Consider the following 57671-nt stretch of genomic DNA (forward strand, 5'->3'; position numbering starts at 1 on the left):
AGGCCTGTTTGATATTCCTTACGGTCGCATGCTCGGCCTTGAGCAGGCCAATCATATCGATCACACCCGCAAGGCTGCGCACACCGTAGGCCCCACGTGAGTAGCCGATGAAATAGATACGGTCGCCGGGCTTATACCGCGAGGCCAGATAGCCATAGGCCCGGCGTATCTGGCGATTGATCCCCCGCCCCATCATCACATCCAACGAGGACTTCCAGCTTTCCCATTGCACGCCGGCCTCATAGAAGACGGATACCTTGCTTCCCATCTCGCAGCACAGCCGCAGCGCCTGCCCCGCATGAGTTTCATATCCGGGCTCAAGCGTCGACATGGTGCCGTCTAGAATGATGACATGGCTGACAGGTTCACGATGGCGCGTTTCGGCCGAATGCTCGGATCGCAGCGGCCGTCCAAGCCACCCCAGTACCTTTCTACTCAGCCGCGACAGTTGCATCGTTCAGCAGTTCCCATACTTTGTGCGGCGTAAAAGGCATATCGGCCTGCCGCACCCCGTGATCCCAGAGCGCATCTTGAACCGCATTTGCCACTGCAGCCAGCGCGCCCACGGTGCCGGCCTCTCCGCATCCTTTCATTCCCAACGGGTTAGAGGTTGACTGTACCGGCGCCGAGGTAAACTTAATCATGGGTATCTCGGCTGCGCGGGGCAAGGCGTAATCCATCAACGATGCCGTGAGCAGTTGCCCCTGCGCATCATGGACAACATGTTCGGACAGCGCCTGACCGATGCCTTGTGCGACACCACCATGAACTTGCCCCTCGGCCAGCATCGGATTGATAAGATTACCGAAATCATCGACCACAGTATAGCGGTCTACCCATGTTTCGCCGGTACAAGGGTCAATCACGATTTCGACAACATGTGCCCCGTTGGGATAGCTACGGTCGTCCAGCGTGATGCTTGCCTGATGCTGCAACAAATCAACGCGCCCGTCGGCACGGGCCATATCCGCGGCCTCGGTCAAAGTGGGCGTCAGGTTTGATCCCGGCGCGCGGAAGGTTTCAAAATCAAAGCGCACGTCGCTTTCCTCCACCCCCATCTTATCTGCGAGATAGGGCGTGAATGCGGCAACCATGACGTCGATCGTGGCAAGCGTCGCTGTACTTTGCACCGTAACTGATCGCGATCCCCCGGTTCCCCCACCATTCGGAAGCTGGTCGCTGTCACCTTGAACTACGGTGATGCAATCCAGGGGAACCCCGGTTTGGTCAGACAGGAACTGAGCATAGACCGTTTCGTGCCCCTGCCCGTTGGATTGGGTTCCGACAAAAAGTTTCAAGGTGCCATCCTCAACGAACTCGATCTTTGCGTTCTCGGAAGGGTCGCCCAAAATACTTTCGATATAGTAACAAATCCCCTGCCCCCGGAACAAACCGCGTTCAGCATCGGCGATCTTGCGGGCGGCAAATCCGCTGGACTGTATTTGGCTTTGGGACAGAACCATGTCGAAATCGCCGACATCATACGTTTCGCCGGTCGCGGTCTTGTAAGGAAAGGCCTCGGGCCGGATGAAGTTCTTGCGCCTCAGATCCCAGGGATCGACGCCCAGCTCTCGGGCCGCGCGGTCGATGGCGCGTTCAAGGACATATATCGCCTCGGGTCGACCTGCGCCGCGATAAGCGTCAACCTGCGTTGTATTGGTAAAGAACCCCTCGACCCGCAGATAGGTGGTTTGTACATCATAGGCGCCCATCAACACTTTGCTGAAAAGATTGGTTTGTATCGCCTGGCCGAAATGGCTGTTATAGGCCCCGAGATTTACCTTGCTGTGCACTCGATAGGCGGTGATCCGGTGATCGCTGTCAAATGCCAGCTCGGCCAGCGAAGACAGGTCGCGGCCATGGTGATCGGACAACATTGCCTCGGAACGGTCAGACATCCAGTGAACAGGCTGGCCCAACTTCATCGCAGCTACGGCCACACAGAAATATTCGGGATAGGGCATGACCTTCATGCCGAACCCGCCACCGACATCCGGGGTCGTGACGCGGATATCTTCGGGGTTGAGTCGCAACTTTTGCGCCAGCTGACCACGCATGGCCCAAACCCCCTGCCCGCCATAGGAAAAGTGCAACCGCCCATCAACCCAATGCGCCTGACAGCCCCGCGGTTCAATCGACGTGATGATCACTCGATTGTCTTCCACATTCAGTGCAACGGTATGAGCCGCCTGCTGAAACGCAGCAATAGTTGCCGCCTCATCGCCCAGCGCCCAGTCAAATGCCCGATTATCCGGAGTTTCCGCGTGCAGCGTTTCTCCGCCCGCACAAACGTCCAGTTTTACGGGCAAGTCTGAGGTTTCGACCCAGATCAGCTCGGCCGCATCGCGGGCCTGTAAGGCGGTGTCGGCAATGACTACAGCGACGGGTTCTCCGACAAACCGTATGCGATCCGCGGCCAGCATATGCCGGTCCGGCGCAGCGGCTTTCGAACCGTCTCGGTTATTCAGGATGGCCGCATTCATACACGTGTCGATCCCGGCGGCCTTCAGGTCGTCCAGCGTCATGATGAGCCGCACCCCTTCGGCCGCGCGCGCGTCATCCAGATCCAGCGCCCCAATCACCCCATGCGCCACCTGGGATCGCACGAATACCGCATGCAAAGCCCCGTGCGGCAGGACATCGTCCATATATTGCCCCTGCCCGGTCAGAAACCGCTGGTCCTCGGTCCGTTTGACGGGCTGGCTTTTGCCAAACTTTTCCACCGCGCGCTCCTGTCTCTGCCTCTAGGCGACATTAGGCTGCGATGCATCATTGTCCATAGCCCCGGCGCTTGGCCCTTTCCCTTTTGCTATCCTTTCGATATTGCAAGCGCTAACCCGAATTTGTTGACGCAGGACGCATCCAATGGCGATGGAAAAGACATTCAACGCGGCCGAGGCCGAGGCCCGCATTTACGAGGCCTGGGAACAGGCCGGAGCCTTCAAGGCGGGCGCGAACAGATCGCGCGATGAAAGCTTTACCATCATGATCCCGCCACCCAACGTGACGGGGGCGCTGCATGTGGGACACGCGTTCAATAACACGCTGCAGGATATCCTGACCCGCTGGCACCGCATGCGCGGGTTCGACACGCTGTGGCAACCCGGTCAGGACCACGCGGGCATCGCCACGCAGATGCAGGTTGAAAAGATGCTGGCGGCGCAGGGCAACGAAGGGCGGCGTGAACTCGGGCGCGAGAAGTTCCTTGAGAAAGTCTGGGAATGGAAGGGTGAATACGGCGGCACGATCATTGAACAGCTCAAGCGTCTTGGCGCCAGCTGCGATTGGTCGCGCAACGCGTTTACCATGGCAGGTGCACCGGGTGACCCGCGCACAGGGCATGAGAATTCTGCAAATTTCCACGATGCCGTCATCAAGGTCTTCGTAGAAATGTACGAAAAGGGCCTGATCTATCGCGGCAAGCGTCTGGTCAACTGGGACCCGCATTTTGAGACCGCAATCTCGGATCTTGAGGTCGAGAATATCGAAGTCGCGGGCCATATGTGGCACTTCAAGTACCCATTGGCGGGCGGTGAGACCTATACGTATGTCGAAAAGGATGAGGACGGGAATATCGTGCTTGAGGAACAGCGCGACTATATCTCAATCGCCACGACACGGCCCGAAACAATGCTGGGCGACGGCGCGGTTGCGGTTCATCCGTCAGATGAGCGGTATGCGCCAATCATCGGCAAACTCTGTGAAATTCCCGTTGGACCGAAAGAGCATCGTCGCCAGATTCCGATCATTACTGATGACTATCCCGATCCCGATTTCGGCTCGGGCGCGGTGAAGATCACCGGCGCGCATGATTTCAACGACAACATGGTCGCCAAGCGTGGCGGTATTCCGATGTACCGTCTGATGGATACGCGTGGCGCAATGCGGGCCGATGGCGCGCCCTATGCCGAAGAGGCCGGCAAGGCGCAGGAATACGCGCGCGGCAAGGAGTTCACCGAGAATGAGATCGACGCAATCAACCTGATCCCCGATCACCTGCGCGGGCTTGACCGGTTCGAGGCGCGCGCCAAGGTGGTCGAAGAGATCACCAACGACGGTCTGGCCGTCATGACCCGTGCCGACAACCCGGTTCTGGGCACAAAGCTGGGTGAGGACGACGACCCGGCTGCACTCGTCCCGCTGGTCGAGAGCAAACCGATCATGCAGCCCTTTGGCGACCGCTCGAAGGTCGTGATCGAACCGATGTTCACCGACCAGTGGTTCGTGGATGCCGAAAAAGTCGTCGGCCCCGCGCTGGACGCGGTCAAGGACGGCACGGTCAAGATCATCCCCGAATCGGGCGAGAAGACCTATTACCACTGGCTGGAAAACATCGAGCCCTGGTGTATCTCGCGCCAGTTGTGGTGGGGGCATCAGATTCCGGTTTGGTATGGCCTCGACCTGTCGGCCGAAAACTTCAAAGATGACGAGAACGACGGCAACCTTGATCTGGTCGAATTGGGTCGTTTGCTGAACGAAGGTGGTATGTTGCACCGTGGCAATGTCATGGAATGCGCGTCGAGTCTGGAGGCAGTGACTGAAAAATTCCTGGACGATAATGCAAACATTCCCAGCCCGCTAAGCCACGCAACTGTAATCGAAGTTGCCGATAAGCAAGAAGCGATCCATCAATTCGCCGAAAGCCTTGCTCAGTATGCAGTTGAACAAGACCCGACGAAGCTCGTTTATCCGGTTTGGCGTGACCCCGACGTTCTCGACACCTGGTTCTCCTCCGGCCTCTGGCCCATCGGCACGCTGGGCTGGCCCGAGCAGACCGAGGAGCTGGAACGCTACTTCCCCACGGACGTTCTGATCACCGGCTTTGACATCCTGTTCTTCTGGGTCGCCCGGATGATGATGATGCAACTGGCGGTGGTCGATCAGATCCCGTTCCACACCGTCTACCTGCACCAGCTCGTCCGCGACGAGAAGGGCAAGAAGATGTCCAAGACCACCGGCAATGTCATCGACCCGCTGGAGATCGTGGACGAATTCGGCGCCGACGCGCTGCGCTTTACCAATGCCTCGATGGCGGCGATTGGCGGCGTGTTGAAACTGTCTCGCGAACGCATCACCGGCTATCGCAACTTTGGTACAAAACTTTGGAACGCTGTTCGCTTTGCCGAGATGAACGAGGTCTTCACCGACGCCGTACCGCAACTAGACGTCGCCGATCTGAAACCCAAGGCCGCCGTAAACCGTTGGATCATAGGCGAAACTGCCCGCGTACGGGCCGAGGTCGACGCCGCACTGGAAAGCTATCGTTTCAACGATGCGGCCAACGGGCTTTACGCCTTTGTCTGGGGTAAGGTCTGCGACTGGTACGTTGAACTCTCCAAACCGCTGCTGCAGGGTGACGATGCCGAAGCACAGGCCGAGACCCGCGCTACCATGCGCTGGGTTCTGGACCAGTGCATGGTCTTGCTGCACCCAATCATGCCCTTCGTTACCGAGGAACTGTGGGGCCTGACAGGCACGCGCGCCAAGATGGTCGTGCACGCCGACTGGCCGACTTACGGCACCGAACTGGTCGACCCAGAGGTGGACCGCGAAATGAACTGGGTGATCTCGGTGATCGAGAACACGCGCTCAGCTCGTGCGCAGATGCGGGTTCCGGCGGGCCTTTATGTACCGATGCTGGTGACAGAGATTGACGCGCATGGCCAAGCTGCATGGGACCGTAACGAGGCGCTGATCAAGCGGCTGGCGCGGATCGACAGCCTGACCAAAGTGGATGCATTTCCCAAGGGAACGATCTCGATTGCCGCGCCGGGTGCGACGTTCGGCTTGCCGCTGGCAGATATCATCGATATCGGCGCCGAAAAGGAACGACTGGAAAAGGCCAAGGGCAAACTTGCCAAGGAATTGGGTGGTTTGCGCGGTCGTCTGAACAATCCGAAATTTGTGGCCTCGGCCCCGGAAGAGGTTGTCGCCGAAGCCAAAGCCAACCTCGCCGCCCGTGAAGAGGAAGAGGTGAAACTGAACGAGGCGCTGGCACGTCTGGCCGAAATCGCCTGATCTTCGTCTGCTCCAAGCCGTTCAAGATACCAGACCCCGCCACGCCCGCGCTGGCGGGGTTTTCGTTCCCCGGCCCGGATTTCGCCCTGTTCACCTCCGCTTACGATTGCTAGCAAGTGCGGGTTGATAACGCTGAGGGCAGGATGACACACGCATTTCCACCAATGCAGACCATCTCAACCGGATTGGTTGTGGCCATCGTCGGCTTTTTCAGCTCATTCCCCATTGTACTGCAGGGGCTGGATACGATGGGTGCGTCACCGGAGGAGGCCGCATCGGGCCTGATGACCGCCGCCATCGCCATGGGGCTGGCCGCCATCGTGCTGAGCTTGCGCTACAAGTTGCCGATCAGTGTCGCCTGGTCCACGCCGGGTGTCGCGCTGTTGGCTGTATCCGCCACACCTGTCGAGGGATTCTCAGGAGCTATCGGTGCGTTCCTGTGCGCTGGCGCTTTGACGGTTGTGGCTGGGTTGTGGAAACCGCTGGGAAGGTTGGCAGCTGCAATCCCGACCACGTTAGCGCAGGCAATGCTTGCCGGGGTTCTGATGCCGCTATGTATCCTCCCGTTCAAAGCGGCCGTCGAGATTCCGTGGCAGGCGCTACCCGTAATCCTGACATGGTTCATCGCGGGGCGGTTCAACCGGCTGTTTGCTGTTCCCGCGGCAGTGATCGCAGCAGCCATTATAGTCATCCTGAACGCCGGGAATACAACGATCATGCCCGAGCGTCTGATTGCAGCACCGATCTGGGCAATACCTACATTCTCGCTGGCCTCGGCCATAGGGATCGGAGTGCCGCTGTTCATCGTCACCATGGCGACACAGAACATCCCCGGCATCGCGGTGATGCGCAGCTTTGGCTTTTCGCCCGTGCCGGGCAAATTGTTCTCGGCCGTCGGAGGGGCCAGCCTGCTGTCCGCCCCGTTCGGAGCCCCCGCCACCTGCCTTGCCGCCATCACCGCCGCGATGTGCTCAAATCAGGACAGTCATCCCGATCCTGCGCTGCGCTATTGGTCGGCCATCATGGGTGGCGTATTCTATTGCCTGTTTGGTGTTTTTGCCGTGGCCATCACCGGATTTGCCACCCATGCCGATCCGTTGCTGATGGGGACGCTGGCCGGGGTCGCACTGATCGGTGTGCTGGCAAATGCTATCCACGCTGCGCTGGAGGTTGTGGCCGAGCGTGAGGCGGCGATCCTGACTTTTGCTATCACTGCGTCCGGTATCACAGTCTTCGGGCTGGGGGCCGCGGTCTGGGGTTTGCTGGCTGGTGGCATTGCCTATCTGGTGACTAACTGGCTGCGATAGCCGCTTTGCCTTGAGGCCACAGCCAAAGTAAAACCGGCCAAAATTTGGATCATTGGGAACTCTGGTGGTACGCCGGATCAAGAAAGCACAGACCTAGGTCCAACCCAGAGAATTCATTTCAAGTAACGCTGGATCAGATGCGCAAAGCCTACACCCCACTGCCTGACGTGCAGGTCCGCGATGCGCATCGGGATTCATGTGGTGACTACATGAACTTGGGCTTACGGCCCTGCATCTGCGCCATGACAACCTCCATCTGATCGGGTTTGCCGATCAACTCCACCTGTTCGGCAGATTCGGCCAGCAGAACGTCGGCTCGCGAACGGGTTTCGGCTACGTCGATCAGGCGCTTGGCTGCACGGATGGCTGAAGGGCTTTGGCCTGCGATGTCTTCAGCCAGAGCCAGCGCCTCGGTCAGAGGATCGTCCGAGAGTTTCGTGACCAGCCCCCAATCAGCCGCCTGCGGCGCGCCTATTGGACGTGCAGTATACGTCAGCAAGCGCAGCACGTCCGAGCGGACAAGCTCGGGCAGCAGAACCATGCCGCCCATGTCGGGAATGATACCCCATTTCATCTCCATCACCGCCAATTTCGCCTCGGGGTGGGCAATGCGGATATCCGCGCCCAGTGCGATTTGCAGACCGCCACCATAGGCCACACCCTGAATGGCACAGATGACTGGAACGGGGACACGGCGCCAGATCAAGGCAAGCTCCTGCATTTCGTTGGCGTCGTCATGGCTGCGCTTCATCAGCCATTCGGTCGGGTCCTTGTGGGCCATGCTGGCGAAACTGGCCATGTCGAGACCGGCGCAGAAGCTTTTACCCTCACCCGACAGCACCACGGCGCGGGCGTCGGAGACCGCCACCTCTTGCCCGGCGGACAGGATCGCCTTGATCATGGCTTCGTCCAGCGCGTTCATCTTGTCGCCACGGGTTAGCGTGACATGGGCGATATGGTCTTTGTATTCGATGGAAACGCGAGACATTGGTCCCTCCGGAAATCAGTGTTGCGTCAACCATGCCAGCAAGACGAGGACAGTGCCACCACGACGTCAGGGCAAATCAGCGACGGGCATCCGGCCATACCACGGCGAATCCAGCGTCATGACATAGAACAGGTCACCAACGACCTGACCCGCCGTGGTGATGCCCAGCCGCCCGCCGGGGTCCTGCAAGGTTTGCAGGATTGTGCCATCCCCGTCGAATTGGACGATCATGCCGCGATGAATCGGCGCCGGTCGCACCAAAGGACCCAGCCGCCAGATCACCTTGCGCAAAAAGGGATAGGGCATCAAAGCTTCACTCGGCACCCGCGGGCTGGCGAAGGCCATCCAATAAGTGCCGTCGCCCTGCGCCGTGAGGTTATCGGGGTATCCCGGCAGGTTTTCCATCAACACCTCGCGCTGCCCAGCACTCGGCCCAGTTAGCCAGAGCTTGTGCACCCGCGCACGGCCAGTTTCGGCGATCAGCAGAAAATCCGTCTGCGGGGAAAGCGCTACACCATTGGTATAGACAAAGCCCTCGGCCACCTTTTTTGTTGTGCCATCAGGGGAATAGCGGGCCACGTATCCCGTATCCGACTGCTCCCAGATGGTCAGGACCGAGGTGGCTTTGGTACCGCCCATGGTTTCGGGATCGAACCGATCAGACGAGTTCGAGAAATAGACCGTACCGTCCCGAGCCACGTCCAACTGATTGGCATAGACCACCGGAGACCCGCCAATCTCGGACACAAGGGATACCAGCGTGCCGGGCCCGGTCCAGCGCATCAGCCCCCGGTAGCTATCTGCGATATATAGCGCGCCGTCCGGCCCAGCTTGCAGACCCAAAGGGCGCCCACCCAGGTCGTCGATCTTGACCGGGCTGTCGCCGTCGATCCGATAAAGCGTGCCGGATATGGATGTCGTGTAGATCGTGCCATCCGGCATGATCGCGATGTCTTCCGGGCCTTCCTCGCCATCCGGCAAAGAGACTAGTTCGAGGCTGTCCAAAGCGTTGTTCTCGGCAAACGCGCCGGTAAAGCCCGGAGCTTCGGGCGGCTCCCAGGCCACTGGGTCCACGTCAACAGGCCAAAATATCAAATAGGCAAGCCCCACTAAAGCCAAACCAATCACGATGCGCATGGACATTCCTTTGTTTTTGTTGGTGCCAGACTGTGGGCACTGTGCAGGCAAAGCAAGGTTGCCTGTCGGATGAACTTGCGTTTATCTGGTTGCATGACCAATCCACGCTATACCCCGCTTGCCCAATCTCTTCCTGCTTCTGTGCCTTTTGTCGGCCCTGAAACACAGGAACGACAGCGCGGTGCACCATTTGTGGCCCGGCTGGGTGCGAATGAGAATGTCTTTGGCCCTTCGCCACGCGCTGTCGAGGCCATGCGGGGGGCAACTGGCGATATCTGGATGTATGGCGATCCGGAAAACCACAACCTGCGCCACGCCCTGGCTGAGTACCACTCCGTCTCACCCGAAAATATCGTGGTTGGCGAAGGCATTGATGGGTTGCTGGGCTATCTGGTGCGCTTGCTGGTTGGGCAAGGAGATACGGTTGTGACCTCGGACGGGGCCTACCCGACCTTCAACTATCACGTCGCCGGGTTTGGCGGGGTGATACACACGGTTCCCTATCGCGACGATCACGAAGACCCTCAGGCACTCTTTACCAAGGCCGCTGAGGTCGAGGCTAAGCTGGTCTATCTGGCCAATCCTGACAACCCTATGGGCAGCTGGCATTCGGGCACTGATATCGTGGCTGTATTGGATGCGCTGCCCGATGGCTGTTTGCTGGTTCTGGACGAGGCATATGTGGAATGCGCCCCCGACGGGACTGCAGCGCCAGTTGCCGCAGATGACCCGCGTGTGATCCGGATGCGCACGTTTTCCAAAGTATACGGAATGGCCGGCGCGCGTGTCGGCTATGCCATTGGGGCGTCAGACCTGATCTCGGCGTTCAACAAGGTGCGCAACCATTTCGGTATGAACAAGGCTGCACAAGCAGGCGCGTTGGCTGCGCTGCAGGATGAGGTTTGGCTGTTACAAATCCGTGCCCGCATCTCAGATGCGCGCGAGAGGATCAACGCGATAGCGTTGGAGAACGGGCTGCACCCTTTACCCTCAGCCACCAATTTCGTGGCCATTGATTGCGGTCAGGATGGGGTGTTTGCCAAGGCTGTTCTGGAGTCGCTGGTGGCGCAGGGGGTTTTCGTTCGGATGCCCTTTGCCGCGCCTCAGAACAGGTGCATTCGAGTGAGCTGCGGCGATGCCTCCAATCTAGGGGCTTTTGCCGCCTCTTTGCCAAAAGCGCTTGCTGACGCCCGGGCGCTGAACGTCTGAAGCTCTCGCTTATGGCCATCGGGACGGGGGGGCTGTCTGCCCCCATCGCGCCGTTTGCGCGATTCCCCCCGAAAGTATTTTGAGTCAGATGAAGATACAGATTAGCACTGAGATCGGGAGCTGGTCTCAGGTCACAAGCGCGGTGGCGGCGGCTTCTAACGCACCCGTGCCGCGCGGAATATCAAGGGCGGCCATGGCAGTTTCCACGCCGCCAAGCATCGCCATGACCATCTGTGCATTGATGTGACCCATATGGCCCAGGCGAAAACAGCCGTCCCAATCTTCCATCCCGAGGCCTATTCCCAAAGTCAGGCCCAGCGATTGTTCGGTATAGGACCGCAATGGGGTTCCGAGCCCTCCACTCAGGCGCAGCGCGGTGACCGCATGACTTCGGTCTGCGCAGTCAGCTACGTTCAACGACAGCGCACCGCCCTGTGCCCAAATTTCGCAGGCGGTCCAGATTGCCTGAGCGAGGCGTTGATGGCGCGCCCAGACATTTTCGATCCCTTCCGCGTGGATCAGGTCGAGCGCGGCCCGCAGCCCATAGAGATGATGGGTCGGTGCGGTACCATCGAAGTATTGGTAGAATAGCTCGGGATTGGCTCGTGGCTGCCAGTCCCAATACCGGGAAACACGCGGCATTGCTGCCCGTTTTGCCTGCGCCTTGTCGTTGAAGAATACAAACCCCATGCCCGGTGGGGTCATCAGCCCTTTTTGACAGGCGGTAACAGTCACGTCGACACCCCAGGCATCCATCTCGAATTGCTCACACCCCAGCGAGGCGATGCAGTCCGCCATCACCAGCGCCGGGTGACCCAGATCATCCAGCAACGCGCGCAGCGCCGGGAGGTTGTTGCGAATTGAGCTCGAGGTATCCACGTGAACTGCAAGTATAGCCTTGATATCATGCGATGAATCAGCGCGTAGCACCTCGGCAATGCGATCGAAACCCCAGACCGAGCTGGTTCCGAAATCAATCACATCCACCTTGGCGCCGATCCCTTCGGCCATTTCGGCCCATCCATGGGTAAACCGCCCCGATGCGGGGGCAAGCACTGTCTCACCGGGCGCGATGGTGTTCGACAGTGCCGCCTCCCACGTGCCATGGCCGTTGGCAATGTAGATGGCCACGTTATGGACCGTGCGGGCAACGCGACGCAGATCGCGGATCAGATCGGGCATCATCTCGATCAATTCGCCATCGTAGATATTAGGTGACGGTCGGTGCATCGCCTGCAGCACAGCGTCAGGCATGACCGAGGGGCCTGGAATGGCCAGATACTCGCGCCCACGCGCGAGGGAGATTGGATGTGTCATGGGATCAACCTGTTTGAATTGGCCCTACCCTAACGTGGCCAATTCCGGCGTCAATCCATCAGCTTGGCGGCATCCCGGGCAAGCGTTTCGATCCCGGACCAGTTGCCTTCTGCGACCATCTGTTTGGGTGCTACCCAGCTGCCGCCCGCACAGATCACGTTGGACAAAGACAGGTAATCTCGGGCATTTGAAGGCGATACACCGCCCGTTGGGCAGAAGGTGATTTGCGGCAAGGGCGCGCCGATAGCCTTGAGCGCAGGCGCCCCGCCCGAGGCCTCGGCCGGGAAGAATTTCAGCATGTCATAGCCTTTTTCCAGCAGGGCCATCGCCTCGGTGGCGGTTGCGGCGCCGGGCAGCAGGGGCAGGTCTTGGGCTTCACATGCGGCGATCAGGGCGTCGGTGGCACCGGGCGAGACGCCAAACTGCGCGCCAGCCTCTTTCGCGGCGCGCACGTCATCCGGCGTGATCAATGTACCCGCCCCGACGACGCCACCGGGAACCTGCGCCATCGCCCGGATCGCATCGAGCGCAGCCGGGGTGCGCAAGGTCACTTCGAGCGCAGGAAGACCGCCCGCGACCAGAGCTTCGGCCAGAGGTCGTGCGCTGGCGGCGTCGTCAATTACAAGAACCGGGACAATCGGGGCAAGGGCACAGATTTCACGGGTGCGTTGTGTCTTGGACATAGGTCTTACACTCCGAAGATGCTGGCGCCGGTATCCGCGGTGCCTACAGCGTTGCGAAACGCGCCGAACAGATCGCGCCCGACACCATGTTGGTTGGCAGAAAGGTCAGCCGTGGCCGGAGTGCGGTCAAGCACACCTGGGGTGAGGATTTCGAGCGCGCCGTTTACGGCATCCACGCGCAGAATGTCGCCATCCTGCAAATAGGCGATCGCGCCGCCATCCAGAGCCTCGGGGCAGATATGAATGGCAGCGGGAACCTTGCCGGAGGCGCCGGACATACGGCCATCGGTCACCAGCGCCACCTTTTGCCCCCGGCCCTGAAGGATCGACAGCATCGGCGTCAATGAATGCAATTCGGGCATGCCATTCGCTTTGGGTCCCTGAAAGCGCACAACGACGATGACGTCATCCGTAAACTCTCCGGCTTTGAACGCCGCCTTGACCGCATCCTGAGTTTGGAACACCCGTACCGGGGCCTCGACCACCTGATGCTCGGGGGCAACCGCCGAAACCTTCATCACTCCGGTACCCAGATTGCCGCTGAGCCGCGAGAGACCTCCTGTAGGTTGGAACGGGTCTTTGGCGGGGCGCAATATCTTGTCATTCAGGCTGTGGCCTGCGCCGTCCTCCCAGGTCAGATCGCCGTCTTTCAGCTTGGGTTCTTTGGTATAATTGTGCAGCCCCTGCCCCGCGACGGTCAGCGTGTCGGGGTGCAGCAACCCGTCTTCGAGCAGCGTGCCAATGCAATAGCCCAGCCCGCCCGCGGCGTGGAAATGGTTCACATCAGCCAGTCCGTTGGGGTAGACCCGCGCAACCAAAGGCACCACGGCGGAGATTTCGGAAAAATCCTGCCAATCCAGCACGATGCCGCCCGCGCGCGCCATCGCGATCAGGTGGATCAGCAGGTTTGTCGACCCGCCCGTGGCCATCAGACCGACGATGCCGTTCACAAAGGCACGTTCGTCAAGTATCTGGCAGACCGGCGCATAGTTGTTGCCCAGCGCACTGAGCGACAGAGCACGGCGCGCACCTTCTTCAGTCAGCGCATCGCGCAGCGGTGTGTTTGGATTAACAAAGCTGGATCCCGGAAGGTGCAGGCCCATGAACTCCATCAGCATCTGGTTGGTATTGGCGGTGCCATAAAAGGTGCAGGTGCCGGGGCCATGATAGGCGGCCATCTCGGCGGCCATGAGTTCGGCGCGGTTGATCTCTCCGGCGGCGAATTTCTGGCGGATCTTGGCCTTTTCGTCATTTGGCAAACCGCTGATCATCGGGCCTGCGGGCAGGAATACAGCAGGCAGATGGCCGAACGCCTGCGCGCCGATCACAAGGCCGGGCACGATCTTGTCGCAGACCCCCAGAAACACGGCAGCGTCATAAGTGTTGTGGCTCAGCGCCACCCCTGTGGCCAGCGCGATCACATCACGCGAGAACAGCGACAATTCCATTCCCGCCTCGCCCTGCGTGACGCCGTCACACATTGCCGGTACGCCACCTGCCACCTGTGCGGTTCCACCTGCGGCGCGGATCGCATCGCGGATCAGGCCGGGATAGCGCTCGAACGGCTGATGGGCCGACAGCATGTCGTTATAGGCAGTAACAATGCCCAAATTGCCCGCCGTACCAGTGGCCATCGATTGTTGGTCATCGCCTGCGCCGGCATAGGCGTGGGCCTGACCGCTGCAGGACAGATGCGCCCGCGCCGGGCCTTTGGCCCGGGCCTGTTCCATCCGCTCAAGATGCGGGCCACGCAAATCGGCGCTGCGCGCTATAATCCGTTGCGTGACGTCGGTGATAACTGAATTACCCATGTCTAACCTCCGATCTGACGCCAGCGGCGCCCGTCGCGATGCATCAGCATCAGAGCTTCTTCAGGCCCGGAACTGCCTTGATCATATTTCGATGGCCGGTCACCCCGGTTTTCCCAACCCTGAATAATAGGGTCAACCCAAGCCCAGGCGGCTTCGGCCTCGTCGCCACGCATGAACAGTGTCTGGTCACCGCGGATCACATCCATCACCAGCCGTTCATAAGCGTCCTGAGCCCGCGCATCTGCGCCCAGCGCCTCGGCAAAGCTCATATCCAGCGACACATCCGACAGGCGGAACCCGCCCGGACCAGGATCTTTGATGGTGGTGCGCAGGGTGATCCCTTCGTCCGGTTGCAGACGGATCACCAGCACATTTCCATGCAATGGCCCTACATTGGGGAAGATAGTGTGTGGAGGATCCTTGAAGTAGACGGCGATTTCCGACTCGCGAGCACGCAAACGTTTTCCGGTGCGCAGATAAAAAGGCACCCCAGCCCAACGCCAGTTACCCAAATGAACCTTTAGCGCAATATAGCTTTCTGTCCGGCTTGCAGGGTTGCCGACATGGTCCAGATACCCGTCACCGCCCTCACCCGTGCGGTATTGACCGCGGGCGATATCCGCAGGCATCACCGGCTCAAGCGCCTCGATCACTTTGACCTTTTCATCGCGAACCGCGTTGGGAGAGAACTTGGACGGCGGCTCCATCGCAGTCAGGCACAGCAGCTGTACCAAGTGGTTCTGGATCATATCCCGCATTGCACCCGACTGATCGTAATAGGCCCCGCGCCCCTCGACGCCGACGGTTTCAGCCACGGTGATCTGGACGTGGTCGACATGTGTTGCGTTCCACAACGGCTCGAACAGGGAATTGGCAAAGCGCAGGGCCATCAGGTTCTGCACGGTCTCTTTGCCCAAATAGTGGTCGATCCTATAGATCTGATGTTCTTCGAAACAGGCGCGCAGCCCTTCGTTCAGCGCTTTGGCCGAGGCCAAATCATGACCAAACGGCTTTTCCACAACGATACGACTGTCAGGCGTTGCAAGATCGTGATCGTTCAGCCGTTTCGCAATGCCCGAGAACAAGCTTGGGCCGACAGAAAGGTAAAACGCTCGCACAACGTCTGGGCGCAATGACTTGGCCAGATTGTTCCAGCCCGCATCACCCAAGGCATCAACCTGTACATATTCCACGCGTGACAGAAAGCGGTCCAGAACGTCTTTTTTGAATTCCGGCGCGAACTCTTTCATCGAGGCGCGAATCTGATCCCGAAACGCGTCACTATCAATGGCGGATCGGGCGGACCCGATAATCCGGGCTTCGTCTGGCATCTGGCCGACTTCGAAACGATGACACAAACCCGGCAGAATTTTTCGCTGCGCCAGATCACCGGTCGCGCCAAACAGCACCAGATCGAACGGGTTAACGGGAATTACGCGTGAAACCATCGTCGGGCTCCTTCAATCCTCTGCTGAACCACAATAGCACTTAAAGCTAACAGCGCCGGTGAATAGAAAATGTTATCGCTAACATTCACTATTTCCTTAGGCAAAGCGAGAAAAGAAAGCAAGGGTGGATTTGACGCACTACCCCTGGCTGCGCAACCATTCCATCACAGCCGGTCGCACGGATTGCTCTCCGCGATGACGAGCGTCCGATATGATCTTGCGCACTGCTTGCAGATCTGCCCGCAACAATACGCTTTTGACCGGCCCAATCGACGCCGGGCGCATCGACAACGTCCGGATTCCCATCGCGGCCAGACACAGCGCCTCGACCGGGCGTCCTGCGTCTTCACCGCAGAAGCTGAGTGGCGTATCCGAGATGTTGCAGCGTTCTACGATCCGTTCGATAAAAGTCAGGAAACTGACATTCAGCGAGTCATAGCGGCGGCGGACCAACTCGTTTTCACGGTCGGCAGCAAAGAAGAACTGTTTCAGATCATTGCCACCAATCGAAATGAAATCGACTTCGTCAAAAAACTTCTGCGGTGCAAAAGCGAGTGAGGGTGTTTCCAACATCGCTCCGACTTCAATACTTTCAGGCAGGGCATGGCCCAGACGTTTCTCGCGGTCGATGGTCTTATTCACTTCCCATCGCGCTTCATAATACTCTTCCGCTTGTGCCACGAATGGGAACATGACCGTCAACGGACGACCATTGGCGGCCCGGATCAGAGCCTGCAGCTGCATCCGCATCACGCCGCGTTTATCCAGGCCAACCCGAATTGCGCGCCAGCCTAAGGCCGGGTTCGGCTCCTCGATATGTTTCATGTAGGGCAGAACTTTGTCGGACCCGATATCCAGCGTGCGAAATACCACGCGCTTTTTATCGGCCGCATCCAGAACCCGCTGATATTGCGTCACAAGCTCGGAACGCTTGGGCATCTTATTGCGGATCAGGAACTGCAGCTCGGTACGAAACAGGCCCACGCCTTCGGCACCGGAATTGTTCAGCGAAGGCAGGTCCGCCATCAGACCCGCGTTCATCACCAGATTGATCCGCTCTCCATCCCGCGTCACCGTGGGCGTTTCGCGGATTGAGGCATAGCGTTCCTGCGCCTTGGCCTGCATCGCGACCTTATCACGGAACGCGCTGACCACGGTATCTTCTGGTCTCAGCTGCACAGTGCCCTGATCGCCATCAACCAGGATATGGTCTCCGTTCAGGGCCTCGGTCGTAATGCGGCCGACATGGACCACCAGTGGTATGGCCAAAGCACGGGCAACAATGGTGGCATGGCTTCCGACCGAGCCCTCTTCGAGCACGATGCCTTTCAAGGACCGGCCATATTCCAGCAGGTCACCTGGACCGATATTCCGGGCAACCAGGATTGGGTCCGGTGGCAGGTCGGCACTGTTTGTCTGCCCTTGCCCGGTCAAAATGCGCAGCAGACGGTTGCTGAGATCGTCCAAATCCGCCAATCGCTCGCGCAGATAGGGGTCGGAGACTTGGCTCATGCGCGCGCGCGCCTGGGATTGTTCCTTTTCCACCGCAGCTTCGGCGCTAAGCCCAAGTGCAATGTCCTCCTCCATTCGGCGCATCCAGCCCTTGGAGTTGGCGAACATGCGATAGGCTTCCAGAACCTGCAGCTGTTCCTTGTCGCCGTTCTTGGATATCTCGAGCATCTTGTCGACACCGACGCGCAATTCTTCGACCGCCTCGGTCAGACGTTCTTGTTCGCGATGCGGGTCATCGGCAATCGGGTTGGTAACAACAACGCGCGGTTCGTGCAGCCAGACATGGCCTTCGGCCGAGCCCTCTTGTGCAGGGCCGCCTGTAAACTGAACCGGTTGCTGGTGGCGTGGCGACAGGGCCGCGCCCTCGCCAACGAATGCTCCCAGTTCAGCCATTTCGGCCAGAACCATTGCAACCACTTCCAGCGCATAAACTTCATCCGCAGAATATTCGCGCGCGTTTCGGGACTGAACAACCAGAACGCCAAGCTTTTCACCCAGCCGCTGAATCGGCACACCCAGAAAAGACGAGAAACGCTCCTCGCCCGTTTCCGGCATATAGCGAAAGCCCTTGGCTGACGGCGCATCGGGCGTGTTCACGATTTTGCCGGATTTCGCGACGCGCCCCACCAGTCCTTCGCCCATGCGCATACGGGTCTTATGAACGGCCTCGGGCGACAGGCCTTCGGTCGCACAAAGTTCCAGGGTTTCTTCGTCGCGGAACAGATAGATCGAGCAGACCTCGGCCCGGATACTGTCTGCGATCAGGTGAGTGATCCGGTCAAGACGTTCCTGACCGGCAGCTTCGCTCGCCATCTCTTCACGCAGCCGCCCCAGCAGCTTACGGGATTCTGTTTCAGTGCCGTCTGCCATAGCCCAACCAGTCTAAGGTTTCAGGCGTGACCCTTGGCTGAATTGCTCAGGCCGCCTTGTCCAATTCAAAGGCATCATGCAGTGCCTGAACCGCAAGTTCCATGTATTTCCTGTCTACCAAGACGGAAATTTTTATCTCAGAGGTTGTAATGACCTTGATGTTGATACCCTCATCCGAGAGTATCTTGAACATTTTGGCCGCAACACCCGATTGCGAACGCATTCCAATCCCGACCACAGAAACCTTGCAGACATCATTATCTGCGACCAGGTCGGCATAGTTCAGCTCTCCTCGGTCTTTCACAGCCAACAGCGCCTTTTCGGCGCGCGTCACCTGATCCGTGGGGCAAGAAAAGGTCATATCCGTGCGCCCTTCGTCCGAGATGTTCTGAACGATCATATCCACATTCACGCCCGCGTCGCTAAGCGCCGTGAAGATGATCGAGGCGATACCGGGGCGGTCCGCCACGGAAACGACGGTCATCTTGGCCTCGTCACGAGAATAGGCCACACCGGCCACAACATTGGATTCCATGATATCCTCCTCGTCGCAGACCAGCGTACCGGCCTCGTCGGATTGTTCTTCAAAACTTGAGAGAACGCGCAATTTCACTTTATATCGCATCGCCAGCTCAACCGAGCGGGTTTGCAGCACCTTAGCCCCAAGCGAGGCCAGTTCCAGCATTTCTTCGAATGAGATCCGATCCAGCTTACGCGCTTTTTGGCAGATGCGCGGGTCGGTCGTGTAAACGCCGTCTACATCGGTATAGATGTCGCAGCGCTCGGCCCCGAATGCGGCAGCAAAGGCCACCGCAGTGGTATCCGACCCGCCACGGCCCAGTGTCGTGATACGGCCTTCAGGGCTGAGACCCTGGAAACCCGCGACAACGGCCACTTTCATGCCCTCGCCGAATTTCTGGTTCAGGTTGTCGGTCGGAATATCCTCGATCCGGGCCTGGCTGTGGGCGCTGGTGGTCAGCAACGGCACCTGCCAGCCCTGCCAACTGCGGGCTGGTACGTCCATCTCTTGCAATGTCAGCGCCATAAGGCCGGCGGTGACGTTTTCCCCCGAAGACACCACGGCGTCATATTCGCGCGCATCAAACAGTGGCGAGGTTTCGTTGACCCAGCCCACCAGCTCGTTGGTCTTGCCCGACATGGCCGAGACGATGACGATCACGTCATAACCCTTGGCCACCTCAACGCCGATGCGCTTTGCAGCACGGCGGATACGGTCCAGATTTGCGACGGATGTGCCGCCGAATTTCATCACGAGTACGGGCATGGGGGCTGATGTCTCCGCGCCTTGGAATTCAGATCCCGTGCGTCTTATGCGAGGGGGGCCGCAAGAGCAAGAGTGCAATACCGCATCAGTCGGGGCCTAGCATCGCTTTACAACCGCGTATGACGGTGTAAGCCTGACGCATCAAATTCACTACGAGGTATTCAATGCACCGTCTTGCCCTTGTCCTTGCCCTATTTTCCACACCTGCGGCGGCGCAAGTCGCCTCGCTGACCGGCACCGACGGTCAAAACGCCTTGGGGAAGGTGCCCTGTGCGACCAGCCCAGGCGAGGCGATGCGCACTTGCAACGCCGAAATGCGGCGCCGTGACGACGGCAGCTCTACGCTTGCGGTTGCGATGGGAAATGGCGAAGTCCGCAACATCTATTTCACCGATGGCATCCCGGATTCAACAAATTCGGCAGCTAAGATCACCTATGAAAACCGAGGCGATGTTATGGTGATTTTCGTTGATCCCGGTGAGGTATATGAGATCCCTAAAGTCGCTCTTGCCCGTCAGTAAGGGTGCGACTGGCCTTCATAGGTTTCAAAGCACCCGGTACTTTCAAGTGACAGAGTATCGAAACGGTTGATTAGGCCCTGAACAGCCTTATCAACCGTGATATCAGCCCCGGTCCCACCCATATCCGTCTGAACCCAGCCGGGATGGTAAATGCCTACTGAAATGCCGTCGCCGCGCAGGTCCACAGCAAGATTGCGCCCCAGGTTCAGAACCGCCGCCTTGGACGAGCGGTAGATATAGCTGCCACCAGGCGCCCGCGTGTGCGAGGCCATCTGCGAGGATAAAATCGCAATCTTTCCCTGTGCCGCGCGCAGATTGGGCAACAAGGCCTGAACTGTCAGAAAGACCCCCGTCACATTGGCAGCGAAACTCTGCGCCCACATTTCGGCGGGGTAGCCATCGATGGTTTGGGATTTATCCAGATATACACCGGCATTGCAGACCAGCAGATCAACAGGGCGCATTGCCAGTTTTTCCGCCATCGCTTTATGTTGTTTTGGGTCTGTTACATCCAGCGCCACCTCCGCGCTGCCATCCCGAGCCGTGCCCGTTACATCGCATCCTTGCGCCCGATACCTGTCCGCCAGAACCTTTCCGATCCCCCGCCCAGCACCGGTGATAACAACATGCATGGGCTAGTTCGTCTTGCGCGAAGGTACGAAAGGCAGCGGCGCAACAGGAACGCCGTCATCGATCAATGCCCTGGCTTCTTCTGGCTTGGCCTCGCCATAGATCGCACGTTCCGGCGCGTCGCCCAAATGTATCTTACGGGCCTCTTTGGCAAAATCCTTGCCAACATAATCCGAGTTGTCCTCGACTTTGCGCCGCAGCTCAGAAAGGGCTTTCTCGACATCAACGCTTGGCGTAGCCATGTTGACGACCTCATCCCGAGATGTCGGAACCGTGGCACGAGATTCGACCGTACGTCCGGGGCGGACACGCGGGGTCATGATTGCTTTTTCAACTTGCGGATCACCGCACACAGCGCATGTCACCATGCCCGCGGCGGCAAGTTTGTCGTAAGCGGCGGCTGATTGAAACCAACTGTCAAAGCTGTGACCGCTATTACATTTCAACGCATATTGAATCATGTTCTGTCCAGATGTCGGATGCCAAATAGATACCAACCACTATTGCAATGGCAAGCCCCTGAGGGGGACATCAGTGATACAAATGCTCTACATTGCGTAACAATGATGCAAGATCGGGCGAATTAACCCGAGAGGCGGCATGTCCCAGCGAAAACCACCTGCGCTTGCGCTCTTGCCATTCAGGGTATCGCGCGGCCAGGGATTTGACCACCAGCGGATAGACATCGACCAGATAAACCGCTGATCCTTTCTTGTACCTCCGCTTGTAATGCAGGAACTGCCCAAAGGCATTTGGAGTGCAAGTACCGGTCACACCCGCCTCTTCCCAGGCTTCTTGACTGGCTGTCCCGGAGGGTGAGAGGCCTTCGATCAAATTCCCCTTGGGTATTATCCAACGACCGGAACCACGCGTTGTAATGAGCAACACTTGAGGCGTGCCGCGTTGGACACGATAGCACAGAGCTGCCGATTGCCGTACGACTCGTACAGTGCCCGCTTGATGCAGGTTGAGTTGCCTTTGCTCGATCACGTCCTGCTGCCTCTCCAGGGAACGTTTTATCCGCCTGCCCGGTGCGCTTTTGCGCTTATTTATCGGACCTGCTCCTGAAGAATGCCATATGAAGCGTTATTTTTCAATCCCTTGCATCCGCGCCTCAAGTTTGCGGATCAGAACCTCATGCGGAATATCGGCATCTACTGACAGCCGCCTCAGGCCAAAATGGACGCGGGCGATCTGTTGGTAATAGCGTGTATAGACATAATTCGTACCGCCGCCGGCTATGGCGCCCAACACAGGCACAGATTGCGCAGCCAGTTTTTGCCCCAAAACCACCGCCAGTTTCGGGGCAACGGCAGATATCAGCTTTTGCAAAGCTGGGCCTGTCAGGGTCAGGCGCGCCGAAAAGAAACCCAGATCCGCGCCGTCATCGAAAGACATCGGACCAGCGGCTGACAATACCCGGACACAGTCGAATTTGACACCATCCTCAGAAGGGTCAAACCCTTCGCGCGCCGCAGCGCCCTGAATTGAACGCAGCAGCATGGTCGTGGTTGCCGGTAACTCCATCAATGCGGTCGGAACGCCACCGATACCGCCTGCAGCTCCCATGGCTGTCGTCAGGGCCGTATTGACCCATGGCAACTGATCGGGCACCGCCCTACGCGACCCTTCAGCCGCGTTCATCGCAATCCAAAGCGCCTTTTCTGTCGCCCCGGTTAGGACTTCGCGCACAGATGGCGGCAGCTGTTCAAGCAACGACTCTGCCGAGCCACCGACACTGTTCAACAACTTGACGCCCGGCCCTCCGGCGGATTGGTAAAATCCGGCCAAACGGTCCAGTTCCGCTTCGGCATTGAGTTTTCCGACAAGAACCATGTCCTGCATAAGTACCCTCCTGCCCCTAGAACATCGGCACTTACCGCAACGGTTTCAATAGCTCAGCGGCTCCAGCGGGTTACCGGACCAGTTATTCCGTCCCATCCGCCGGGTATCAGGTCCACGCCCAGAACCCGATCCGGGTTGGTTGGCGGGGGCATCTCGACCCCGGTCAGACGGGTGAAACCAAACCGAGCATAATAGGGTGCATCCCCGACCAACATGACCCTGTCCCAACCCTTGGTTCGCCCGGCCCGCAATCCTTCATGGATCAAAAATCCACCCAGTCCTTCACCTTGATGGGTCGGGTGGACGGCCACAGGGCCCAAAAGCAGCGCGTCCTGATCGCCAACATGCACGGGCCAGAATCTTATTGCACCGGCCAGGATATCCTGCCCGTCCCGCACCACTTGTGACAAGCCTGACATTGGCGGAACATCATCGCGCAGGCGATACGAAGACAGCGCTTCGCGCCCGGGCGCAAAGCACAAATCGTACAAAGCCTCGACTTCCCACCAATCGTCCGGCTCCTCCGGCCTGATCACGAATTGCTGCACCCTGCCCTCTTTTCCTAGCTGGAATTCGCCCTAGCACTTCGTTACGCCTTGGGCAAACGCTTGGAGACCTTATGTTCTATCGCCCAGAAGACGGCCATGGCCTGCCACACAATCCGTTCAACGCCATCATCACCCCCCGCCCGATCGGCTGGATATCAACCCGTGGCGCGGATGGGACCAACAACCTCGCGCCCTATTCGTTCTTTAATGGTGTGGCCTACACACCCCCGCAGGTCATGTTTGCCTCGACCGGAACCAAGGCCGATCAGGACGGTGGAAAGGACAGCATCGCCAATATCGAGGCAACAGGCGTATTCTGCGTGAACGTTGTCGCCCACGCCCACCGCGACGCCATGAACGCCAGTTCAGCCGCGCTGCCCAAACATGTCGACGAGTTCAAACACGCCGGCCTCACCGCAATCGAATGCGAGACCATTCCCTGCGCCCGTGTCGAAGGTGCCCCAGCCGCACTAGAATGCAAGCTCACGCAGATCGTGACCCTGCCCGGACAGGCGAACCGGGTTGTGTTCGGCGAAGTGACAGGGGTGCATCTGCACGACGACCATATGCGGGATGGCAAATTCGATGTGACGTCTTTCAAACCACTGGCACGGCTTGGCTACCGGGATTATTCGGTCGCGTCCGAGCTGTTCAGCCTTTCAAGACCGGATGACTAATGCCTTTACCTGACGCATCGCGCCGATACCCAATCACATTGCCTGACGGCTCGGACCACCCGGGAACGGTCTTCCTGTCTCAGGCTATCGACCACCCCAGAATAGAAGCCGGTGAATACAGCTATGCGTCGGATTTCGACGCACCAGAGGATTGGGCGCAACGCCTTGCCCCTTATCTATTCCCGTTTTCCCGCGAAAAACTTGTCTTGGGTAGATTCTGTCAAATCGCCCACGGCGTCCGGTTCATCACTTCATCGGCCAATCACGCCATGAGCGGGGCGACATGCTATCCTTTTCCCGTTTTCGATCCCGAAAAGCTGTTGGAATATCAACCTGACAGGCGCGATACCGTGATCGGAAATGACGTTTGGATCGCATACGGTGCCTTGATCATGCCTGGCGCTGAAATCGGAGATGGCGCCATTATCGGTGCAGGATCCGTCGTGCGCGGAACAGTACCGCCTTATGCAATCGTGACAGGCAATCCTGCAGAAGTACGACGGTATCGGTTTGAGGCCGGTACAATCGACCGGCTGCTTGCTTTGAAGTGGTGGGATTGGCCAACTGATCTGATTACCGAAGCCGAAAGTGCTCTGCTGTCCGGAAACGTCGATATGCTGGAGCGTTTAGCCCCCTAAAAAAGGCGGCCCATTTGGCCGCCTTTCACAATCAGTGCCCACCCAGAATGCCGGTGCGAACAGAATAATCGACCGCCAGCGCGTAATCGGGGTCATCGTCGCTGTCGACCATCAAATGGCCTGCCTTGTTCAGCAGTTTGTGACAGTCACGACTGAGGTGACGGAGCATGACGCGCTTTCCTGCGGTTTCATATTTCGAAGCGATGTTCTCGATGGCCTGCAATGCCGACTGATCCACCACACGGCTTTCGGCAAAATCGACAATCACGGTTTCCGGGTCGTTTGAAACGTCGAATATCTCAACAAATCCCTCGGACGAACCAAAGAACAGCGGCCCTTGAATCTCGTAGACCTTTGCGCCTTTTTCCGTCAGTGAATCGCGGGTGATTGCATGGATACGCTTGGCGTTATTCCAAGCATAAGCCAGGGCCGAGACGATCACACCAACAACAACCGCTACCGCCAGGTCCTCCATCACAGTCACGACTGTCACCAGCACGATGACAAACGCGTCCATCAAAGGCACTTTGCGCATGATCTTGAACGAATTCCAGGCGAAGGTCCCGATCACCACCATGAACATGACCCCGACCAAAGCGGCCAATGGAATCTGCTCAATCAGCGGGGAGGCGAACAGGATGAATACCAACAGGAACAGCGCCGCTGCGATACCGGCAATGCGCGTACGCCCACCTGATTTCACGTTGATCATGGACTGACCTATCATGGCACAGCCGCCCATGCCTCCGAAAAAGCCAGTGGCCACATTGGCAAACCCTTGGGCGATACATTCTTGCGAGGCACCGCCACGTTTGCCGGTGATTTCGCCAACAAGGTTCAGGGTCAGAAGCGACTCGATCAGGCCAATCGCTGCCAATATTACGGCGTATGGCAGGATGATCTCAAACGTCTCCCAGTTCAGCGGCACCATCGGGATGTGGAACGGCGGCAAGCCACCTTCGATCGAGGCAAGATCGCCCACCCGTGGGACGTCCAGTCCAAAACCAATCACCAATGCTGCGACGACCATGATCCCTGCCAAAGGCGCCGGGACAATGCGTGTAATGCGCGGCACGATAAGGATCACCGCCATAGTCAGGCCGACCAGACCCAACATGGTAAAAAGCTGAATACCGGAAAGCCATTCGCCACCGCTCATGCCATGGCCCGTGTTTTCCATGCTGCCGGGAACTTTGAACTGGCCCATCTGGGCCAGAAAAATCACGATGGCCAATCCGTTCACAAACCCCAGCATCACTGGATGTGGTACCAGCCTGATAAAACGCCCCCAGTGCATCGCCCCTGCGATCAGCTGCAGTATTCCCATCAAAACAACTGTAGCGAAGAGGTATTCGACCCCATGTTCTGCCACCAAGGCAACCATCACCACGGCCAGGGCCCCGGTTGCGCCCGAAATCATACCCGGACGCCCACCGATCAGTGCAGTAATCAGCCCCACCATGAACGCAGCATACAAACCAACCAGAGGATGCACGCCCGCGACAAACGCAAAGGCCACCGCCTCAGGGACTAAAGCAAGTGCAACCGTCAGGCCGGACAGCAGCTCGATCCGAAGGCGCGAGACGGTCAGGCCCTCATCCGGAACCCAACGAAGATCAGGTTTGGCGATACGATTGGCAAAGCTTGCCAGCATAGCTCGGGGCATAGGGCGTCCTGTTGGTTTATGGGTTCGCGCGAAAAAGGGACTTCTATCTGTGAACCGGTTTTTGAGCCACCGCATCAGGCGGGAGGCTGATATGCGCAGCACGCATAGCACATATCTCGCGAATAGGTGAATTGATGTCGGTTCGTTGCCGTCACACCTTGGCTTGATGCTCTGCCTGGCTCGGATAGCAACGACCCGAACCCCTGCGAAAAAGTGATAGAACCACCGGGCGTTCACCCTTGTCAAACCAGGCAGCCCAGCGCACAAATCCTTGAACAAGCACCGTAATCGGAGAAAACCAGTGACCCAGACCAAGATTGCCGTCATCGGCGGATCAGGCATTTACGACATCGACGGATTGGAGAATGCGCAATGGGTCTCGGTTGAAACGCCTTGGGGTAAACCTTCGGACCAAATACTGACCGGCGCGCTGAACGGGATCGAGATGGCGTTCCTGCCTCGCCACGGGCGTGGCCACATTCATTCGCCGACGGACGTGCCCTATCGCGCCAATATTGACGCGCTGAAACGTCTGGGGATCACGGATGTGATCTCGATCTCGGCCTGCGGATCATTCCGCGAGCATATGGCGCCCGGAGATTTTGTTGTCGTCGACCAGTTCATCGATCGCACCTTTGCGCGGGACAAAAGCTTTTTTGGCTCTGGCTGCGTGGCCCATGTCAGCGTTGCACACCCAACCTGCCCGCGCTTGTCAGATGCTTGTGAGACTGCTGGCAAGGCCGCCGGCATCACCGTTCATCGCGACGGCACCTATCTGGCGATGGAGGGGCCGCAGTTCTCGACACTGGCAGAATCCAAAATGTACCGCGAGCATTGGGGCTGCGATGTGATCGGAATGACCAACATGCCCGAGGCTAAACTCGCCCGAGAAGCCGAGCTTTGTTATGCTTCGATCGCGATGGTCACCGACTATGACAGTTGGCACCCGGACCATGGCGAGGTCGACGTGACCGCCATTATCGCCACCCTAACCGGGAACGCCGAAAAAGGCCGAGCGCTGGTCAAGGGCTTGCCAGAGTTGCTGGGGGTAGCGCGCCTGCCCTGCCCGCACGGGTGTGACCGGGCGCTGGAATACGCGATCCTGACCGCGCCAGAAAAACGTGATCCGGCGCTGCTGGCGAAACTGGACGCAGTCGCGGGGCGGGTGCTCTAGCGATTGGTATCAACCCTATTCCGGTCGGCCGCATCAGTACTTAACCGAAAGGCAGCCTTTTAAGTTCGGTACGGGCGGCAGGGAACGGAGAGGATAGGAATGAAACGGCTCGAGGCCCTGGACGCCGCACGCTTTCTGGCATTTTGCGGCATGGTGCTGGTGAACTTTCGCATCGCGGCGCAGGTCAAACCGACAGATGACTGGGCATCGGCGCTTGTCGATGCACTGGAAGGTCGTGCTGCTGCATTGTATGTCATTCTGGCCGGGATCGGTATTGGCCTGTCCAGCCCTTCTGCTAGGATTCTGTTACGACGGGCTGCATTTCTGTTCGTACTTGGCCTGATCAACATGGCCATGTTTGAGGCCGATATCCTGCATTTCTATGCATTGTATTTTGTTGTCGGCGCGGCGTTTCTGTCCTCGTCGATCTTTGGGTTGTGGCTTGGCGCATGCAGTGTCGTTGTCCTGGCCGTTCTCGCCAGTCTTATCTTTGACTATGATCAGGGATGGGACTGGCTTTCCCTGACCCATACCGACCTGTGGACGATACCGGGCTTTGTACGAAACTTGCTGTTCAATGGTTGGCACCCCGTTCTACCTTGGGCAGCGTTCTTGCTGATCGGTATGGCGATTGGGCGATCGCAACTACAGACGGTCTGTGTTCAGCACCGTTTGATCATGTGGGGATTTGGCGCAGCCGTTCTGGCCCTGTTTCCGCAAAAGCTGACAACCGATCCTGACCTGGCCGCCTATCTGGGCACTCAATCCATCCCTCCGGGGCCGTTTTACATTTTGGCCGGGGCTGGAACCGCCTGTGTGGTGATCGGCCTGTTGCTAAAGCTCTGGCCGCGGATTCAGGGGCTGGGCGCCGCGATGGCGCTGACTGCGCCCGGACGGCAAAGCCTGACGCTTTATATTGCGCATATCGTAATCGGGATGGGCATTCTGGAAGAGGCCGGCCTGCTGGACGGATCGCTCAGCGCGCCACAGATCGTTGGCTACGCCTTGGGTTTCTGCGTGCTGTCCTCAGGATTTGCGCTGCTATGGTTCCTGCTCTTCAGACGCGGACCACTTGAGGCGTTGATGCACCGCGTGACCCGGCCCTCAGGGGCTTGACCTTTGCTCGTCACCAAAGCTTGATACTGGCGTATCTTAATCGGAGATCACATGCCCTTTGACATCTGGCTGGCCTTTGTGGCCGCATCCACCGCTTTGCTGCTGATCCCCGGCCCCACTGTTCTGCTGGTGCTCAGCTATGCGCTGTCCAAAGGCCGCAGCGTTGCCGTAGCCTCGACCACCGGGGTGGCGGTTGGCGATTTGGTGGCCATGACGGCCTCATTGCTGGGTTTGGGGGCGTTGGTGCTGGCCTCAGCTACGTTGTTTTCTGTCCTAAAGTGGGTCGGCGCGGCCTATCTGGTCTGGCTGGGCATCAAGCTACTGCGCAGCGCACCGTCGGCGGGGCTGCAGGCGGTTGAACCCGGCGCAGATATCACTGCGCGAGGCGTCTTTGGTCACGCGGCCGCTGTAACCGCCCTGAACCCCAAATCGATTGCGTTCTTTATCGCCTTCGTGCCGCAATTCCTGCGCCCTACCGAACCTTTGGGCCCTCAATTCGCGATCCTGATAGGCACCTTCGTCGGGCTGGCCTGGTTGAACGCATTGGCCTATGCCCTTTTGGCAGATCGGCTGCGCCATATGATCGGCCGCGCAAGCACCATTCGCGCATTGACGCGTTTCGGGGGGCTGACCCTGATCGGTATGGGGATCGCCACATCAATCCTGCGTCGCCCGGCCTGAGGGCCTATTCTGCAGTGTGATCATTCATAAATCCGCGAATAAACCGCCTGATTTCTCGCGCCGCCGACGTGTCGAGTTCCCTGCACAGCTCTACAAAAGCATCGCGCTCGCCACGATCCAGCCGCAGAACCAGCTGGCTGTCCTTTTTGGCTGAAACCTTACGATCTGTCCCTGACATGCACTTTGTCTCCAAAAGACTTCAGAAGGAATGAAACGTATATACTAAGTATATAGAAAACATATGATGGGCAGCTAACAACCTTGCGGAATCTTTGCAAGTAGCCTGTGTTCAATTCAGGTAATTCTTTTTCGGAACCAACGCATTGGCTAAAAAAGACGACGTCTTGGGAAACCTATCTGGTTTTTTCGGTGAGATAGGCAATCGCACGTTCTAGGAAGATTGCAAGCCAGCACGTTCATTCTGTTCTTGCATGACCGTCCCCGATAGGCCAAACAACCCAGCGTGTTTTGACGCCAGAAGGGGATGGTCATGTCAAGAAACAAGTCGGTCAAGGATTACATCCGAACCATCGTCGACTTTCCGCACGAAGGGATCATGTTTCGGGATGTCACCACCTTGTTTGCGGACCCGCGCGGGTTTCGTATGGCGATTGACCAAATGTTGCACCCCTATGCTGGCGAACAGATCGACAAGGTCGTGGGACTTGAGGCGCGCGGTTTCATTTTGGGCGGCGCCATCGCTCATCAGCTGAGCGTCGGTTTCGTCCCCATCCGCAAAAAGGGCAAGCTGCCCGGCACAACAATCAGCCAGGATTACACGCTGGAATATGGCGAGGCCATTGTCGAGATTCACGATGACGCCATCCAACCGGGTGAGAAAATTCTGGTCGTGGATGACCTGCTGGCCACCGGAGGCACCGCCGCCGCCGGGATCAAACTGATCGAACGGCTGGGCGGCGAGATCGTGTCATGTTCCTTCATCATTGACCTGCCAGAACTGGGCGGGCGCAAGGTTCTGGAAGAGATGGGCATGGATGTTCATGTCCTGTGCGAATTCGAAGGACTCTGATCGATCCCACAGTTACAGCCGCAGGACCGCGCCGGGGTTCATGATCCCTTTGGGGTCCAACGCCGATTTGATCGCCCGCATCGCGCTCAATTTGACCGGATCGCCATATCGCTCCAGATCTTCGGTCTTCAATCGCCCGATACCGTGCTCTGCGCTGACGGATCCCTGAAACTCATGCACAAGGTCATGAACGGCCCTTTTTACCTTCGCGCTTTCGGCGTCATACTCTGACCGGGAATGCCCGTTTGGCGGAAACACATTGTAATGTAGGTTTCCGTCGCCTAGATGCCCGAAGCAGTTCACCCGATACGGACCAAGCGCGGCCACAACATCTGCACCACGCTGGATAAATTCTGGGATGGCCGAGATCGGCACCGAGATATCGTGGCTTGAGACCGACCCGATCAGCCGGTTTGCATCCGGAATACGCTCGCGCACGGCCCACATGTCCTGCCGCTGCGCCTCACTTTGGGCAATCACCGCATCGGTGACCAGCCCACGTACCTCAGCGGCCTCGTACAGCACCTCAAACGCGGTTTCAGGTGATTGGCCCATCGACAAGCCAATCTCGATCAGTACAGACCATTCGGGCGGCTCGGCAAAGGCCTGCCGCGTGTCTGGCAGAACCTCACTCAGGAACAAAAGCCCCTGTTGGTGAATCAGTTCAAATGCGCTGACGCTGTCCCCCATGAGGTCCCGCGCCAGCGCCAGCAAATCAACCGCCGCTTCGGCAGAGGTGACCTGAACCATGGCCGTTCCAACCGCCTCAGGGCAGGGAAACAGCTTGAGTGCCGCCGCAGTGATGATCCCTAGCGTCCCTTCGGCTCCGATCAAAAGATTGCGCAGATCATACCCGGTATTGTCCTTTCGCAACCGGCTGAGCCCATGCCAGATTTCGCCGCTTGGTAGAACCGCCTCAAGGCCCAGACACAGGTCACGGGCGTTTCCATAGCGCAACACGTTAACCCCCCCTGCATTTGTCGACAGGTTCCCTCCGATCCTACATGACCCCTGTGAGGCAAGGGAAAGTGGAAATAACCGGTTCGCGCCTTCGGCAGCCGCCTGCACATCTGCAAGGATCACACCGCCTTCTGCAATCATCACATTCTCTGTCGGATAGACAGCCCGGATCGCTGTCATCCGCTCTAGCGAGATCAGCAAAGGCGCAGGCCCGTCCGACGTCACCTGACCGCCAACCACACCGGTGCCGCCCCCATATGGCACCACCGGGACCGATGCCTCGGCAGCCAATCGGACCAGAACCGCCACCTCCTCGGCCGTTCTGGGCACCGCAAGCACCCCCGCCTGCCCGGAAATCCGACGGCGCGGCTCCTCGAGATATCGCGCGGTGACCGGTCGCAGCACTTCATCCGGCAAGGCGGCGCGAATTGATTGGGCGAATTGATCGTCTGCGGGATTCAGGGTCATGCCCATTCCTTGCCCAAGGCAACGGGTCCCGACAAGCCCTATTCCAACTCGATCAGGTATTGCGGCTCTAACACAACCACCGTTGGCCGATCCGGAAGTGAGCGCAGGGATACGGTGATTTCCGACACGCCATCGCGCTCAACCGGGAAATCGCCCCTGACATCCGCCAGAAACCGATCCAGCGAATAGTCCGAAAACCAATGCATCGGAATAATGACCGAGCTTTTCAATCGTTTCAGAACCGAGATCATCTCGGGCAGCGGCATGGTCGTCCCGCCATCAACGGCGGCCATGACAACATCTAACCGCCCAAGGGCCGCAAATTGCGCGTCCGATGGGACGTGGTGCAGATGACCCAGATGCCCGATACACAAGCCCGCCACCTCAAACACAAAGATCGAATTGCCACGTTCTTCGACCCCGCCATAAACAGAACGGATATCGGTCGAGACATTGCGCACCAGCATCTCGTCCAGATCCAGATGATGTTCGATCCCCTCCCCGAACACGCCCCACCCCTCCAGCACATGCGGAATGGCGGGATCGGGGTATTCGGTCCAATGGGTGCCATGGGCGTGGTTCATCGTCACCACATCGGGAATCAGACTGGCCCCGCCGATGAACCCGGTGAAATCCGTCACGGCGTTCAACCCGCCCTGCGTCTGGATCAGGAAAGACGCATGCGCGACATAGCTGATCCGAACCGAATGCTCCGGCACCGGATCCTGCCAGGCTGCTTTATGCAGGTACTCGATCCCCGGCGCCGCATCCGCAATGGCGATGCAATGGCTTGGCCGACGCTCCTGCGCCACAGCCCCGCCCGAGATCACCATCAATGCAAAAACCACCCAGCGCATGACGTGATTGTAGCGCAAGAGCTCGCCAAGTCATGCCCCTAGTTCATCTGGCCAAAAATACCTCGGGGTTTGGGGCAGAGCCCCAATGGCCTCACCGAGGCCACCTACCCCGCTTCTGTCTTCCCGCGCCGGTCCGACCGCAGACAGGCATATAACACATGCGTTCGCCAGCGCCCGTCAATCTGCAGATAGGACTGCGCCACGCCTTCGTATTTAAAGCCCGAGCTTTCCAGCAATCCGCGCGAGGGTTTGTTTTCGGGCAGGCAGGCCGCCTCGATCCGGCTCAGGTCTAAACGCGTGAAGGCATGATGGACCACCGCGCCAATAGCCTCGCGCATATACCCGTTGCGAGCAAAGGCCTGGCCCGTCCAATAGCCCAGGGTCCCCGCCTGTGCTGGGCCACGGCGCACATTGTCCAGGGTGATCGCACCGACCAGCAGGTCATCAGATCGCCGGAACAGAAATAACGGAATCGCCGTCCCACTCGCAACCGAGCGCTGCGCCCAGTAGACACGGTTAGTAAAGGATTTCCGGCTCAAGTGGTCCGAGGCCCAGATCGGCTCCCACTGGGTCAGAAAGTCTTTGGACGAGCGTCGCAGCGCCGCCCAGTCGTTAAAATCGGAGTGCACGGGCGGGCGCAAGCTGAGCCGCTCGGTTTCAAGTTTCAGCTTGCGTCTGCCCAGAAGCATCACGCCGCGCGCCTCTCCTGCAAGTCCGCGAGTGTGGGTGCACCTGATACCGGACCATACAGCGCCAGCGCCGCTGGCGCTTGTGCTGCTATCTGTTCGGCAAAGCTGCGGACATCTTCGGTGCTGACCGCGTCAATCTTGGCGACTGTATCCTCAAGCGACGGCACCCGTCCCCAGATCTGCACCAGACGCGCCAGACGCTCGGCCCGGTTCGAGGGGCTTTCCAGCCCCATCAGCATTCCGGCCTTCATTTGCGCACGAGCACGGGCGACCTCTTCGGGGCTCATATCCTCGGCGGCACGCTTCATTTCGTCAATGGTGATCGTCGCCAACTCACCGATCTGATCCGCAGATGTGCCCGCGTAGATCGTGGTAGTGCCCGTGTCGGCATAGGCGCCGGCCTGGGCAAAGATCGTATAGCAAAGCCCGCGTGTTTCCCGAACTTCCTGAAACAAGCGCGAAGACATACCCCCGCCCAGCGCGGTCGAATAAATCTGCGCGGTATAGATCGCGTCGTCGCGATAGCCGGGGCTTTCCAGCGCCAAAGCGAAATGAGCTTGCTCCAGTTCTTTTTCCTGCCGCGCCTCACCACCGGTAAATCGGGCCACTTCAGGGATCAAACCCTTGCGTGGTTGCAGGTGACCAAACATCTCTTCGGCCGTTTTCATCAGTGCATCATGATCAACCGCACCAGCAGCGGATAGGATCATCTGTTCAGGGCCATAATGCTCGGCCACGAAACCCGACAGATCCTCGCGCGAGAATGCGCTGACGCGTTCAGTGGGGCCAAGTATGGTCCGGCCCAGGGGCTGGTCGTGATAGCTCTGCTCTTGCAGCCAGTCAAAGATTACATCGTCGGGCGTGTCATAGGCCTGACCGATTTCCTGTAGGATCACACCGCGTTCGACCTCAATCTCGCGCGGATCGAAGATCGGGTTCAGGACGATGTCACCGATGACATCCATCGCCAGCGCCACATCGTCTTTTAGAACGCGCGCGTAATAGGCCGTCACCTCGCGCGAAGTATAGGCGTTGATATACCCGCCCACATCCTCGATCGCTTCGGCAATTTGCAGCGCGGATCGCCGTTTGGTTCCCTTGAACGCCATATGCTCAAGGAAATGGGCTATGCCATTCTGTTCGATCCGCTCATTGCGCGCACCGGCGGTTACCCAGATGCCTATGGCCGCAGATTGCAGCCCCGGCATATGTTCACTGACGATACGGAAGCCGTTCTTCAGTTGGTCTTGTCTGACAGTCACTCGGCGATATGCCCTTTGATATGATCCTCAAGGGCGCCCAGATCATTGGCGATGCGGGTCACCCGTTCCGGACGTTCATACAGATCAGACATGCGAGAGGGAAGAGGCGGATGTACGCCACTCGCCTTCTCGACCGCAGCCGGGAACTTGGCCGGGTGTGCGGTCGCCAAAGTGATCATCGGGACGTTCGCGTCGCGGTGCTCCTCGGCAACTTTGATACCCACGGCAGTATGGGGGCAGACCAGTTCGGTGCTGTGGGCCAGCGTGGCTGTGATCGTCGCCAGTGTTTCCTCTTCGGACACGCGGCCCGAGTCGAAGCTTTCGCGCAACGCTTCCATCGCGCCTTGGCTGACATTGAAGCCGCCCGTCTTCAGCTCGTCCATCAGCTGAGCCACAGAATTGCCATCCTCGTCATAGGCATAATACAGCGCCCGTTCAAAGTTCGAGCTGACCTGAATATCCATCGAAGGGCTGATCGAAGGGATCGTGTCTCCCTTGAAATACCCTTCGCCTACCAGACACCGATGCAGAATGTCATTCTGGTTGGTCGCCACTACCAACCGGTCAATCGGCAAGCCCATGCGTTTGGCCAGATAGCCCGCAAAGATGTCCCCGAAATTACCCGTAGGCACGGTAAAGCTGACCTTGCGATGTGGCGCGCCAAGGCTGACCGCGGCTGAGAAGTAATAGACGATCTGTGCCAGCACGCGGGCAAAGTTGATCGAGTTCACCCCCGCCAGTTTCACACCGTCACGGAAGTCGAAATCGTTGAACATATCCTTCAACGCGGCCTGACAGTCGTCAAAGTCCCCGTCGACGGCCAGAGCATGCACATTGTTGTCCGCAGGTGTGGTCATCTGACGACGCTGCACCTCGGAAACGCGGCCATGCGGATACAGGATAAACACGTCTACCGCATCCAGCCCCCGGAACGCCTCAATCGCGGCCGAACCGGTATCACCGCTGGTCGCGCCCACGATAGTCACCCGATCCCCGCGACGCTTCAGCGCCACCTGGAACAACTGACCGATTAGCTGCATGGCGAAGTCTTTGAAGGCCAGTGTCGGGCCGTGAAACAACTCCAGCAGGAAGTGGTTCTCGTTCAACTGCTTCAACGGTGCGCGGGCGTCATGGCCGAACCCTTTATAGGCGCGGGCAATGATCTGTTTGAACTCATCTTCCCCAAATGATCCGCTGACATAGGGCCACATCACGCGAAAGGCGATGTCCTCATAAGACAGTCCTGCCAACGCGGCGATTTCATCGTGGCTCAAGACCGGGATTTCAGCGGGCAGATACAGGCCTCCGTCGCGGGCCAGCCCGGTCAGCATCGCCTCTTCAAAACTCAGTTCGGGCGCCTGCCCGCGGGTTGAGACATATTTCATTGCGCTTCACTTTCTGATGGGGCGCGACCGCGCCACAGGAAATAACCAGTCATCGCAGCCCAGACCAAAGCCAGGCCAAACCATGTGATTGCGTACCCCAGGTGATCATTCGGGATGCCTGCTGTATTCACCGGCAAAGGTGTCAAATTCGGATCGGTCCGGGATCGTGCGATTACCAGAACCGGGTCGGTTCCCAGAGCTGCAGCAAGATTGGGAACATCGCGGGCAAACCAGATATTGGCATCCACATCTGGCTCGGGCGTATAGCCGTCGATCTCATCCGGCCAGTGCAGATTGCCCGTCAGTTCGATCTGCCCGGTTTGTCTTTCAACCTGTTTGGCAGTGGTTGGGATAAAACCGCGATCGACCAGAATAGTCCGGTCGCCAGTATCGAAAGCTTGGATAACCCGATAGCCAGCGCCTACTTGTTTCACCGAAACCAGAACATGGATTTCACCCGGCTGCATCTCACCCTGGACGAAAACCGGTAGGTACTTGTCCCGTGTCTCGGAAGGCTGCTGCGGCAGGGAAACAGGCTCGGCAGAGATCCGGTCGTTAATCTCGGCCAACACGTCTTGTTTCCACCCAAGCCGCTGTAGCTGCCAGACGCCCAGCGATACAAGTACGCCCAGACCGGCGAGCCCGAAGATCAGCAGGAAAGTTATGCGGCGCATGGCGGGGTCAAACCTTGTTGCAGAAACCGGCGTCTTGTTAAGGGCGGTGTGAACTGAATTGCAACCACCCATTTGTATCGGGTGCAATCTTGCACCCTGATAGAGAAAAAGCCGCCCTTGGGGGCGGCTTTTGCAATTTTGTTACCGGTCCGACGTCAGATCAAAGGGGCTTGTCCCCAGATATAGACTGCGAAGAACAGGAACAGCCAGACAACGTCAACAAAGTGCCAGTACCAGGCCGCGGCCTCGAAACCGACGTGCTTTTCCGGCGTGAAATCACCCTTCAGTGCCCGGATCAAACAGACCGACAAGAAGATGGTGCCGATAATCACGTGGAAGCCGTGAAAGCCGGTTGCCATGAAGAAGTTCGAATAGAACTGATCACCACCGAATTTCCAGCCCTCATGGGCCAGCAATTCGTAGTACTCAAAGCCCTGCAGAGCGGTAAAGGCGATGCCCAAAACGATACCAATAGCGAGGCCGTTGATCAGCGCCTTGCGGTCATTGTCATGCACCAGCGCGTGGTGCGCCCAGGTGATGGCACAGCCCGAAAGCAGCAGGACCAGCGTGTTGATCAGCGGCAAGTGGAACGGGTCAACCGCGTGGATATCCGGCTGGATGTACTCGGTGCCCGCATAGTCGTACATCGGGTACATGCGGTGTTTGAAGAACGACCAGAACCAGGCGAAGAAGAACATCACCTCGGACATCACGAACAGGATGAACCCATAGCGCAGGCCAATGCGCACGACCGGCGTGTGATCGCCTACACGGCTTTCGGCCACCACTTCGGACCACCAGGCGAACATGGTGTAAAGAACCGCGACAAGACCGGCCCAGAACATGTAGGAGGTGACGCCGTGCATCCAGAGGACGGCCCCGAACAACATCACAAAGCCGCCCGCAGCGCCGATCAGTGGCCAGATCGAAGGGGTCAGAATGTGGTAATCATGATTTTTTGCGTGTGCCATCAGCGTCCCTCACCTACAGGCGTTAGTTCTTGTTTGTATCAGCCTGAACATCAAGGGCGGCATAGCCCTCGGGCAGGTCAATTTCGTAGAATGTATACGACAGAGTGATCGTATGCACATATTTGGCTTCCAGATCCTCGACCATTTCGGGATCGACGAAAAAGCTCACCGGCATCTGAACCCGTTCTCCGGGTTGCAACACCTGTTCTTCAAAACAGAAACAGGCGATCTTCTGGAAATACCCACCGGCCGAATAAGGCGCAACGTTGTAAGACGCCTGACCGGCAATCGGGCGGTCCGTGGGGTTATATGCCTCATAGAAGGCCAGGCCCGTTTCACCGATGCGGATTTCCATCTGGCGCTCGACCGGCTTAAATTCCCAGGCCATGTCTTTCGCCTTTGAGGCGTCAAAGCGAACGGTAACAGTGCGCTCAAGGATGTCCTCTGGCGCGGCTTCAGCCACTCCGGTTGTGCCGCCATACCCGGTGACCCGGCAAAACCAGTCGTAAAACGGTACCGAAGCCCAGGCGAGGCTGCCCATCAGAACAACAACGCCGACGGTTTGCACGACGGTTTTTTGCGGCCCCGTGAGCGCCATCAGTTCTGCACCTCTTGCATGGCCCTGTTAAAATCGGTCCCTGAGACTTTGACGATCGTCAGCCCAAAGATCAGCACGATGAATGCAGCAAGCGTCAGGCCAACGCCCAGATTTCGGCTGAACCGACGTTGATGCAACTCATGGCTTTTGCGCAGGCTCATGCCCAGCCTCCCAGCCCGTAAGGCCTCAGCAGTGCTTCGGCAAGGATCGCGCCGAAATGCAGGAAAAGATACAGCAGCGAGAGCTTGAAAAAGCCACGCTCAACTTTGAAGTTATCAGCCTCGGAGTCATCCTCGGTCCGACGCGAGATTGCCCATGCTCCGCGCAGGAACAACGCGTTCAGTACAATAGCGACGGTCAGATAGATCGGGCCGCCGATTGCCGAAAAGCCGGTTCCAATCGCAAGCACTGCCAGCAGAACGGTGTAGACCAGAATATGCCAGCGCGTCGCCCGCCGACCATGGGTTACCGTCAACATCGGCACACCCGCATCGTCGTAATCCGACCGCATAAACAGGGCCAGCGCCCAGAAATGCGGCGGCGTCCACATGAAGGTAAGGGCAAACATCAGCCAAGGTTCGACGGACATGGATCCGGTTGCAGCGACCCAGCCGATGACCGGCGGGAAAGCCCCAGCTGCGCCGCCAATCACGATGTTCTGTGGCGTCGAGCGCTTGAGCCACATCGTGTAGACAACGACATAGAAGAAGATGGTGAAGCCCAGAAAGGCTCCGGCGAACCAGTTGGTTGCAAGACCCAGCATGATCACCGACAGGCCGGACAGTGCCAGGCCCAAGGCCATCGCTTCGCCCTCTTGTACCTTGCCCGACGGTATGGGGCGACCTTTGGTGCGCTTCATAACGCGGTCGATATCTGCATCCCACCACATGTTCAGCGCGCCGGATGCGCCACCTCCGATGGCAATGAACAATATCGCGCAGAACCCAACGAACGGATGTACCGGTACCGGCGCTGCCAGCAGACCAACAAGCGCCGTGAATACAACCAGCGACATCACGCGCGGCTTCAGCAGGGCGAAGTAATCGCCAAAGCTGGCCTCATTCGCATACGCTTGGGCGGTCGTTTGGCTTGCATTGATGCTTGCGTCGCTCATCTCGGGTCCTTTTGGGGCGAAGGCTGTGCGATCTCTCGCACAGCCTGCATCTAGTAGCAGGCGGGACGCATCCCACCCTTACTGAAATCAGTTCGAAGCGACCTGATAGTTCTGCGGCAGGCCCGCATACTCGTCGATCGCACCTTTCAGCCAAGCGTCATACGCCTCTTGGCTGACAACTTTGACAGTGATCGGCATATAGGCATGGTCCTTGCCGCACAGTTCCGAACACTGGCCGAAATAGATGCCTTCCTTTTCGGCCTCAAACCACAGCTCAGCCAGGCGTCCGGGTACACCGTCCTGCTTCACACCGAAGGACGGAATGGTCCAGGAATGGATCACGTCGGACGCAGTAACTTGCATCACGATGACCTTGCCAACCGGGACAACAACCGCTGTGTCGGTGGCCAGCAGCCACTCATCGTCGCTATACCCTGCGTCTGCCAGCTTGGCCCGCATCGCGTCATCCAGGACAAATGCCGTCACGTCCGCATCGGCGGGGCGAGTACCTTCGTCCAACGTGGCTGGGTGGCCGAGCAGATAGCTGTCGAATGCAAAATCGTGATCGACATACTCATATGTCCAATACCACTGGTTGCCGACAACCTTGATAACGACATCACCTTCGGGAATTTCCTGCTGCTTGAACAGAACCGGCAGAGAGAAAGCACCGATGAATACTAGAATCAGAATCGGACCCAACGTCCAGACGATCTCGACCGGAGTATAGTGCGAGAATCGCGCCGGGGTCGGGTTGACGCGTTGATTATAACGCATGATGCAGTAAACCAGCAGGCCCGCAACGAATATGCAGATCGCGGTAATAATCACCAGAATCATATTATCCAGGCGATGAATCCCCTCGGCAAGGCTTGTGGCTGCAGGCTGGAATCCTATGCCGCCGTCAATCGGCTGACCGATAATCTCAAGCTCCTGAGCCATGGCGGGAAGGCTGGAGAGGGCTGTCATAAGCCCCGAAAGCTTCAAAGCGTTCTTCATTTTCTGTCCTGATCGTTTGATCTTTGCGTCCCTGGCGAAAAGGTGTGAATCGGCCACACCTCACCCGTTGTCTTTGGCCGCGTTAAAAACCATATTCCTGCGGGTAGATAAAGCAAAATGCTTGCGTCAAACAGACGCTATTTTTGATCTGGATCAAACTCGAAAGGTCCCAAGAGATGCCCAACGACCCGTTTCGCCCGTTTGAAAGCGCTCTTCCACATGACGAAGCGCTTGCGGTACTGCAATCCGCCACCGCCGGGGCCGAGGACGGAGAACTGTACGTTGAACGCCGGAAATCCGAGTCTCTGGTCTTTGATGACGGGCGCTTGCGGACCGCTTCTTATGACGCGTCCGAAGGTTTCGGCCTGCGCGCCGTACAGGGCGAAGTGGCAGGCTATGCGCATTCAACGGACGTCTCGATTCCTGCCCTGAAACGGGCCGCCGAGACCGCGCGGCTGGCGGTCGGTGATGGTGGCGGAACGCTAGCTGATGCCCCCCGGGCCACCAACAAGCGCCTTTATACAGACGAAGACCCTATCGAATCTGCCAGTTTCCCCGTCAAAATCGAAACATTGCGCGAGATTGACGCCTTTGCCCGTGATCTTGATCCGCGTGTAGTACAGGTCAGCGCCACTATTGCTGCTGCGGTGCAGGAAGTTGAGATTCTGCGCCCTGACGGCATTCTGGTCCGCGATGTCCGCCCCATGACCCGGTTGAATATCTCGGTCATCGTGGAACAGAACGGCCGTCGTGAGAGCGGCTCGACCGGTGGAGGTGGCCGGATCGGCCTGGACGGGCTGATCGACCCAACCGACTGGCAGGATAAAGCCCGCGAGGCCCTTCGCATCGCCATGGTCAACCTCGAGGCTGTTCCCGCCCCTGCGGGCGTGATGGAGGTAGCACTGGGCCCTGGCTGGCCTGGCATCTTGCTGCACGAAGCAATTGGCCACGGCCTTGAAGGGGATTTCAACCGCAAGGGCAGTTCCGCCTTTGCCGGGCTGATGGGTCAACAGATCGCCTCCAAAGGCGTCACGGTCGTTGATGACGGCACAATCGCCGACCGGCGCGGATCAATCAGCGTCGATGATGAGGGCACACCCAGTTCGCGCACGGTGCTGATCGAAGACGGCATCCTGACCGGATATATGCAGGATCGCCAGAACGCCCGTCTGATGGGTGTTGCGCCAACCGGGAATGGGCGGCGTCAAAGCTATGCCCATAAACCAATGCCACGGATGACAAATACAATCATGCTGGGTGGCGATGCCGATCCCGCCGCTTTGGTAGCCGATATAAAGGATGGCATCTGGGCCGTAGGCTTTGGCGGCGGTCAGGTGGATATCACCAACGGCAAATTTGTGTTTTCCTGTACCGAGGCATACCGGGTTGAAAACGGCAAAATCGGCGCGCCGGTCAAAGGGGCAACATTGATTGGCGATGGCCCCTCTGCCCTCAAACGCGTTCGCGGGTTGGGCAACGACATGGCCTTGGATCCGGGAATGGGCACTTGCGGCAAGGATGGTCAATGGGTGCCTGTGGGCGTTGGCCAACCTACGGTCCTGATGGATGGGCTGACGATTGGCGGATCGGCGGCCTAATTAGAATCGGTCACTGCTTCCAAAGCGCAGGGTTAACGCCCGCTTTGGATATGCATTGATACTTTGCGGAGAGGTGTTTTCCGACTTCCGACTCGGCTGTATTTTTTGCCGTTGATTTTCAACAACCTACGCAACTGAGACACCCGAGCCTCGAAATATATCCGGAAAATTTGACGGGATTCACACGCTGTTAACCCTGGCAGCCGTAAACCAGTTCTGCAATCAGACGGAGCAACGGATGACCGAAGAGCAGCTTTCTTCCAATCACCCCACACTCCCACCCACCACGGAAGAGGATCGGTTTTCCTGGCTTCGTCTGTTGCGTTCTCGCAAAGTGGGCCCGGCGACGTTTCGGCGGCTGCTTCGCGAACATGGCTCGGCGCAGAATGCGCTGGCCGCGCTGCCGGAAATGGCACGCGCTGCCGGAATAGAAGGGTATGAAATCTGCCCGCCCGGCGTGATTGAGGCGGAACTCAAGGCCGCAAAAGCTGCCAATGCGCGGCTTTTGTGCCTAGGGTCCGCCGATTTCCCATCCGCTTTACATGATCTGAATGATGCTCCGCCAATGTTGTGGGCAATCGGTGACACCTCTCTTTTACAGCGCCCCTCGGTCGCTATGGTCGGTGCCCGCAACTGCTCATCTCTGGGCGCGCGAATGGCGCGCGGATTGGCGACCGATCTGGGAAAACAGGGTTATGTGATCGTTTCTGGCCTGGCCCGCGGGATTGATACCGCGGCGCACCTAGCCACGGTTGAAACAGGCACCATCGCCGTTATGGCGGGGGGGGTCGACGTGGTTTACCCTGCTGAAAATACCGATCTTGCCGCTGAAATCGCAGGTTCCGGGCTGCGCGTCTCGGAGCAACCCATGGGCGTCACGCCACAGGCGCGCCATTTCCCGCGTCGCAACCGGATCATCTCGGGCCTGGCAAAGGCCGTTATTGTGGTCGAAGCCGCCGCCAAATCCGGCAGCCTGATTACAGCGCGCGACGCCTTGGACCAGGGGCGCGATGTTCTGGCTGTGCCCGGACACCCGTTTGACGCACGCGCGGCTGGCTGCAACCTGCTGATCCGCGACGGTGCTACTTTGATAAGGTCTGCAGAAGATGTGATCGAAGCGCTACCGCAGCAAGCGAACCTATTCGAACCCCAGCAAATGCTCCAAAAGAAATTACCCCGCACACCATGCTCAACCAATGACCTGGAACGCCTAATTCTGACCCGGCTCGGCCCCTCTCCTATCGCCGAAGACCAGTTGATCCGCGATGTTGAGGCAACGGCGGGTGAAATTGCCCCGGTTTTGGTCGATCTGGAACTGGACGGACGTATTCAACGCCAACCCGGGGGTCTTCTGTCATTGACCGCCTGAGTGTTGGATATCCAATCTTACACATGTATCCCATTGAAATCGCCTATAAATCCTTGCTTTCAAAGGAACGCATTGACAATTCGCTCTTGCCCTACACATCTTGCACACTCATAGAAGGCGCCAATTCCGTCGAGCGAGGTTTCCCCTTAAATGCCTGTAGTTGTTGTAGAATCCCCTGCCAAGGCCAAAACAATCAATAAATATCTTGGCCCGGACTACACGGTTCTGGCGTCTTACGGCCATGTTCGAGATCTGCCGCCCAAAGATGGCTCGGTCGATACCGAGGATGAGTTTGCGATGAAATGGGAGGTCGGAAACGACAGCCGCAAACATGTCAAAGCCATCGCCGACGCGCTGAAAGAAGACAACGCCCTGATCCTCGCCACCGACCCCGATCGTGAGGGTGAAGCGATCAGTTGGCATTTGCAGGAAGCACTGACCAAACGCCGGTCGATCAAAAAGGATACGCCTGTCAGCCGGGTGACCTTCAACGCCATCACTAAGGACGCAGTGACCGAGGCGATGCGAAACCCCCGTCAGGTGGACATGCCACTTGTCGAGGCCTATCTGGCCCGCCGTGCGCTGGATTATCTTGTGGGGTTCAACCTGTCGCCCGTCTTGTGGCGCAAACTGCCTGGTGCAAAATCCGCAGGCCGCGTGCAGTCTGTCTGCCTGCGCCTGATCGTCGAGAGAGAGATGGAAATCGAGGCGTTCAAACCGGTGGAATACTGGTCGGTGCGCGCCCTGTTCGAAACACCCCGTGGTCAGACCTATGAGGCACGCCTAGTCACACTGGCCGGTAAAAAGCTGGACAAGCACGATCTGTCCAACTCAACCCAGGCCGAACTGGCGGTGCAGGCGATCACCAGCCGCGCGCTCAGTGTCACTTCGGTCGAGGCGAAACCCGCCGCTCGAAATCCCAGCGCACCCTTCATGACCTCGACCCTGCAGCAAGAGGCCAGCCGCAAGTTCGGCATGGGTGCGCGTCACGCGATGCAAGTGGCACAGCGCTTGTATGAGGCCGGCTACATTACCTATATGCGAACCGATGGCATCGACATGGCCCCCGAGGCCGTGGCGGCTACGCGCGAGACCATCGCCGACCGCTATGGCGCGGAATATGTGCCGGACAGCCCTCGCATTTATAAGAACAAGGCAAAGAACGCGCAGGAAGCCCACGAATGCATCCGGCCTACGGATATGACCCGCGATGCCAAAGCGCTGAAGGTAACGGACGACGATCAGCGCAAGCTCTATGACCTGATCTGGAAACGCACCATTGCCTGCCAGATGGCCGCTGCCCGGCTGGAACGCACAACTGTCGAAATCGGAAGCGAAGATGGGCAGGTTGGCCTGCGCGCGACCGGTCAGGTGGTGATGTTTGACGGGTTCATGCGTGTCTATGAAGAAGGCCGCGATGATGTCGCCGATGAGGATGACAAACGCCTCCCCCAGATCATGCAGGGCGACCCTGCACGGTTCTCTAAAACCACGTTGCGGGATCAGTTCACCAAAGCGACAAGCGATGGCACGGACCGGGCCGCGAAAGAGGCTATTCTGTCAGACAATGAATCAGTTCTGGCGCTGCAACATCACACTCAACCGCCGCCGCGCTATACCGAGGCGACGCTGGTCAAGCGGATGGAAGAGTTGGGGATCGGGCGACCGTCGACCTATGCCTCGATTGTCACAACGATTCAGGACCGGGAATATGTACGCAAGGACAAGAACCGGCTGATCCCCGAAGAAAAGGGGCGGATCGTCACGATTTTTCTGCTGAACTTCTTCCGTCAGTATGTCGGTTATGAATTCACCGCCAATCTGGAAGAACAGCTGGACGATGTGAGTGCAGGTGATCGGGACTATAAGGATCTGCTGAGCAAATTCTGGCGCGACTTCTCGGCCGCGATTGGCGAGACATCGGAACTGCGCATTTCCGAAGTGCTGGACAAACTGGACGAAGCACTGGCACCGCAGCTCTATCCGCCACGCGAGGATGGATCTGACCCGCGTGTCTGTCCGAAATGCGGCGCGGGCCAGTTGCACCTGAAAACTTCACGCACTGGCGGGTTCGTCGGCTGTGGCAACTATCCCGAATGCACCTATACCCGTCCTATCGCCGGTGAAGGTGCCGAGGGTGAAGAGCGCCTGCTGGGTGAAGATTCAGGTGATGATATCTGGCTGAAGACCGGTCGGTTCGGACCTTATGTTCAACGTGGAGAGCCAACGCCTGAGAACAAGAAACCTCCGCGCGCCTCGCTGCCACGTGGCTGGAGCAAGGATGATATGGATCTGGACAAGGCGCTGACATTGCTATCCCTGCCCCGCCAGATTGGTGAGCACCCCGAGGGCGGTATGATCAGCTCGAATTTCGGGCGGTTCGGACCATATCTGATGCACCAGCTGGCGGATGAGGCCAAACCGGTTTATGCAAACCTCAAAGACCCCAATGACGTGTTCGAGATCGGTATGAACCGCGCGGTCGAATTGCTTGCTGAAAAGCGCTCCAATCCGGGGCGCGGACGCCGGGCTGCGGCCAAAGCGCTGAAAGAACTGGGGGAACATCCCGATGGTGGCGCAATGCAGGTTCTGGATGGGCGGTATGGTCCATATGTGAAGTGGGAAAAGGTCAACGCGACCATTCCCAAGGACATCAAACCCGAGGACGTAACGCAGGAAATGGCCATCGAACTGGTCAATGAGCGCGCGGCCCTGAAAGGGACCAAGAAAAAGGCGGCGCCCAAGAAAAAAGCCGCCAAGAAGACAACCAAGAAGGCCGGTTAGGTAGAAATACCACCCTTCGCCCGGTTTCATTGACTTCCCCGTGACGTGACGGCACAACCTGCCCAACACCATCTCATTGGGGGAGTTTTCCATGAAGAAAATCTATGCCAATGCCAACGAAGCGCTCGATGGCGTACTTTCGGATGGCATGTTGATCGCCGCTGGTGGGTTTGGCCTGTGCGGGATTCCCGAGCTGCTGCTTGAGGCAATCAAGACCTCGGGTGCCAAAGACCTGACCTTTGCCTCGAACAATGCGGGCGTGGACGATTTCGGTATCGGTATCCTGCTGCAAACGAAGCAGGTCAAAAAGATGATCAGTTCATATGTGGGCGAAAACGCCGAATTCATGCGTCAGTACCTCAGCGGTGAGCTTGAACTGGAATTCAACCCTCAAGGCACCCTGGCCGAACGGATGCGCGCAGGTGGTGCCGGGATCCCGGGTTTCTACACAAAAACGGGCGTAGGCACCGTTATCGCCGATGGCAAAGAACACAAGGACTTCAACGGCGAGACCTATATTCTCGAAGAAGGTATTTTTGCAGATCTGGCGATTATCAAGGCGTGGAAAGCCGACGACACCGGCAATCTGGTGTTCCGCAAAACCGCCCGAAACTTCAACGTGCCCGCCGCCACTTGCGGTAAGATCTGTGTGGTCGAAGTTGAAGAGATCGTGCCCCGTGGCTCTCTGGACCCTGACATGATCCACCTACCTGGAATTTACGTGCATCGTATCATTCAGGGCAATCACGAAAAGCGCATCGAACAGCGCACCACCCGCAAGAAGGAGGACGCATAATGCCCTGGGACCGGAATCAGATGGCCGCCCGCGCAGCGCAAGAGCTCGAAGACGGCATGTATGTAAACCTCGGCATCGGTATCCCGACGCTGGTGGCAAATTATGTTGGCGACAAGGATATCACCCTGCAATCTGAAAACGGAATGCTTGGTATGGGTCCCTTTCCTTTCGAGGGCGACGAAGACCCGGATCTGATCAACGCAGGCAAGCAGACGATCACCGAACTGTCTCGGACTGCTTATTTCGACAGCGCTACGTCTTTCGCCATGATCCGGGGCGGCAAAATCGCCGCGGCAATCCTGGGTGCCATGGAAGTGGATGAAAAAGGCGATCTGGCCAACTGGATGATTCCCGGCAAGCTGGTCAAAGGCATGGGCGGCGCGATGGATTTGGTTGCAGGTGTCGGACGTGTGATCGTGGTTATGGATCACACCAACAAACACGGTGAATCGAAAGTGCTGAAAGAGTGCACCCTGCCGCTGACCGGCAAGGGTGTTGTGGATCGCATCATCACCAATTTTGGAGTTCTGGATGTGGTCGATGGCGGCCTGAAGATCGTAGAGCTCGCAGATGGTGTCAGCGAAGATGAGATGCGCGCCGCGACACAGGCGACGATTGTCGACTGATCAATTCACCTAATGGCAAGGCCCACTTCAGTGTGGGCCTTGGTCAATTAAGAGCCTGAAACACGCACCCGTCAGAAATCAACTCGGGCGGTGTCGAACACAGCGCTCGCGCCACCTGAAAAGCCGCGAGAACCTTGGGCACATAGTCCCGTGTTTCCGCATAAGGCGGTACACCACCATGTTTGCGAACCGCACCCTCGCCCGCATTATATCCGGCCAGGACCAGGATCGGGTCGTTTCCAAACTCTTCCATCAGCCAGTTCAGGTATTTCACTCCGCCCGAGATGTTCTGCCCCGGGTGAAGGCTGTCCTCGACCCCAAATCGTTTCGCGGTCGCGGGCATAAGCTGCATCAGCCCCTGCGCCCCGGCCGAACTTTCCGCCTTCTCCCGGCCTGCCGATTCAACCGAGATGACGGCCAGCACCAACGCAGGCGACACATTTGTCCCTACGGTCGAGCGTAAAATGTCGATCCCCTGCCGCTGAGCAATATTCTGAAGCGTCTGCAATCGGGGCGAGGCTACGTTTATGGCGGCAAGCGCATTTATCGAATCCTGCAAACGACCCGAACTGGCCTCATCTATCCCGGGTGAGATCCTGTCCCAGAACGCTTTATATGACCCGACGGGTTTGTTTTGCGGCGAAATTCCCGGAAGCCCCGGAGGCGTAACACGTGTCCTCGCGATAATCTCAGGAACTACGATCTCAGCCCCTGTGCTGGGCGCCGAAGGTGCTGAGGCATGTTCTGTAGGCGATATCTGAACGGTAATGCGCGGGCGCTGACCGGGCTTGGCTGCTTTGATCCGTTTATATACGCCACGCGGTTCGACTTCGTTGGCGGAGACAGACACAGGTGCGGACACCACTGCCAGCGCCAAGCCGGCGCAAGTTATTGCGTTCCGGAGATTCATTTGCCTGCCTCATGTTCTCTTTTGCGTCGATTTGAACCCCGAATCTGTCTGTAAGGCCAGAAAAACAATGTGAATTGGGGCAATTTCGCCTCATTTGGCGCCATTTTGCATCGGGTTTTATCGGTACTCGTACGAAGGGATTATTTTTATTTATTTAATTTCAATTAGTTAATCGGAAAGCTACCAAAAAGTTAAGCTGAGGCACAAAAATTTGGGGTTTGGCCCAATTCCTGCCACGCCCAACAGGCAAACATAATGCCATACCGAGACGATCGGGAGCGGACTGAGAGACGAAGCTCTGGAAGACGCCGAGGTTCATTAGACTTATTAGATCCTTTAGGAGGGACGTAACATGATCAAGTTCATCAAGAACTTCACCACTGACGAAGACGGCGCCGTAACAGTAGACTGGGTCGTTCTGACCGCAGCTGTTGTTGGCCTGGCCGCTGTTGCTTGGACACAGGTTAGCGACGGTGTCGACGATCTGGCTGGCGACATTGACACCGCCCTGACGGGTGTTGTTGTTACTGCACCTAACGCGGGCCCAACAACCCCGTAATTATTTAGATAGAATTTTGAAGGGGGCTGCGCTCGTCAGATCGCGGCCCCCTTTTTTATAGAAAAAAGACGAGGTCCTGCGATGAAGGGTATTTCAAAATTCTTATCCGGGGAACATGGCGCAATCACCGTTGATTGGGTGGTGCTTACTGCTGCGCTGGTCGGCCTTGGACTTGTCACCGTATTCAATTTGACGGGCGGGGTACAACACGTCGATACCGAGACGGGTAACGCACTTCGCGGTATAGAGGTCTATTCTGCGAATCAGGAACAGGCATCGGAATCAGATTGATCAATCTGGCACTAAGGACACGGGCGTCAAAAAAATACTTCATTGTCCCCCTTTTCGACACAATTCTCCTGTAACCAATAGTCAGTTGAAGTCGTATTCCCTATGACGACTGACATCGCATACAAATAAATGAGGGAACGCGCATGCGTGCAGTATTTGGACTTGTCCTGATTGTTGGGGTGGCTCTGGCAGGAGGAGCCGTTTATATGGCGCGGGACTATATTTCTCAGTATCAGGCGGAATTGGCCAGAGAACGTTTGGCGGCTCAGGAAGCATTGGCAAATGTTAAGTCCGTCCCGACGGTGGACGTTCTGGTTTCGAACCGTGCTCTTAAATATGGTGAGCGTCTGGTCGCCGAAGATGTGCGGATCGTGAAATGGCCTGAGGATGCAATTCCCGAAGGAAGCTTCCTTGAAATGGCCGTCCTGTTTCCAGAGGATGCAAGTGGCGACCGCTTCGTTCTGAGGACCATGGAAAAAGACGAAGCCCTGATGGAGGTCAAAGTAACCAAACCAGGCGAGGCAGCGGGTCTGACATCACGAATCGCGAAAGGTAAGCGCGCATTTGCAATCAGCGTGGACGTTGCCTCGGGCGTATCCGGCTTCCTTCGCCCTGGTGACAGTATCGATGTTTATTGGACCGGTTCGTATGGTGGCGGAATCGATGGGTCGCGCGGCGAAATCACCCGCCTGATTCAAACCAGCATTGAGTTGATCGCTGTTGACCAGAGCGCCGGGTCCGATCTGACCGGAGCCACGATCGCGCGCACCGTTACGGTCGCTGCTACTCCGGAACAAATCGCGGCACTGGCTCAGGCTCAGAACACCGGCCGCCTGTCTTTGGCGCTGGTTGGCGTGCAAGACGACACAATCGCAAGCGCGGTCGAAGTTGACCAAAGAAAACTTCTGGGCATTAAAGATGTCGTCCCCGTGGCACCCAAAATCGCGGAAGAGGTCTGTACGGTCAAGACGCGCCGCGGTGCCGAGATCGTCGACACGGGAATAGTAACACCCTGCACAAATTAACAGAAAATCAGTGCGTTACATGACCGGGGCCGCGCGAATTGCGCGGCCCTAATTTGTTCGCATGTTGCGCATTGTCCACATAAGGAAAATTCCAGAAACCATTGATTATTGCAATAAATTCTCAATTCGCGCAGTGTTATCAGACATAAGGCAGTAGCCGCAAAAAACGAGGCGTGATCGGAGAGGCAGGTCACATGAAAAGAAGTTCCTGGATAAGCGCAGCCCTATTGGGCTTGGCGCTCGTAGTTGGCCCAGTCGGCAATGCTGCCTGGGCTGAAACACTTCGCGTGGTAAAGAAGGGTACAGCGGAAACGCTTGATGTGCCAATGAACCGCGCAATAGTTGTAGAAAGTGAGCAACCGTTTGCCGAACTCAGCATCGCCAATGCAGGCATCGCTGATATTTCGTCGCTTTCGGATCGTACTATCTATGTTTTGGGTAAGGCTCCTGGCCTGACGACCCTGACATTGTTCGACGGTGCAGGTAATCTACTTGCTAATGTTCGGGTCCGTGTGGCACCGGATGTTACCGAGTTTAAAGAACGTCTGCGCCAGATTTTGCCAACCGAGCCTATCGAAGTTCGCACCGCCAATGACGGTATCGTTCTTTCTGGCACAATTTCTAGCGCTGCCAAGTTGGCGCGGGCATTGGAGCTGGCAGAGCGCTATGCACCGGAGCGCGTATCGAACCTGATGTCGGTTGGCGGCGTTCAGCAGGTCATGCTGAAAGTGCGCTTTGCCGAGATGAATCGGTCGGTGGCTAAAAGCCTGACTGCATCGCTTGGTTTCGGCGGCAGTGATGTGACTGGCGGTATCAACACGCTGAACAATGCTGGTGCTTTGGCAAATGCCCTGAACAACAACATTCCGGCGGTACAGACGAATACCGGCGCAATTCTGTTCGGCTTTGGCGCAGGCTCCACACAGGTTCGTCTGCTGCTGGAGGCACTCGAGTCCAAAGGACTGGCGCGCAGCCTAGCAGAGCCTAACCTATCCGCACTTTCGGGTCAGGAAGCGACGTTCCTTGCAGGTGGTGAAGTTCCTATTCCGGTACCGCAGGACGACGGCGTAATTGCGATTGAATACAAAGCCTTCGGTGTTGAAATCGACTTTATCCCCCGCGTTGTGGATGGTGATCTGATCAACCTTGAAATGGCTGCTGCCGTGTCAGCTATCGATGGTTCGTCGAACTTCACCATTCAAGGTGATAATGTTCCATCTTTCATCACACGCCAGACCAGCACAACGGTTGAGCTGCGCGATGGTGAAAGCTTTGCGATCGCTGGCTTGATCCAGGATGATTTCACCGACCTGAACAGCCAGATTCCTTGGTTGGGTGACGTCCCGGTTCTTGGCGCCCTCTTCCGCAGCGCGGAATATCAGCGTCAGCAAAGTGAACTGGTGATCATCATCACAGCCCACCTTGTGTCGCCGACACGTGGTGAGGCACTGGCTCTGCCTACGGATCGGGTCAAACCACCCAGCGAATTTGATCTGTTCGTTAATGGCAAAGTCGGTCGGACTGAACGTCTGGGTGCCGGTGCAGCTTCGGAAGTCGCGAATCAGGACTTCGGTAGCTCGTACGGCTACGTCCTGGATTGATTAGGAGGATAGGACCAATGCAGAAGTGGATCATCACACTGGGTCTTTCGGTCGCTGTCGCCGCATGTACGCGTGAGGCCGGATACGAAGCCGATCAGGGCGCGTTCGGGAATGCGACACTGAACAACATTCAAGTAATGAATGGCGAACTGACATATGCCCAGATCCTGGGCCAACGGTTCGCAGCCGAAGTGCCGACCCAGATCAACTTTGATTTCAACAGCGCTCAACTGGACGAAACAGCTCGGCGAGTACTCTTGCGTCAGGCGAACTGGATCAAACAGTTCCCCGAGGCACGGTTCCGGGTCTATGGCCATACGGATGCTGTTGGATCAACGGCATATAACCAAAGCCTGGGCCAGCGGCGCGCAAATGCGGCTGTTGCGTTCCTTACGCGGCAGGGTATCTCTCGCTCGCGGTTGGAGGCGGTTGTTTCATTCGGTAAGTCACGACCTCTTGTGGCTACGCCGGATCGAGACCGTCGCAACAGGCGCACCGTGACCGAAGTATCAGGCTTCGTTGATCGTGCACCCCAGCTACTCGATGGCAAATACGCCGCTATCGTCAATCGTGAGTACGTGGAAAGCGCGGTTTATGAATCCCAGCTGCGCCGCGAAACCGCTATTGGCGATACAAGCGAACAATAAACTGTGATTGGGCGGCATCGTCGCCCAATTCCCTACAATTGGTTCTTTTGCGCCTAATTCTTGCCTAAGTTCCAAGCCACATTTTCAACAATTGGGTGACCTGCGTCCGAAAATGGCCGCAATAGGGTGACAGCAAGCCAATCCTGTCCTCTGGGCCAGGATGGTTCGCCTACCCTTCGACGAGGATTGTGTTAATGACAAGCGCCACGCCGCAAAACGAAGAGACCGCAATTCTGGCCTGCACGATCAGCCGTGATGTCCAGAATTTCGATCTGCTTATAGAAGATATGGAAGGCGCTTTGGGTGAGCGTTGGGGTGATCTCGGCTTTGCCGAAGCCCTGACATTTTTCAACCAACCCGAGGCGAATTCACTGCAATTTGTCGCGTTGGCCATTGATGGCGAGGATGAAGACAACCTGTCACTGATGGGTGAAATCATCACACAGGCAAAAGACAAAAATATCAAAATAGTTCTGATCGCCGAGGACGTGACCCCGGCTTCGCTGCATCAGTTGTTGCGCAAGGGCGCGGATGAATTCGTCCCCTACCCTCTTCCAGAAGGTGAATTGCAAGAAGCAATCGACCGGATGAACAAACCCGAACCCGTCGCCGTTGCCCCCGGATCAGATGCCGCACGTGCAGCTGGCGACTCTAAAGAGGGTGCTTTGTTTGTGGTTCAAGGACTTGCCGGTGGGGTCGGGTCGACGACTATGGCCGTCAACCTAGCTTGGGAACTGGCAACGGTCTCTGACAAAGAGGCCCCTTCGGTTTGTTTGATTGACCTGGACCTGCAATACGGAACGGTTTCGACATATCTGGATCTTCCCCGTCGAGAAACTGTATTCGAGATGCTGTCTGATACGGCGGCAATGGATGATGACCTCTTTACCCAGGCGCTTCAGTCCTATGAGGACAAGCTGCAGGTGCTAACTGCGCCGTCGGATATGGTGCCTTTGGATCTGATTACGCAAGAAGATATCGAACGGGTGATCGAAAAGGCACGAAAGCACTTCGATTATGTGATCGTCGACATGCCAACGACATTGGTTCACTGGTCGGAAACTGTACTGCAGGCCGCCCATGTTTACTTTGCCCTGATAGAACTGGACATGCGTTCGGCTCAGAACGCATTGCGCCTCAAGCGCGCTTTACAGGCCGAGGAACTACCCTTCAATAAGTTGCGTTTCGCTCTCAATCGCGCCCCGAAATTTACCGATCTGAATGGTAAGGGCCGGGTCAAGCGCATGGGTGAAAGCCTGGGTATCTCTATTGATCTTCAACTGCCGGATGGCGGCAAACCGGTGATGCAAAGCGGTGATCACGGTCTGCCATTGGCCAACGCTGCGGCCAAGAACCCACTGCGCAAGGAAATCGCAAAGCTTGCGAAGTCGCTGCACAGCCTGGGCAGCAGTAGCGCCGAAGCCGCATAACACAATCCCACAGGGAGAGCCGCCGTGTTTTCAAGATATAAAAAACCCGAAGCACAACCGGTCCAGGCACCGGCTAAATCGCCCGAGGCCACACCTGCACCTGCAGCGGAGCAAGCATCAACCGCTACTGCTGTTGCCCGGCGACCCACCCCCAAAAAGGCGGTCGAGGTTGTAGGGGCGGACAAGGAACGCAAGCGCAAAGAGCGTCTGGGCGAAATCAAGATCGAACTCCACCGCGAGCTTCTTGAAAACCTGAACCTTGCGGCCCTTGAGAAAGCTGGAGAATCCGAGCTGCGCTCGGAAATCAGTGCGATTGCCAGTGAGGTTCTGGAATCCCGCAACATCGTTCTAAACCGCGACGACCGGCAACAGCTGAACAAGGAACTGTATGACGAAGTAACCGGTCTTGGCCCGCTCGAGACCTTGCTTCAGGACGACTCTGTCAGCGATATTCTGGTCAACGGCCCGCAGCAAATTTTTGTTGAACGGTTCGGTAAGCTAGAAATTAGCGACGTTACCTTTAAAGACGAAAAGCACCTGATGCGGATCATCGACAAGATCGTATCCGCCGTGGGCCGCCGTGTTGACGAATCCAACCCCTATGTGGACGCCCGTCTGGCGGATGGCTCGCGTTTCAACGCCATGGTGCCACCGATTGCCGTTGACGGCTCGCTGGTATCCATTCGTAAGTTCAAAAAAGATAAGCTGGCCATTGATGATCTGGTGAATTTTGGTGCCTTCACCGAAGAAATGGCCGCCTATCTGCAGGCTGCTGTATCTACACGCCTGAATGTGATCGTTTCGGGCGGTACCGGTTCCGGTAAAACAACCACGCTAAACGCATTGTCCAGCTTTATCGACGACGCCGAGCGTATTCTGACCATCGAGGATACAGCGGAACTCCAGCTGCAACAGTCTCATGTTGGCCGGATGGAAAGCCGCCCGCCTAACGTCGAAGGCAAGGGTGAAGTCAGCCCCCGCGACTGTCTGAAAAACGCCCTTCGTATGCGTCCCGACCGTATCATCGTGGGTGAGACACGGGGCTCGGAAGTTATCGACATGCTACAGGCCATGAACACTGGCCATGATGGCTCGATGACAACGATCCACGCGAACTCGGCCCGAGACGGGATTTCGCGCCTTGAAAACATGATCGCGATGGCCGGGATCGAAATGCCGATCAAGGCCGTCCGTAGCCAGATCTCCAGTGCTGTGAACCTGATCGTTCAGGCAAGCCGCCTGCAGGACGGCTCGCGGCGTATGACTTCGATCACCGAAATCACTGGTATGGAAGGCGATGTGATTTCCATGCAGGAAATCTTTCGTTTTCAACGCGTTGGATTAACGCCCGACAACAAGATCATTGGCCATTTTACCGCGACAGGCGTTCGCAGCCACTACTCCGAACGCTTCCGTCTGTGGGGCTATGATCTGCCCCCTTCGATTTACGAACCAACGACTATGTAGGAGATCTTGAAATGCAACTGCCTATGGAGGCACTGATCTACGTCGCGATCTTCGTAGGCGTACTTGCGTTGGTGGAAGGAATCTATCTGGTTGCCTTCGGAAAATCCATCAGTCTGAACAGCCGCGTGAACCGCCGTCTTGACATGCTGGATAAAGGCGTCGGGCGCGAACAAGTTCTGGAACAGCTGCGCAAGGAAATGCAGCAGCATATGAAGTCCCAGAGTATTCCGCTCTATTCCCTGTTGGCGGACAAGGCTCAGAAGGCCGCCATCGCCTTCACACCCCGTCAGTTGATCCTGATTATGGTGTTGGTGACAGGCTTTGCCTTCATGGGGCTCAGCATTGCAACGGGAACGGAAACCATAATGCGGGCCGCAATTTCGGTCGCAATCGGTGTTGGTGGTGTCTATGCGTGGGTAAACAACAAGGCCAAAAAGCGTATGGCAATGCTGGAAGAACAGTTGCCAGATGCTGTGGAATTGATGGTTCGGTCGCTTCGCGTCGGGAACCCTTTTGTGTCCACCATTCAAATCGTCGCAAATGAAGTCCAGGATCCACTCGCCACTGAATTCGGAGTTATCGCTGATGAATGTGCCTATGGCCGTGACGTCGGTGAATCTCTCAAAGATCTGGCACAACGACTGGATATGCAGGATCTACGGTTTTTGGCAGTGGCCGTCGGCATCCAACAGCAATCCGGTGGTAACCTGGCCGAAATTCTGGCCGGTCTGGCCAAGGTGATCCGGGCCCGTTTTCGACTTTTCCGGCGCGTCAACGCTATCACAGCCGAGGCAAAATGGTCAGGAAAATTCCTATCTGGATTTCCACTGTTCTGCCTGGGATTCATTTTGGTGAACGACCCCGGGTACTATGACGAAGTTATGGATCACCCATGGTTCATTCCTGCCTGTTTCTTTGTCGGCATCATGCTGACACTGAACCTGATCGTCATGCGCATTCTAACCGACATCAAGGTCTGAGGACACCACCATGGAAATCCTGACCCAAATAAATGACTTTCTAACCGAGCTCCTTGGCCCCTTCGGTCCACTGATCGTGGTTGGTGTACTTGGACTGTTCATGATCTTGATCACAGTCCCCTTGATCCTGAGCCAGCCAGAAGATCCCCTGAAGAAACTGCAGCGTTCTAATGCAGCCCCTCGACAGGATAAGAAGGTCAAAAAGGACAAGCTCAGAACCAGCGGGCGAAACGAGCAGCTTGAGAAGTTTGCCAACTTCCTTGAGCCACAGAACAAGGAAGAACTGTCTGCCATGCAGCTGAAACTGCGGCAGGCGGGGTATCAATCAAAGGACGCAGTTCGGTTCTTCCACTTCGCTCAATTTTCCTTGGGCATCATCGGAATTGTGATTGGTGTTTTGCTGGTCACTGTCCTTTCCGACGGTCAGGAATTTACCGCGCAGCAGATGATAATACGAGTTCTTGTCCCGTCGGCCGCCGGGTATTTTCTGCCACGCTATTGGATCACCCGAAGGGTCGCAGAACGGCAAGAAGCGATCACCGCAGGCTTTCCCGATACTCTTGACCTGATGCTGGTCTGTGTCGAGGCTGGCCAGTCGCTGGACCAGGCCATCGTTCGCGTCGCACGCGAAATGAAAGCTTCCTACCCTGAGATTTCGCTTGAATTTGAAGTCGTCGCCCACGAATTGAAGGCCGGTAAGGACAAGGATACGGTTCTTCGCGATTTTGGTACGCGCTGTGGCGTTCAGGATGTTAACTCATTTGTGACGGTGATGATCCAATCGGCAACATTCGGTACATCCATCGCCGAAGCTTTGCGGGTTTACGCTGGCGAGATGCGAGATAAGCGCGTGATGCGCGCCGAAGAGGCCGCTAACAAGTTGCCAACCAAAATGACACTCGCCACTATGATGCTGACGGTGCCACCGTTGTTGGTCATTCTGGTTGGACCCTCGGCCAAAGGCATCGCTGAATTCGGCGGAGGCTAATAGCCTATGAAATTGAAACCCAGGTGCATCCAGACGGGGATACGCCGCGTGTTACAGGCCACCGTGGTTCTTGCCACGGTGGCTTCTTGCACGGAAACGGGGTCCTCTGGGGATCTGGATGCACCTGGCATTGATCGTAAAGCCCCGGCCGAAGATCAGATTGCAGTAGGCAACCGGCTGATGGCTTCGGGTGAATACGAGCTTGCGTTGGATGCCTTTATCCGCGCAGCGCTCAATCAGGGAATGACAACGCAGATCCTGACCTCGATGGGGACGGCAAATCTGGGCCTTCGGAGGCTTGGACAGGCGGAAACGCTGCTGCGCCGAGCGGTTGAAGATGACCCCGAATGGTCTGTCGCCTGGAACAATCTGGGTGTGTTGCTGATGGAAATCGGTGAATACCCCGAGGCCGCTCAGGTCTTTCGCCGGGCCTATGCTCTCGATAATGGCGAAAGTGACGCAATTCGGGACAATCTGCGGTTAGCTCTCGCAAAAATGGAAAATACTGATAA

54 protein-coding genes (2 of these 54 running past the window's edge) are annotated in these 57671 nt (G+C 57.5%); 25 read left to right on the forward strand and 29 right to left on the reverse strand.

Annotated features, from left to right (window positions below; translation table 11 throughout):
• Together AC2FIM_RS15295 and AC2FIM_RS15300 are read right to left on the reverse strand one after the other, a co-directional pair.
• Positions 1-454, reverse strand: the start of a protein-coding gene (locus AC2FIM_RS15295; RefSeq protein WP_142638056.1) for a T6SS phospholipase effector Tle1-like catalytic domain-containing protein. The gene continues 623 nt to the left of window position 1, outside the view; the window shows 454 of its 1077 coding nt (coding positions 1-454); the start codon lies at positions 452-454; the stop codon falls past the left edge of the window.
• Positions 432-2723, reverse strand: coding sequence for a xanthine dehydrogenase family protein molybdopterin-binding subunit (locus tag AC2FIM_RS15300; RefSeq protein WP_496678325.1), 2292 nt, complete (start codon positions 2721-2723; stop codon positions 432-434). Before AC2FIM_RS15300 ends, AC2FIM_RS15295 begins: the two co-directional genes overlap by 23 nt.
• A gap of 142 nt (positions 2724-2865) precedes the next feature.
• Here AC2FIM_RS15300 and AC2FIM_RS15305 point away from each other — a divergent pair, with 142 nt between their 5' ends.
• Both AC2FIM_RS15305 and AC2FIM_RS15310 read left to right on the forward strand, forming a co-directional pair.
• Positions 2866-6018: a valine--tRNA ligase gene (locus AC2FIM_RS15305; RefSeq protein WP_271950453.1), complete on the forward strand. Its 3153-nt coding sequence runs from the start codon at positions 2866-2868 to the stop codon at positions 6016-6018.
• Between the two features lie 143 nt (positions 6019-6161).
• A complete protein-coding gene (locus tag AC2FIM_RS15310) occupies positions 6162-7325 on the forward strand; it encodes a benzoate/H(+) symporter BenE family transporter (protein WP_496708228.1) in 1164 nt (387 codons plus the stop codon).
• A 205-nt stretch (positions 7326-7530) separates the two neighbouring features.
• Here AC2FIM_RS15310 and AC2FIM_RS15315 read toward each other — a convergent pair whose 3' ends face one another.
• The gene (locus tag AC2FIM_RS15315; protein ID WP_271950456.1) at positions 7531-8313 is read right to left on the reverse strand and encodes a crotonase/enoyl-CoA hydratase family protein; all 783 of its coding nucleotides are present in this window, start codon (positions 8311-8313) and stop codon (positions 7531-7533) included.
• Between the two features lie 66 nt (positions 8314-8379).
• Positions 8380-9450, reverse strand: a complete 1071-nt coding sequence (locus tag AC2FIM_RS15320) for an SMP-30/gluconolactonase/LRE family protein (RefSeq protein WP_496732148.1) — start codon at positions 9448-9450, stop codon at positions 8380-8382.
• A gap of 93 nt (positions 9451-9543) precedes the next feature.
• Here AC2FIM_RS15320 and AC2FIM_RS15325 point away from each other — a divergent pair, with 93 nt between their 5' ends.
• On the forward strand, positions 9544-10659 hold the full coding sequence (locus tag AC2FIM_RS15325) for a pyridoxal phosphate-dependent aminotransferase (protein ID WP_271950460.1): 1116 nt from the start codon (positions 9544-9546) through the stop codon (positions 10657-10659).
• A gap of 126 nt (positions 10660-10785) precedes the next feature.
• Here the strand turns inward: AC2FIM_RS15325 and AC2FIM_RS15330 are convergent, their stop codons facing one another.
• The 6 genes from AC2FIM_RS15330 to AC2FIM_RS15355 form a co-directional block, all read right to left on the reverse strand.
• Positions 10786-11976 (reverse strand): pyridoxal-phosphate-dependent aminotransferase family protein, encoded by a 1191-nt coding sequence (locus AC2FIM_RS15330; RefSeq protein WP_282022123.1) that lies wholly within the window; start codon positions 11974-11976, stop codon positions 10786-10788.
• 50 nt (positions 11977-12026) lie between these two features.
• Positions 12027-12659 carry a bifunctional 4-hydroxy-2-oxoglutarate aldolase/2-dehydro-3-deoxy-phosphogluconate aldolase gene (locus tag AC2FIM_RS15335; protein ID WP_142638043.1) on the reverse strand — a complete coding sequence of 211 codons (633 nt, stop codon included), beginning with the start codon at positions 12657-12659 and terminating at the stop codon, positions 12027-12029.
• A gap of 5 nt (positions 12660-12664) precedes the next feature.
• A complete protein-coding gene (edd, locus tag AC2FIM_RS15340) occupies positions 12665-14470 on the reverse strand; it encodes a phosphogluconate dehydratase (RefSeq protein WP_271950465.1) in 1806 nt (601 codons plus the stop codon).
• A 2-nt stretch (positions 14471-14472) separates the two neighbouring features.
• A complete protein-coding gene (gene zwf, locus AC2FIM_RS15345; protein WP_496678318.1) occupies positions 14473-15918 on the reverse strand; it encodes a glucose-6-phosphate dehydrogenase in 1446 nt (481 codons plus the stop codon).
• A 138-nt stretch (positions 15919-16056) separates the two neighbouring features.
• Positions 16057-18300: a phosphoenolpyruvate--protein phosphotransferase gene (gene ptsP / locus AC2FIM_RS15350; protein WP_142638037.1), complete on the reverse strand. Its 2244-nt coding sequence runs from the start codon at positions 18298-18300 to the stop codon at positions 16057-16059.
• Between the two features lie 46 nt (positions 18301-18346).
• Entirely contained in the window at positions 18347-19585 is a 1239-nt protein-coding gene (locus tag AC2FIM_RS15355) for an aspartate kinase (RefSeq protein WP_142638035.1), read from the reverse strand.
• 164 nt (positions 19586-19749) lie between these two features.
• Between AC2FIM_RS15355 and AC2FIM_RS15360 the strand changes: the two genes are divergently transcribed.
• Positions 19750-20106 (forward strand): hypothetical protein, encoded by a 357-nt coding sequence (locus AC2FIM_RS15360; RefSeq protein ID WP_142638033.1) that lies wholly within the window; start codon positions 19750-19752, stop codon positions 20104-20106.
• On the opposite strand, the gene AC2FIM_RS15365 is transcribed toward AC2FIM_RS15360, so the two are convergent.
• The 5 genes from AC2FIM_RS15365 to AC2FIM_RS15385 form a co-directional block, all read right to left on the reverse strand.
• Entirely contained in the window at positions 20100-20738 is a 639-nt protein-coding gene (locus AC2FIM_RS15365) for an SDR family NAD(P)-dependent oxidoreductase (RefSeq protein ID WP_281973265.1), read from the reverse strand. The genes AC2FIM_RS15360 and AC2FIM_RS15365 overlap by 7 nt on opposite strands.
• A 3-nt stretch (positions 20739-20741) precedes the next feature.
• The gene (locus tag AC2FIM_RS15370) at positions 20742-21197 is read right to left on the reverse strand and encodes a DUF1178 family protein (protein ID WP_281973266.1); all 456 of its coding nucleotides are present in this window, start codon (positions 21195-21197) and stop codon (positions 20742-20744) included.
• Positions 21198-21267: 70 nt separating this feature from the next.
• A complete protein-coding gene (locus tag AC2FIM_RS15375; protein WP_271950475.1) occupies positions 21268-21726 on the reverse strand; it encodes an NUDIX hydrolase in 459 nt (152 codons plus the stop codon).
• Positions 21727-21822: 96 nt separating this feature from the next.
• Positions 21823-22581, reverse strand: coding sequence for an EcsC family protein (locus AC2FIM_RS15380; RefSeq protein WP_142638025.1), 759 nt, complete (start codon positions 22579-22581; stop codon positions 21823-21825).
• A gap of 53 nt (positions 22582-22634) precedes the next feature.
• Positions 22635-23129, reverse strand: coding sequence for a GNAT family N-acetyltransferase (locus AC2FIM_RS15385; RefSeq protein ID WP_142638024.1), 495 nt, complete (start codon positions 23127-23129; stop codon positions 22635-22637).
• A gap of 71 nt (positions 23130-23200) precedes the next feature.
• Here AC2FIM_RS15385 and AC2FIM_RS15390 point away from each other — a divergent pair, with 71 nt between their 5' ends.
• Positions 23201-23806, forward strand: a complete 606-nt coding sequence (locus tag AC2FIM_RS15390; RefSeq protein WP_142638022.1) for a flavin reductase family protein — start codon at positions 23201-23203, stop codon at positions 23804-23806.
• Complete coding sequence (locus tag AC2FIM_RS15395; RefSeq protein ID WP_142638020.1) at positions 23806-24444, forward strand: CatB-related O-acetyltransferase; 639 nt, start codon at positions 23806-23808, stop codon at positions 24442-24444. The genes AC2FIM_RS15390 and AC2FIM_RS15395 overlap by 1 nt, the downstream gene beginning before the upstream one ends.
• 31 nt (positions 24445-24475) lie before the next feature.
• On the opposite strand, the gene AC2FIM_RS15400 is transcribed toward AC2FIM_RS15395, so the two are convergent.
• Entirely contained in the window at positions 24476-26110 is a 1635-nt protein-coding gene (locus AC2FIM_RS15400; RefSeq protein ID WP_496678305.1) for a SulP family inorganic anion transporter, read from the reverse strand.
• A gap of 301 nt (positions 26111-26411) precedes the next feature.
• Between AC2FIM_RS15400 and AC2FIM_RS15405 the strand changes: the two genes are divergently transcribed.
• The 3 genes from AC2FIM_RS15405 to AC2FIM_RS15415 all read left to right on the forward strand — a co-directional run bounded on the left by AC2FIM_RS15405 (position 26412) and on the right by AC2FIM_RS15415 (position 29081).
• Positions 26412-27284, forward strand: coding sequence for an S-methyl-5'-thioadenosine phosphorylase (locus AC2FIM_RS15405; RefSeq protein WP_496708226.1), 873 nt, complete (start codon positions 26412-26414; stop codon positions 27282-27284).
• A gap of 99 nt (positions 27285-27383) precedes the next feature.
• Complete coding sequence (locus AC2FIM_RS15410; RefSeq protein WP_496708225.1) at positions 27384-28400, forward strand: DUF418 domain-containing protein; 1017 nt, start codon at positions 27384-27386, stop codon at positions 28398-28400.
• Between the two features lie 51 nt (positions 28401-28451).
• On the forward strand, positions 28452-29081 hold the full coding sequence (locus AC2FIM_RS15415; RefSeq protein ID WP_496678298.1) for a LysE family translocator: 630 nt from the start codon (positions 28452-28454) through the stop codon (positions 29079-29081).
• A gap of 4 nt (positions 29082-29085) precedes the next feature.
• On the opposite strand, the gene AC2FIM_RS15420 is transcribed toward AC2FIM_RS15415, so the two are convergent.
• Positions 29086-29259: a hypothetical protein gene (locus tag AC2FIM_RS15420; protein ID WP_281995766.1), complete on the reverse strand. Its 174-nt coding sequence runs from the start codon at positions 29257-29259 to the stop codon at positions 29086-29088.
• 312 nt (positions 29260-29571) lie between these two features.
• Here AC2FIM_RS15420 and AC2FIM_RS15425 point away from each other — a divergent pair, with 312 nt between their 5' ends.
• Entirely contained in the window at positions 29572-30111 is a 540-nt protein-coding gene (locus AC2FIM_RS15425; protein WP_142638010.1) for an adenine phosphoribosyltransferase, read from the forward strand.
• Between the two features lie 12 nt (positions 30112-30123).
• Here the strand turns inward: AC2FIM_RS15425 and AC2FIM_RS15430 are convergent, their stop codons facing one another.
• From AC2FIM_RS15430 to coxB, 11 genes are all read right to left on the reverse strand, one after another.
• Positions 30124-31539, reverse strand: a complete 1416-nt coding sequence (locus AC2FIM_RS15430; RefSeq protein WP_496678295.1) for an FAD-binding oxidoreductase — start codon at positions 31537-31539, stop codon at positions 30124-30126.
• A gap of 38 nt (positions 31540-31577) precedes the next feature.
• Positions 31578-32396 (reverse strand): MBL fold metallo-hydrolase, encoded by an 819-nt coding sequence (locus AC2FIM_RS15435; RefSeq protein WP_496708223.1) that lies wholly within the window; start codon positions 32394-32396, stop codon positions 31578-31580.
• 104 nt (positions 32397-32500) lie between these two features.
• Positions 32501-33085, reverse strand: a complete 585-nt coding sequence (locus AC2FIM_RS15440) for a GNAT family N-acetyltransferase (protein WP_496678290.1) — start codon at positions 33083-33085, stop codon at positions 32501-32503.
• On the reverse strand, positions 33085-34347 hold the full coding sequence (locus AC2FIM_RS15445) for a M16 family metallopeptidase (RefSeq protein ID WP_142638002.1): 1263 nt from the start codon (positions 34345-34347) through the stop codon (positions 33085-33087). Before AC2FIM_RS15445 ends, AC2FIM_RS15440 begins: the two co-directional genes overlap by 1 nt.
• Positions 34344-35732 (reverse strand): threonine synthase, encoded by a 1389-nt coding sequence (gene thrC, locus AC2FIM_RS15450; protein WP_496678287.1) that lies wholly within the window; start codon positions 35730-35732, stop codon positions 34344-34346. Before thrC ends, AC2FIM_RS15445 begins: the two co-directional genes overlap by 4 nt.
• Complete coding sequence (locus tag AC2FIM_RS15455; protein ID WP_271950497.1) at positions 35729-36406, reverse strand: SURF1 family protein; 678 nt, start codon at positions 36404-36406, stop codon at positions 35729-35731. The genes thrC and AC2FIM_RS15455 overlap by 4 nt, the downstream gene beginning before the upstream one ends.
• A gap of 155 nt (positions 36407-36561) precedes the next feature.
• Positions 36562-37377 carry a cytochrome c oxidase subunit 3 gene (locus AC2FIM_RS15460; protein ID WP_142637996.1) on the reverse strand — a complete coding sequence of 272 codons (816 nt, stop codon included), beginning with the start codon at positions 37375-37377 and terminating at the stop codon, positions 36562-36564.
• Positions 37378-37399: 22 nt separating this feature from the next.
• Positions 37400-37975 (reverse strand): cytochrome c oxidase assembly protein, encoded by a 576-nt coding sequence (locus tag AC2FIM_RS15465; protein ID WP_142637994.1) that lies wholly within the window; start codon positions 37973-37975, stop codon positions 37400-37402.
• Complete coding sequence (locus AC2FIM_RS15470) at positions 37975-38136, reverse strand: cytochrome c oxidase system small membrane protein (RefSeq protein ID WP_185956706.1); 162 nt, start codon at positions 38134-38136, stop codon at positions 37975-37977. The genes AC2FIM_RS15465 and AC2FIM_RS15470 overlap by 1 nt, the downstream gene beginning before the upstream one ends.
• Positions 38133-39089, reverse strand: a complete 957-nt coding sequence (cyoE, locus tag AC2FIM_RS15475) for a heme o synthase (protein WP_271950501.1) — start codon at positions 39087-39089, stop codon at positions 38133-38135. Before cyoE ends, AC2FIM_RS15470 begins: the two co-directional genes overlap by 4 nt.
• A gap of 87 nt (positions 39090-39176) precedes the next feature.
• Positions 39177-40088, reverse strand: a complete 912-nt coding sequence (coxB, locus tag AC2FIM_RS15480) for a cytochrome c oxidase subunit II (protein WP_496678284.1) — start codon at positions 40086-40088, stop codon at positions 39177-39179.
• Positions 40089-40264: 176 nt separating this feature from the next.
• Here coxB and tldD point away from each other — a divergent pair, with 176 nt between their 5' ends.
• The 5 genes from tldD (at position 40265) to AC2FIM_RS15505 (ending at position 47261) form a co-directional block, all read left to right on the forward strand.
• Complete coding sequence (gene tldD / locus AC2FIM_RS15485) at positions 40265-41686, forward strand: metalloprotease TldD (protein ID WP_142637988.1); 1422 nt, start codon at positions 40265-40267, stop codon at positions 41684-41686.
• 238 nt (positions 41687-41924) lie between these two features.
• Complete coding sequence (dprA, locus tag AC2FIM_RS15490; protein ID WP_496678280.1) at positions 41925-43055, forward strand: DNA-processing protein DprA; 1131 nt, start codon at positions 41925-41927, stop codon at positions 43053-43055.
• 150 nt (positions 43056-43205) lie between these two features.
• Positions 43206-45839 carry a type I DNA topoisomerase gene (gene topA / locus AC2FIM_RS15495; RefSeq protein WP_142637984.1) on the forward strand — a complete coding sequence of 878 codons (2634 nt, stop codon included), beginning with the start codon at positions 43206-43208 and terminating at the stop codon, positions 45837-45839.
• Positions 45840-45930: 91 nt separating this feature from the next.
• Positions 45931-46635, forward strand: coding sequence for a CoA transferase subunit A (locus tag AC2FIM_RS15500; protein ID WP_142637982.1), 705 nt, complete (start codon positions 45931-45933; stop codon positions 46633-46635).
• A complete protein-coding gene (locus AC2FIM_RS15505; protein ID WP_142637980.1) occupies positions 46635-47261 on the forward strand; it encodes a 3-oxoacid CoA-transferase subunit B in 627 nt (208 codons plus the stop codon). Before AC2FIM_RS15500 ends, AC2FIM_RS15505 begins: the two co-directional genes overlap by 1 nt.
• 43 nt (positions 47262-47304) lie before the next feature.
• On the opposite strand, the gene AC2FIM_RS15510 is transcribed toward AC2FIM_RS15505, so the two are convergent.
• Complete coding sequence (locus AC2FIM_RS15510; protein WP_142637978.1) at positions 47305-48171, reverse strand: lytic transglycosylase domain-containing protein; 867 nt, start codon at positions 48169-48171, stop codon at positions 47305-47307.
• Positions 48172-48523: 352 nt separating this feature from the next.
• Between AC2FIM_RS15510 and AC2FIM_RS15515 the strand changes: the two genes are divergently transcribed.
• The 10 genes from AC2FIM_RS15515 to AC2FIM_RS15560 form a co-directional block, all read left to right on the forward strand.
• A complete protein-coding gene (locus tag AC2FIM_RS15515) occupies positions 48524-48730 on the forward strand; it encodes a hypothetical protein (RefSeq protein ID WP_142637976.1) in 207 nt (68 codons plus the stop codon).
• A gap of 81 nt (positions 48731-48811) precedes the next feature.
• Positions 48812-49021, forward strand: coding sequence for a hypothetical protein (locus AC2FIM_RS15520; protein WP_142637974.1), 210 nt, complete (start codon positions 48812-48814; stop codon positions 49019-49021).
• Between the two features lie 143 nt (positions 49022-49164).
• Positions 49165-50046 carry a Flp pilus assembly protein CpaB gene (gene cpaB / locus AC2FIM_RS15525; RefSeq protein WP_271950513.1) on the forward strand — a complete coding sequence of 294 codons (882 nt, stop codon included), beginning with the start codon at positions 49165-49167 and terminating at the stop codon, positions 50044-50046.
• A 194-nt stretch (positions 50047-50240) separates the two neighbouring features.
• Positions 50241-51647: a type II and III secretion system protein family protein gene (locus AC2FIM_RS15530; RefSeq protein WP_142637970.1), complete on the forward strand. Its 1407-nt coding sequence runs from the start codon at positions 50241-50243 to the stop codon at positions 51645-51647.
• Positions 51648-51664: 17 nt separating this feature from the next.
• Positions 51665-52294: an OmpA family protein gene (locus tag AC2FIM_RS15535; RefSeq protein ID WP_496678274.1), complete on the forward strand. Its 630-nt coding sequence runs from the start codon at positions 51665-51667 to the stop codon at positions 52292-52294.
• A 194-nt stretch (positions 52295-52488) separates the two neighbouring features.
• Positions 52489-53724 carry a CpaE/TadZ family protein gene (locus AC2FIM_RS15540; RefSeq protein ID WP_142637966.1) on the forward strand — a complete coding sequence of 412 codons (1236 nt, stop codon included), beginning with the start codon at positions 52489-52491 and terminating at the stop codon, positions 53722-53724.
• A 24-nt stretch (positions 53725-53748) separates the two neighbouring features.
• A complete protein-coding gene (locus AC2FIM_RS15545; RefSeq protein WP_142637964.1) occupies positions 53749-55191 on the forward strand; it encodes a TadA family conjugal transfer-associated ATPase in 1443 nt (480 codons plus the stop codon).
• A gap of 11 nt (positions 55192-55202) precedes the next feature.
• The gene (locus tag AC2FIM_RS15550) at positions 55203-56171 is read left to right on the forward strand and encodes a type II secretion system F family protein (RefSeq protein ID WP_142637962.1); all 969 of its coding nucleotides are present in this window, start codon (positions 55203-55205) and stop codon (positions 56169-56171) included.
• A 10-nt stretch (positions 56172-56181) separates the two neighbouring features.
• On the forward strand, positions 56182-57159 hold the full coding sequence (locus AC2FIM_RS15555; RefSeq protein ID WP_142637960.1) for a type II secretion system F family protein: 978 nt from the start codon (positions 56182-56184) through the stop codon (positions 57157-57159).
• Between the two features lie 6 nt (positions 57160-57165).
• Positions 57166-57671, forward strand: partial view of a tetratricopeptide repeat protein gene (locus AC2FIM_RS15560; RefSeq protein WP_185956705.1) — the 5' portion only. It continues 76 nt past the right edge of the window; 506 of the gene's 582 nt are visible here — the first part of the coding sequence; the start codon lies at positions 57166-57168; the stop codon falls past the right edge of the window.

This window comes from Ruegeria sp. CDSC052 (assembly GCF_059610685.1).

Bases quoted from the DNA above. Each gene is read 5' to 3' on its own strand.
- AC2FIM_RS15305 (WP_271950453.1), top strand. From the start codon at position 2,866: ATGGCGATGGAAAAGACATTCAACGCGGCCGAGGCCGAGGCCCGCATT.
- AC2FIM_RS15310 (WP_496708228.1), top strand. From the start codon at position 6,162: ATGACACACGCATTTCCACCAATGCAGACCATCTCAACCGGATTGGTT.
- AC2FIM_RS15315 (WP_271950456.1), bottom strand. From the start codon at position 8,313: ATGTCTCGCGTTTCCATCGAATACAAAGACCATATCGCCCATGTCACG.
- AC2FIM_RS15320 (WP_496732148.1), bottom strand. From the start codon at position 9,450: ATGCGCATCGTGATTGGTTTGGCTTTAGTGGGGCTTGCCTATTTGATA.
- AC2FIM_RS15325 (WP_271950460.1), top strand. From the start codon at position 9,544: ATGACCAATCCACGCTATACCCCGCTTGCCCAATCTCTTCCTGCTTCT.
- AC2FIM_RS15330 (WP_282022123.1), bottom strand. From the start codon at position 11,976: ATGACACATCCAATCTCCCTCGCGCGTGGGCGCGAGTATCTGGCCATT.
- AC2FIM_RS15335 (WP_142638043.1), bottom strand. From the start codon at position 12,659: ATGTCCAAGACACAACGCACCCGTGAAATCTGTGCCCTTGCCCCGATT.
- edd (WP_271950465.1), bottom strand. From the start codon at position 14,470: ATGGGTAATTCAGTTATCACCGACGTCACGCAACGGATTATAGCGCGC.
- zwf (WP_496678318.1), bottom strand. From the start codon at position 15,918: ATGGTTTCACGCGTAATTCCCGTTAACCCGTTCGATCTGGTGCTGTTT.
- ptsP (WP_142638037.1), bottom strand. From the start codon at position 18,300: ATGGCAGACGGCACTGAAACAGAATCCCGTAAGCTGCTGGGGCGGCTG.
- AC2FIM_RS15355 (WP_142638035.1), bottom strand. From the start codon at position 19,585: ATGCCCGTACTCGTGATGAAATTCGGCGGCACATCCGTCGCAAATCTG.
- AC2FIM_RS15360 (WP_142638033.1), top strand. From the start codon at position 19,750: ATGCACCGTCTTGCCCTTGTCCTTGCCCTATTTTCCACACCTGCGGCG.
- AC2FIM_RS15365 (WP_281973265.1), bottom strand. From the start codon at position 20,738: ATGCATGTTGTTATCACCGGTGCTGGGCGGGGGATCGGAAAGGTTCTG.
- AC2FIM_RS15370 (WP_281973266.1), bottom strand. From the start codon at position 21,197: ATGATTCAATATGCGTTGAAATGTAATAGCGGTCACAGCTTTGACAGT.
- AC2FIM_RS15380 (WP_142638025.1), bottom strand. From the start codon at position 22,581: ATGCAGGACATGGTTCTTGTCGGAAAACTCAATGCCGAAGCGGAACTG.
- AC2FIM_RS15390 (WP_142638022.1), top strand. From the start codon at position 23,201: ATGTTCTATCGCCCAGAAGACGGCCATGGCCTGCCACACAATCCGTTC.
- AC2FIM_RS15395 (WP_142638020.1), top strand. From the start codon at position 23,806: ATGCCTTTACCTGACGCATCGCGCCGATACCCAATCACATTGCCTGAC.
- AC2FIM_RS15400 (WP_496678305.1), bottom strand. From the start codon at position 26,110: ATGCCCCGAGCTATGCTGGCAAGCTTTGCCAATCGTATCGCCAAACCT.
- AC2FIM_RS15410 (WP_496708225.1), top strand. From the start codon at position 27,384: ATGAAACGGCTCGAGGCCCTGGACGCCGCACGCTTTCTGGCATTTTGC.
- AC2FIM_RS15415 (WP_496678298.1), top strand. From the start codon at position 28,452: ATGCCCTTTGACATCTGGCTGGCCTTTGTGGCCGCATCCACCGCTTTG.
- AC2FIM_RS15420 (WP_281995766.1), bottom strand. From the start codon at position 29,259: ATGTCAGGGACAGATCGTAAGGTTTCAGCCAAAAAGGACAGCCAGCTG.
- AC2FIM_RS15425 (WP_142638010.1), top strand. From the start codon at position 29,572: ATGTCAAGAAACAAGTCGGTCAAGGATTACATCCGAACCATCGTCGAC.
- AC2FIM_RS15430 (WP_496678295.1), bottom strand. From the start codon at position 31,539: ATGACCCTGAATCCCGCAGACGATCAATTCGCCCAATCAATTCGCGCC.
- AC2FIM_RS15435 (WP_496708223.1), bottom strand. From the start codon at position 32,396: ATGCGCTGGGTGGTTTTTGCATTGATGGTGATCTCGGGCGGGGCTGTG.
- AC2FIM_RS15440 (WP_496678290.1), bottom strand. From the start codon at position 33,085: ATGCTTCTGGGCAGACGCAAGCTGAAACTTGAAACCGAGCGGCTCAGC.
- thrC (WP_496678287.1), bottom strand. From the start codon at position 35,732: ATGAAATATGTCTCAACCCGCGGGCAGGCGCCCGAACTGAGTTTTGAA.
- AC2FIM_RS15455 (WP_271950497.1), bottom strand. From the start codon at position 36,406: ATGCGCCGCATAACTTTCCTGCTGATCTTCGGGCTCGCCGGTCTGGGC.
- AC2FIM_RS15460 (WP_142637996.1), bottom strand. From the start codon at position 37,377: ATGGCACACGCAAAAAATCATGATTACCACATTCTGACCCCTTCGATC.
- AC2FIM_RS15465 (WP_142637994.1), bottom strand. From the start codon at position 37,975: ATGGCGCTCACGGGGCCGCAAAAAACCGTCGTGCAAACCGTCGGCGTT.
- AC2FIM_RS15470 (WP_185956706.1), bottom strand. From the start codon at position 38,136: ATGAGCCTGCGCAAAAGCCATGAGTTGCATCAACGTCGGTTCAGCCGA.
- cyoE (WP_271950501.1), bottom strand. From the start codon at position 39,089: ATGAGCGACGCAAGCATCAATGCAAGCCAAACGACCGCCCAAGCGTAT.
- coxB (WP_496678284.1), bottom strand. From the start codon at position 40,088: ATGAAGAACGCTTTGAAGCTTTCGGGGCTTATGACAGCCCTCTCCAGC.
- tldD (WP_142637988.1), top strand. From the start codon at position 40,265: ATGCCCAACGACCCGTTTCGCCCGTTTGAAAGCGCTCTTCCACATGAC.
- dprA (WP_496678280.1), top strand. From the start codon at position 41,925: ATGACCGAAGAGCAGCTTTCTTCCAATCACCCCACACTCCCACCCACC.
- topA (WP_142637984.1), top strand. From the start codon at position 43,206: ATGCCTGTAGTTGTTGTAGAATCCCCTGCCAAGGCCAAAACAATCAAT.
- AC2FIM_RS15500 (WP_142637982.1), top strand. From the start codon at position 45,931: ATGAAGAAAATCTATGCCAATGCCAACGAAGCGCTCGATGGCGTACTT.
- AC2FIM_RS15505 (WP_142637980.1), top strand. From the start codon at position 46,635: ATGCCCTGGGACCGGAATCAGATGGCCGCCCGCGCAGCGCAAGAGCTC.
- AC2FIM_RS15510 (WP_142637978.1), bottom strand. From the start codon at position 48,171: ATGAATCTCCGGAACGCAATAACTTGCGCCGGCTTGGCGCTGGCAGTG.
- AC2FIM_RS15515 (WP_142637976.1), top strand. From the start codon at position 48,524: ATGATCAAGTTCATCAAGAACTTCACCACTGACGAAGACGGCGCCGTA.
- AC2FIM_RS15520 (WP_142637974.1), top strand. From the start codon at position 48,812: ATGAAGGGTATTTCAAAATTCTTATCCGGGGAACATGGCGCAATCACC.
- cpaB (WP_271950513.1), top strand. From the start codon at position 49,165: ATGCGTGCAGTATTTGGACTTGTCCTGATTGTTGGGGTGGCTCTGGCA.
- AC2FIM_RS15530 (WP_142637970.1), top strand. From the start codon at position 50,241: ATGAAAAGAAGTTCCTGGATAAGCGCAGCCCTATTGGGCTTGGCGCTC.
- AC2FIM_RS15535 (WP_496678274.1), top strand. From the start codon at position 51,665: ATGCAGAAGTGGATCATCACACTGGGTCTTTCGGTCGCTGTCGCCGCA.
- AC2FIM_RS15540 (WP_142637966.1), top strand. From the start codon at position 52,489: ATGACAAGCGCCACGCCGCAAAACGAAGAGACCGCAATTCTGGCCTGC.
- AC2FIM_RS15550 (WP_142637962.1), top strand. From the start codon at position 55,203: ATGCAACTGCCTATGGAGGCACTGATCTACGTCGCGATCTTCGTAGGC.
- AC2FIM_RS15555 (WP_142637960.1), top strand. From the start codon at position 56,182: ATGGAAATCCTGACCCAAATAAATGACTTTCTAACCGAGCTCCTTGGC.